52 protein-coding genes, 1 tRNA gene, 1 pseudogene and 1 riboswitch (1 of these 55 cut by a window edge) are annotated in these 57,055 nt (G+C 57.7%); of the genes and pseudogenes, 29 read left to right on the plus strand and 25 right to left on the minus strand.

Features of this window, described 5'->3' with window-relative positions; all coding sequences use genetic code 11:
* Positions 1–969 precede the first annotated feature (969 nt).
* The 3 genes and pseudogenes from IB254_RS22040 to IB254_RS29975 all read left to right on the plus strand — a co-directional run.
* Positions 970–1,308 (plus strand): DUF6516 family protein, encoded by a 339-nt coding sequence (locus IB254_RS22040; protein WP_225602461.1) that lies wholly within the window; start codon positions 970–972, stop codon positions 1,306–1,308.
* Positions 1,305–1,727: a hypothetical protein gene (locus IB254_RS22045; RefSeq protein WP_192419438.1), complete on the plus strand. Its 423-nt coding sequence runs from the start codon at positions 1,305–1,307 to the stop codon at positions 1,725–1,727. Before IB254_RS22040 ends, IB254_RS22045 begins: the two co-directional genes overlap by 4 nt.
* Positions 1,728–2,020: 293 nt before the next feature.
* Positions 2,021–2,162: pseudogene (locus tag IB254_RS29975) on the plus strand (trans-aconitate 2-methyltransferase); the annotation flags it as partial.
* Positions 2,163–2,233: 71 nt separating this feature from the next.
* Here IB254_RS29975 and IB254_RS22050 read toward each other — a convergent pair.
* Entirely contained in the window at positions 2,234–2,572 is a 339-nt protein-coding gene (locus IB254_RS22050; protein ID WP_192419439.1) for a hypothetical protein, read from the minus strand.
* A gap of 455 nt (positions 2,573–3,027) precedes the next feature.
* Between IB254_RS22050 and IB254_RS22055 the strand changes: the two genes are divergently transcribed.
* The 5 genes from IB254_RS22055 to IB254_RS22075 are packed head-to-tail and all read left to right on the plus strand — an operon-like array spanning position 3,028 to position 8,103.
* Positions 3,028–4,506, plus strand: coding sequence for a cytochrome c oxidase subunit II (locus IB254_RS22055; protein ID WP_192419440.1), 1,479 nt, complete (start codon positions 3,028–3,030; stop codon positions 4,504–4,506).
* A 43-nt stretch (positions 4,507–4,549) separates the two neighbouring features.
* Positions 4,550–6,325 (plus strand): cytochrome c oxidase subunit I, encoded by a 1,776-nt coding sequence (gene ctaD / locus IB254_RS22060; protein ID WP_008036188.1) that lies wholly within the window; start codon positions 4,550–4,552, stop codon positions 6,323–6,325.
* Positions 6,322–7,014 carry a cytochrome c oxidase subunit 3 gene (locus IB254_RS22065; RefSeq protein ID WP_192419441.1) on the plus strand — a complete coding sequence of 231 codons (693 nt, stop codon included), beginning with the start codon at positions 6,322–6,324 and terminating at the stop codon, positions 7,012–7,014. Before ctaD ends, IB254_RS22065 begins: the two co-directional genes overlap by 4 nt.
* Before the next feature lie 6 nt (positions 7,015–7,020).
* Positions 7,021–7,731: a heme-copper oxidase subunit III family protein gene (locus IB254_RS22070; RefSeq protein WP_192419442.1), complete on the plus strand. Its 711-nt coding sequence runs from the start codon at positions 7,021–7,023 to the stop codon at positions 7,729–7,731.
* A gap of 54 nt (positions 7,732–7,785) precedes the next feature.
* Positions 7,786–8,103 carry a cytochrome C oxidase subunit IV family protein gene (locus IB254_RS22075; protein ID WP_007988247.1) on the plus strand — a complete coding sequence of 106 codons (318 nt, stop codon included), beginning with the start codon at positions 7,786–7,788 and terminating at the stop codon, positions 8,101–8,103.
* A 52-nt stretch (positions 8,104–8,155) separates the two neighbouring features.
* Here the strand turns inward: IB254_RS22075 and IB254_RS22080 are convergent, their stop codons facing one another.
* From IB254_RS22080 to IB254_RS22140, 13 genes are all read right to left on the minus strand, one after another.
* Positions 8,156–8,710: a magnesium transporter gene (locus IB254_RS22080; protein WP_192228681.1), complete on the minus strand. Its 555-nt coding sequence runs from the start codon at positions 8,708–8,710 to the stop codon at positions 8,156–8,158.
* 289 nt (positions 8,711–8,999) lie between these two features.
* Positions 9,000–9,073, minus strand: a tRNA-Gly gene (locus IB254_RS22085).
* Between the two features lie 180 nt (positions 9,074–9,253).
* Positions 9,254–10,138, minus strand: a complete 885-nt coding sequence (locus IB254_RS22090) for an alpha/beta fold hydrolase (RefSeq protein ID WP_192419443.1) — start codon at positions 10,136–10,138, stop codon at positions 9,254–9,256.
* 313 nt (positions 10,139–10,451) lie between these two features.
* The gene (locus IB254_RS22095) at positions 10,452–11,144 is read right to left on the minus strand and encodes a pseudouridine synthase (RefSeq protein ID WP_192419444.1); all 693 of its coding nucleotides are present in this window, start codon (positions 11,142–11,144) and stop codon (positions 10,452–10,454) included.
* 57 nt (positions 11,145–11,201) lie between these two features.
* Complete coding sequence (locus IB254_RS22100; RefSeq protein WP_008025763.1) at positions 11,202–11,396, minus strand: cysteine-rich CWC family protein; 195 nt, start codon at positions 11,394–11,396, stop codon at positions 11,202–11,204.
* A 6-nt stretch (positions 11,397–11,402) separates the two neighbouring features.
* Positions 11,403–12,890 (minus strand): sensor domain-containing diguanylate cyclase, encoded by a 1,488-nt coding sequence (locus IB254_RS22105; protein WP_192419446.1) that lies wholly within the window; start codon positions 12,888–12,890, stop codon positions 11,403–11,405.
* Between the two features lie 190 nt (positions 12,891–13,080).
* Positions 13,081–14,847 (minus strand): allophanate hydrolase, encoded by a 1,767-nt coding sequence (gene atzF / locus IB254_RS22110; RefSeq protein WP_192419448.1) that lies wholly within the window; start codon positions 14,845–14,847, stop codon positions 13,081–13,083.
* Positions 14,848–14,872: 25 nt separating this feature from the next.
* Positions 14,873–18,493: an urea carboxylase gene (gene uca / locus IB254_RS22115; protein ID WP_192419450.1), complete on the minus strand. Its 3,621-nt coding sequence runs from the start codon at positions 18,491–18,493 to the stop codon at positions 14,873–14,875.
* A 285-nt stretch (positions 18,494–18,778) separates the two neighbouring features.
* Entirely contained in the window at positions 18,779–19,420 is a 642-nt protein-coding gene (locus IB254_RS22120) for an urea amidolyase associated protein UAAP2 (RefSeq protein WP_017336948.1), read from the minus strand.
* 11 nt (positions 19,421–19,431) lie between these two features.
* Positions 19,432–20,157: an urea amidolyase associated protein UAAP1 gene (locus tag IB254_RS22125; RefSeq protein ID WP_008025773.1), complete on the minus strand. Its 726-nt coding sequence runs from the start codon at positions 20,155–20,157 to the stop codon at positions 19,432–19,434.
* Positions 20,158–20,170: 13 nt separating this feature from the next.
* The gene (locus IB254_RS22130; RefSeq protein ID WP_192419452.1) at positions 20,171–20,959 is read right to left on the minus strand and encodes an ABC transporter ATP-binding protein; all 789 of its coding nucleotides are present in this window, start codon (positions 20,957–20,959) and stop codon (positions 20,171–20,173) included.
* The gene (locus IB254_RS22135) at positions 20,956–21,771 is read right to left on the minus strand and encodes an ABC transporter permease (RefSeq protein WP_008025776.1); all 816 of its coding nucleotides are present in this window, start codon (positions 21,769–21,771) and stop codon (positions 20,956–20,958) included. Before IB254_RS22135 ends, IB254_RS22130 begins: the two co-directional genes overlap by 4 nt.
* A 15-nt stretch (positions 21,772–21,786) precedes the next feature.
* Positions 21,787–22,854: a putative urea ABC transporter substrate-binding protein gene (locus IB254_RS22140; RefSeq protein ID WP_192419454.1), complete on the minus strand. Its 1,068-nt coding sequence runs from the start codon at positions 22,852–22,854 to the stop codon at positions 21,787–21,789.
* Between the two features lie 61 nt (positions 22,855–22,915).
* A riboswitch (guanidine-I (ykkC/yxkD leader) is annotated at positions 22,916–23,016 on the minus strand.
* A gap of 276 nt (positions 23,017–23,292) precedes the next feature.
* On the opposite strand from IB254_RS22140, the gene IB254_RS22145 reads away from it, so the two are divergent.
* From IB254_RS22145 to IB254_RS22165, 6 genes are all read left to right on the plus strand, one after another.
* Positions 23,293–23,535 carry a hypothetical protein gene (locus IB254_RS22145; protein ID WP_008025780.1) on the plus strand — a complete coding sequence of 81 codons (243 nt, stop codon included), beginning with the start codon at positions 23,293–23,295 and terminating at the stop codon, positions 23,533–23,535.
* A 167-nt stretch (positions 23,536–23,702) separates the two neighbouring features.
* Positions 23,703–24,161 (plus strand): hypothetical protein, encoded by a 459-nt coding sequence (locus IB254_RS22150; protein ID WP_192419456.1) that lies wholly within the window; start codon positions 23,703–23,705, stop codon positions 24,159–24,161.
* Between the two features lie 291 nt (positions 24,162–24,452).
* Positions 24,453–25,667 carry a glycosyltransferase family 4 protein gene (locus IB254_RS22155; protein ID WP_192419459.1) on the plus strand — a complete coding sequence of 405 codons (1,215 nt, stop codon included), beginning with the start codon at positions 24,453–24,455 and terminating at the stop codon, positions 25,665–25,667.
* A gap of 18 nt (positions 25,668–25,685) precedes the next feature.
* Positions 25,686–26,555: a hypothetical protein gene (locus IB254_RS22160; RefSeq protein ID WP_225602462.1), complete on the plus strand. Its 870-nt coding sequence runs from the start codon at positions 25,686–25,688 to the stop codon at positions 26,553–26,555.
* A gap of 2 nt (positions 26,556–26,557) precedes the next feature.
* Entirely contained in the window at positions 26,558–28,066 is a 1,509-nt protein-coding gene (locus IB254_RS29775) for a hypothetical protein (protein WP_318653022.1), read from the plus strand.
* On the plus strand, positions 28,009–32,151 hold the full coding sequence (locus IB254_RS22165) for a calcium-binding protein (RefSeq protein ID WP_318653023.1): 4,143 nt from the start codon (positions 28,009–28,011) through the stop codon (positions 32,149–32,151). Before IB254_RS29775 ends, IB254_RS22165 begins: the two co-directional genes overlap by 58 nt.
* A 109-nt stretch (positions 32,152–32,260) precedes the next feature.
* Here IB254_RS22165 and IB254_RS22170 read toward each other — a convergent pair whose 3' ends face one another.
* Positions 32,261–33,373 (minus strand): enoyl-CoA hydratase/isomerase family protein, encoded by a 1,113-nt coding sequence (locus IB254_RS22170; protein WP_192419461.1) that lies wholly within the window; start codon positions 33,371–33,373, stop codon positions 32,261–32,263.
* A 132-nt stretch (positions 33,374–33,505) separates the two neighbouring features.
* On the opposite strand from IB254_RS22170, the gene ung reads away from it, so the two are divergent.
* On the plus strand, positions 33,506–34,198 hold the full coding sequence (gene ung / locus IB254_RS22175) for a uracil-DNA glycosylase (RefSeq protein ID WP_008025785.1): 693 nt from the start codon (positions 33,506–33,508) through the stop codon (positions 34,196–34,198).
* 102 nt (positions 34,199–34,300) lie between these two features.
* On the opposite strand, the gene IB254_RS22180 is transcribed toward ung, so the two are convergent.
* From IB254_RS22180 to IB254_RS22195, 4 genes are read right to left on the minus strand one after another with little or no spacing between them, the layout of a single operon-like run.
* On the minus strand, positions 34,301–35,341 hold the full coding sequence (locus IB254_RS22180) for an AbrB family transcriptional regulator (protein ID WP_192419463.1): 1,041 nt from the start codon (positions 35,339–35,341) through the stop codon (positions 34,301–34,303).
* Positions 35,334–36,848, minus strand: coding sequence for a tripartite tricarboxylate transporter permease (locus IB254_RS22185; RefSeq protein ID WP_008034898.1), 1,515 nt, complete (start codon positions 36,846–36,848; stop codon positions 35,334–35,336). Before IB254_RS22185 ends, IB254_RS22180 begins: the two co-directional genes overlap by 8 nt.
* Before the next feature lies 1 nt (position 36,849).
* On the minus strand, positions 36,850–37,308 hold the full coding sequence (locus tag IB254_RS22190) for a tripartite tricarboxylate transporter TctB family protein (RefSeq protein WP_008034905.1): 459 nt from the start codon (positions 37,306–37,308) through the stop codon (positions 36,850–36,852).
* Between the two features lie 58 nt (positions 37,309–37,366).
* Entirely contained in the window at positions 37,367–38,344 is a 978-nt protein-coding gene (locus tag IB254_RS22195) for a Bug family tripartite tricarboxylate transporter substrate binding protein (RefSeq protein ID WP_008034907.1), read from the minus strand.
* 390 nt (positions 38,345–38,734) lie between these two features.
* On the opposite strand from IB254_RS22195, the gene IB254_RS22200 reads away from it, so the two are divergent.
* A complete protein-coding gene (locus IB254_RS22200) occupies positions 38,735–39,406 on the plus strand; it encodes a response regulator (protein ID WP_008034908.1) in 672 nt (223 codons plus the stop codon).
* Entirely contained in the window at positions 39,399–40,787 is a 1,389-nt protein-coding gene (locus tag IB254_RS22205) for a sensor histidine kinase (RefSeq protein ID WP_192419465.1), read from the plus strand. Before IB254_RS22200 ends, IB254_RS22205 begins: the two co-directional genes overlap by 8 nt.
* 102 nt (positions 40,788–40,889) lie before the next feature.
* Here IB254_RS22205 and IB254_RS22210 read toward each other — a convergent pair whose 3' ends face one another.
* Both IB254_RS22210 and IB254_RS22215 read right to left on the minus strand, forming a co-directional pair.
* On the minus strand, positions 40,890–41,711 hold the full coding sequence (locus IB254_RS22210) for an HDOD domain-containing protein (RefSeq protein WP_008036012.1): 822 nt from the start codon (positions 41,709–41,711) through the stop codon (positions 40,890–40,892).
* A gap of 35 nt (positions 41,712–41,746) precedes the next feature.
* Positions 41,747–42,688: a YgfZ/GcvT domain-containing protein gene (locus IB254_RS22215; protein WP_192419467.1), complete on the minus strand. Its 942-nt coding sequence runs from the start codon at positions 42,686–42,688 to the stop codon at positions 41,747–41,749.
* A 150-nt stretch (positions 42,689–42,838) separates the two neighbouring features.
* Here IB254_RS22215 and IB254_RS22220 point away from each other — a divergent pair, with 150 nt between their 5' ends.
* Together IB254_RS22220 and IB254_RS22225 are read left to right on the plus strand one after the other, a co-directional pair.
* The gene (locus IB254_RS22220) at positions 42,839–43,093 is read left to right on the plus strand and encodes a succinate dehydrogenase assembly factor 2 (RefSeq protein ID WP_007944081.1); all 255 of its coding nucleotides are present in this window, start codon (positions 42,839–42,841) and stop codon (positions 43,091–43,093) included.
* The gene (locus tag IB254_RS22225; protein WP_192419469.1) at positions 43,077–43,529 is read left to right on the plus strand and encodes a protein YgfX; all 453 of its coding nucleotides are present in this window, start codon (positions 43,077–43,079) and stop codon (positions 43,527–43,529) included. The genes IB254_RS22220 and IB254_RS22225 overlap by 17 nt, the downstream gene beginning before the upstream one ends.
* On the opposite strand, the gene nadB is transcribed toward IB254_RS22225, so the two are convergent.
* Entirely contained in the window at positions 43,498–45,114 is a 1,617-nt protein-coding gene (gene nadB, locus IB254_RS22230; RefSeq protein WP_008034915.1) for an L-aspartate oxidase, read from the minus strand. The two genes, IB254_RS22225 and nadB, sit on opposite strands and share 32 nt — an antisense overlap.
* 558 nt (positions 45,115–45,672) lie before the next feature.
* Here nadB and rpoE point away from each other — a divergent pair.
* The 4 genes from rpoE (at position 45,673) to IB254_RS22250 (ending at position 49,449) form a co-directional block, all read left to right on the plus strand.
* Positions 45,673–46,254, plus strand: coding sequence for an RNA polymerase sigma factor RpoE (rpoE, locus tag IB254_RS22235; RefSeq protein ID WP_007944079.1), 582 nt, complete (start codon positions 45,673–45,675; stop codon positions 46,252–46,254).
* Positions 46,255–46,284: 30 nt separating this feature from the next.
* Complete coding sequence (locus tag IB254_RS22240) at positions 46,285–46,872, plus strand: sigma-E factor negative regulatory protein (RefSeq protein WP_008034916.1); 588 nt, start codon at positions 46,285–46,287, stop codon at positions 46,870–46,872.
* Between the two features lie 8 nt (positions 46,873–46,880).
* A complete protein-coding gene (locus IB254_RS22245; protein ID WP_192419471.1) occupies positions 46,881–47,837 on the plus strand; it encodes a MucB/RseB C-terminal domain-containing protein in 957 nt (318 codons plus the stop codon).
* Positions 47,838–48,018: 181 nt separating this feature from the next.
* A complete protein-coding gene (locus IB254_RS22250; protein ID WP_008034918.1) occupies positions 48,019–49,449 on the plus strand; it encodes a DegQ family serine endoprotease in 1,431 nt (476 codons plus the stop codon).
* Between the two features lie 66 nt (positions 49,450–49,515).
* Here IB254_RS22250 and IB254_RS22255 read toward each other — a convergent pair whose 3' ends face one another.
* A complete protein-coding gene (locus IB254_RS22255; protein WP_008034920.1) occupies positions 49,516–50,949 on the minus strand; it encodes a M48 family metalloprotease in 1,434 nt (477 codons plus the stop codon).
* 98 nt (positions 50,950–51,047) lie between these two features.
* On the opposite strand from IB254_RS22255, the gene IB254_RS22260 reads away from it, so the two are divergent.
* A complete protein-coding gene (locus IB254_RS22260; protein ID WP_008034921.1) occupies positions 51,048–51,287 on the plus strand; it encodes a sulfurtransferase TusA family protein in 240 nt (79 codons plus the stop codon).
* Between the two features lie 31 nt (positions 51,288–51,318).
* Complete coding sequence (locus IB254_RS22265; RefSeq protein ID WP_008034923.1) at positions 51,319–52,389, plus strand: AI-2E family transporter; 1,071 nt, start codon at positions 51,319–51,321, stop codon at positions 52,387–52,389.
* Positions 52,390–52,526: 137 nt separating this feature from the next.
* Here the strand turns inward: IB254_RS22265 and IB254_RS22270 are convergent, their stop codons facing one another.
* Positions 52,527–53,000, minus strand: a complete 474-nt coding sequence (locus IB254_RS22270; protein WP_028621874.1) for a peroxiredoxin — start codon at positions 52,998–53,000, stop codon at positions 52,527–52,529.
* A 10-nt stretch (positions 53,001–53,010) separates the two neighbouring features.
* Positions 53,011–53,571, minus strand: coding sequence for a glycine cleavage system protein R (locus IB254_RS22275; RefSeq protein ID WP_008034925.1), 561 nt, complete (start codon positions 53,569–53,571; stop codon positions 53,011–53,013).
* Between the two features lie 329 nt (positions 53,572–53,900).
* Here IB254_RS22275 and dapA point away from each other — a divergent pair, with 329 nt between their 5' ends.
* The 4 genes in view from dapA to purC are tightly spaced (at most 28 nt apart) and all read left to right on the plus strand, a layout consistent with a single transcriptional unit that may run on beyond the window.
* On the plus strand, positions 53,901–54,779 hold the full coding sequence (dapA, locus tag IB254_RS22280) for a 4-hydroxy-tetrahydrodipicolinate synthase (RefSeq protein ID WP_008034926.1): 879 nt from the start codon (positions 53,901–53,903) through the stop codon (positions 54,777–54,779).
* Positions 54,780–54,796: 17 nt separating this feature from the next.
* Positions 54,797–55,912, plus strand: coding sequence for an outer membrane protein assembly factor BamC (gene bamC / locus IB254_RS22285; protein ID WP_008034927.1), 1,116 nt, complete (start codon positions 54,797–54,799; stop codon positions 55,910–55,912).
* A gap of 4 nt (positions 55,913–55,916) precedes the next feature.
* On the plus strand, positions 55,917–56,675 hold the full coding sequence (locus IB254_RS22290) for an MBL fold metallo-hydrolase (RefSeq protein WP_008034928.1): 759 nt from the start codon (positions 55,917–55,919) through the stop codon (positions 56,673–56,675).
* A 28-nt stretch (positions 56,676–56,703) separates the two neighbouring features.
* On the plus strand, positions 56,704–57,055 hold the beginning of the coding sequence (purC, locus tag IB254_RS22295; RefSeq protein ID WP_008034929.1) for a phosphoribosylaminoimidazolesuccinocarboxamide synthase. It continues 362 nt past the right edge of the window; 352 of the gene's 714 nt are visible here — the first part of the coding sequence; it begins with the start codon at positions 56,704–56,706; its stop codon lies off the right edge, out of view.

The raw sequence follows: 57,055 nt of genomic DNA on the forward strand, positions 1-57,055 counted from the left end.
CCAATATCCAGGCCGAGCAAGTCCAGGATGTCCATGAGAGGTCTCCTCAAGTAAGTGAGAACCCCGGTAAGTTTAGATTTAGCGGGGTTCCCGTACTGGGCTGACCATCTCATTAGGGTGGCAGCTGTACGCGGGTTGGCGAACCGGACAAGGCACAAACCGGCAGACCCGAAGGTCTCCCACGCACAGCCACCAAAAAAAGGTAGCCAAGCGCTTAGAAACGCTCCGAGCGGGCCCGGAGGTTTCTATGCCTGTACCATCGAGTCGCCAAACCCAATACGCCATTTTGGCGCGCTCGGACTATAGGACTCATGACAAAGGCACAGCAATGGACAAGTCTACGGACAATTCCCAGAGTCGTGTAGGACCTTGCCTTTTCAGCACCAATGGCTCGATTCGAAGCCTGAATGGCAGCCGGAATGTTGTAAATTTGACTCGGGAAAAGCATGGAATGTCAGGCTTACTTCAGAAAATTTAGCCAGTTGAAAAAAGGTATGAAAATTAAATGAGTACGGCTAAGGGCGAGAAAACGAGTGCCTTGACTGAGTTTTTCTCCAATACGCCCGCACAGACCAGGCGAGAGATTTTGATGGCCGTAATTATCAAGGCTGACGCTTCACAACGTGATGTTGTGCAGAAAGCAACAGCCATCAAAGCAAAACAGGGCTCTCGTCAGCCCGCCTTAGGACGTTTTTTTATGGGGGGGGCAATCGAAAATTTGAGATCGGTAGCCAAGCGAACGGGGCATCGATGCTAAAGCTGGGTGCCACGACGACAAGGTAAGCCATCCCAACTTAACTAGCGCCCGCGTCCGGCAAGGCTTTTTCAGCAGTTTAGCTGGGTCATCATTTGGCACGACTAGGCATCATCTCCGTCAAAAGGACGTGATTATGAATGCTTGTAGCTACTATATGAAAGCAACCCTGTCGTAGGGCAGCTCGCGGCACTGAAAAGGTTATCGGGTCTAGAATGGCGGTTAAGAAAGGTGGGAAAAGCAAGGAGCCTGAGCTTGAGCGTCTCGATGATTCCTTCAAAATTCCGGATAAAAGGGGCAACGGTCAGATACGTATTCAGTATTTGAAAAGTCCGGAAACGGGTGAGGTCATCACCTATAGCATGGCCTACATCAATGACGCGATCTGCTCTGTAGACAATGGTCGGGTGATAGGATACGACAATGCTCATGGTGAACATCATAAACATGACATGGGTGTCTATATCCCCGTTGAGTTCGAATCCTTTGAGAAGACGTTTGAGTTGTTTCAGGAGCAATGGCAGCAGTATCTGAAAAAGAGGAAGAGCAAATGAAGACAATCATTAGGCACGAGTCCGAAGAGGATTTTTTTGCGCGAATGACTTCGCTTGCCAAAAAGCTTGATCGTCGAGAGGCTGTAGAGGCATACGAAAGCTTCAGCTTCGAAGATGTTGGTGAGATGAAGGCCTTTCGGTCAGAGCAGGAGAGAAAGGCGCGCAAGGCCTCCTTTACCTTAATCACAGGTGGCGGAAAAGCGAAGGTCAGGTCAAAGGGGCCGCATACCTACGTGACGAATCTTCGTAGGTTCAAGACTGCAAGATGGATTAATGCCACTGTCACTTTTGAACGTGACGCCAAGCAGATTTTGAAAAACTACGCCACAACGACGCAGCGCTTTGAAAATGGTTTGATCGTTGGCACAAGAGTGGGTGGTGAAGCCGACAGACCGCTTTCGAGCCTTAGAGATAAATGAAATCGTCATCCATCATCTCTATAGCGCCCGTCTAACCAAACGGGCTTTTTCTGACCAGACATAATCGCAATTCGTGAATTCGAAGCGCACGCGCAAATAGTCTTCGCGTTGATTGATTATTCAGAGTGTCGATGCCAACAGATTCCTTATCCGGACGAGAAAAACGTTAACAAAACACCTAATTCACGTGAAAACGCTAATTTATCCTGTAGAGCACCACCCCAGACACAAAGAAACCGGCCACCAAAGCCGGTTTTTTATTACCTGCATCCCCCGTCAAAAAACAACGTGAGGTGGTCGAGTGGTTCAAGGGCAGTGGTTTTTCGGCCGTTCCTCGATCCACTGAGAGAGGCGGAGCGAGCGCAGTACCTCAAGCACAATCAGGCTGCAATCGAGCGGGCCCGTCCACGGCTGTTTATCGTCGCGACACGTTGATGAAACAGGGCAGACGCCACTCTTTCCGTCCGCCCCTTTCGCGCATTTGAGGGCCGAAAATCCCTTAGCCGCTAATCAATCAACTGATCAATCAAAACCGCGTTGCTGTAGATCAGGCAGCCATCACTCGCTCGATGTCCCACCAGATGAAACTGACCGCGCTCGTTGTGGATATAGACGCGCATCTGGCAGTCCGACAAAGGCCCGTACCCCCCTGGCAAGATCAACTCCAGCGTGCTCATGTCGACGTCAACCATGGCTTCCTTTTCATGGGTCTTCTGCAAGCGTTCTTCAGCGTCCTCCAGGCCCCGGTGGAGGGGGCCATCGACGTAAAAATGGATTTCACCTATTGGGGTCGATTTTTGTGCGCCGTTGAATTTGCACCAGCCTTCGATCGTCAAGGCACTCATGACGAAATCTCCGTTGTGGACGGCTGGACGTTGTAGCTCTTAGCCGTCATGGGTCTGACCGCTGTACCCGACAAGGACCGTCTTCAGTGGCATTTTCAGCCGATCCCTGCCTGCGTAACACAGATACTAATTATAGCTGGCCACCGCGTTTCGCTTACTCGATGTCTCTGCGCGCCTTATTAGTCTGAAGGGGTGTTACTGAATAGAGACAGTTAGATATAGCGAATGGATTTTAAGTAATCTGCTTGATGCCCAGGTTGGAATATCCAGGTGCGCGGGCCTTGTAGCAACAGCGTCTGTAGCGACCATGAACTATACTTCCAGCGAACTTTGCCACGACGAAAGGTGGTATTGGGTCAGCCTGTTTTGGCGTCGGATGAGTCGTGATTAGACGCTGCTGTTCTGTGGGGATGCTTATGCATGCCAATGAGTGACAGGAATAGGAAGAAGGCAAAATGGCAATGGCAATTATTCTTGTCCTGATCGTTATTGCATCCGTGCTCTTCCATTTATTAGCGCCTTGGCATGCGGCACCGCCAGCTTCCAATTGGGGTTCAATAGACACGACGCTGTTCATCACGCTGGTCATCAGCGGGATATTTTTCATCGCCATCACCGTGTTCATGGCGGTGGCCGTCATGCGTTTCCGTCACAAGGAAGGCGTCAGGGCCGCCTACCAGCCAGAAAATAAACGCTTGGAGTTCTGGTTGATTGTCGTGACGTCGATCGGGATTGCCGGGATGTTGGCGCCGGGTCTTGTTGTTTATAACGATTTTATCCGGGTGCCAAAAAATGCGTATGAACTAGAGGTGGTCGCCCAGCAATGGCAATGGGCTTTTCGTTTTCCGGGCCAGGACGGGAAGTTGGGGAAGTCGGATATCAAGTTTGTTGATTCGGTCAATCCACTCGGTCTTGATCCCAAGGACCCTGTTGGACAGGATGATGTAATAGTCCGAAGTAATGAAGTTCGTTTGCCGGTCGATCAGCCGGTGAAAGTCTTGTTGCGTTCCAAAGATGTTCTGCACAATTTTTATATACCGCAGATCCGCAGCAAGATGGACATGGTGCCGGGAATGGTGTCGTACTTCTGGTTTACGCCAACTGTCATGGGCAAGTATGAGGTGCTGTGTGCCGAGTATTGTGGCGTCGGTCATTACAACATGCGCGGCAATATGATCGTGGTAGACCAGGCCGCCTTCGCTCAATGGCTGGGCAGCCAACCGACCTTTGCGCAAACATTGACCACGGCCGCCAGGCCCGGTCGGGACAGCATGCTGGAAAAAGGTCGCCAACTGGTCGAGCAATACGGCTGCCATGCCTGCCATAGCCAGGATGGCAGTGCCAGTCTCGGCCCGGGATGGAAGGGCTTGTACGGCCGCACCGAACAACTCGCCGATGGCAGCAGCGTGCAGGTCGATGAGGCTTACCTCAAAGAGTCGATCCTCGATCCGAAGGCCCGCCTGGTGCAAGGCTACCCGCCGGTGATGGTGGCCTATACTCTCAAGGATGATGAATTGGGTGCTCTCATCGCCCTGATCAAGTCGCTGGGTGCCGGGCAGCCAGCCGAAGAACCGTCTACCGGCGACGTGTCGGGCTCAGGTGACGACCTGGTGGCACAGGGACAGCGGCTGGCGCAGTCGCTCGGTTGTCTGGCCTGTCACAGTGTCGATGGCAGCAAAGGTATCGGCCCCGGTTGGCAGGGCCTGTATGGCAAGGCAGAAACCCTTGCCGACGGTTCGAGCATCAAGGTCGATGAGGGCTATTTGAAAGAGTCGGTTCTCAATCCCGCTGCCAAAATCGTCAAGGGCTACGCAGCCGTCATGCCGCCCTTCACGCCGAGCGATAAGGAGCTGAACGCCCTGATCGCTTTTATCAAATCCAAAGCGAACGCTGACGCTGAAGCGAGCAAGGCTGAGCCAGGGAAGTCGCCGTAAAGCCGCCAGAAACACACTGAAACTTCGGCCGGAGGATGACGTGATGGCCTATGCGGAGCAAGCCGAAACAGAGGCACTGCACGAGCCGAAAAGTTTCCTGACCAAATACATCTGGAGTCAGGACCACAAGGTCATTGCCGTTCAATATTCCTTGACGGCGCTGTTCGTGGGTCTTATCGCCGTGGTGCTGTCCGGCTTGATGCGCATGCAGATTGGCTTCCCCGGCAGTTTGGCGTTCATGGACGCCAGTGCTTATTACCAGGCGATGACCATGCACGGCATGATCATGGTTATTTATTTGCTGACAGCCTTGTTTCTGGGGGGCTTCGGCAACTATCTGATCCCGCTGATGGTGGGCGCCCGCGACATGGTTTTCCCCTACGTCAACATGCTCAGCTACTGGTTTTACCTGCTGGCAGTCGTGGTGTTGCTCTCCAGTTTCTTTGTCCCGGGCGGCCCCACCGGTTCGGGCTGGACGCTCTATCCGCCACAGTCCATTACTCAGGGGACACCGGGGGTCGAGTGGGGCATCGTCCTGATGCTCGTCTCTCTGGCGATTTTTATTGTTGCCGCCACCATGGGCGGGTTGAACTACGTCACCACGGTGTTGCAGGCGCGCACCCACGGCATGACGTTGTTTCGCATGCCGCTCTCCGTGTGGGGAATCTTCATGGCCTCGATCATGGCCTTGCTGGCGTTCCCGGCGTTGTTTGTCAGTGCCGTCATGATGCTGTTCGACAAACTGTTGGGCACCAGTTTCTTTATGCCGGCGATCATCTCGCTGGGGCAGCAACTCGATCATCAAGGGGGCAGCCCCATCCTGTTCCAGCACCTGTTCTGGTTCTTTGGCCACCCGGAGGTCTACATCGTTGCGCTCCCGGCGTTTGGCCTGGTCTCGGACCTGATCAGCACCCATGCGCGGAAAAACATCTTCGGTTACCGAATGATGGTGTGGGCCATTATCGCGATTGGCGTACTCAGCTTTGTGGTCTGGGCGCACCATATGTATGTCAGCGGAATGAACCCGTACTTTGGCTTTTTCTTCGCCGTCACCACCTTGATCATCGCGGTGCCGACCGCCCTGAAAGTCTACAACTGGGTGCTGACGCTGTGGCACGGCGACATTCATCTGACCGTGCCGATGCTGTTTGCCCTGGCCTTTATCGTCACCTTCCTGGTCGGTGGCCTGACCGGGTTGTTTCTCGGCAATGTGATCGTGGACATTCCGCTCTCGGACACCTATTTCGTCGTCGCCCATTTCCATATGGTCATGGGCGTCGCGCCGGTACTGGTGGTGTTTGGCGGCATTTATCACTGGTTCCCGAAAGTCACCGGACGCCTGTTGAATGACACGCTGGGCAAGTTGCATTTCTGGATTACTTTCCTGGGCACCTACGCCATCTTCTTCCCCATGCACTACCTGGGTTTCCAGGGCATGCCGCGCCGTTATTACGCTTATGACAACTACGCGTTCATCCCGCAGTCGGCGCAAGAGTTGAATGCTTTCATTACGGTGGTGGCCTTGACCGTCGGCGTTTCCCAGCTGCTGTTTGTGTTCAACCTGGCCTGGAGCACATTCAAGGGCAAGCCCGCTGGCGGCAACCCGTGGGGCGCGGCCAGCCTGGAATGGCAAACGCCGAACACTCCACCGATACACGGTAACTGGGGCGCGAAGCTGCCGGTCGTGCATCGTTGGGCCTATGACTACAGCGTTCCGGGGATCGAACAGGATTTCGTGCCGCAAACAGTCTCCGCCGAGGAGCTGGAGCAGATGCGGCAGCTCAGTGCCGGAACCCGGGCAGCGGACGTTAAAACATGAACAGACTGCTGTTTAAAAACGCCGACGGCGCGGACCCCAACGGCAGCTGGAGTCGTGATCCCGAAGGGGGTCAGTCCGCTGAAAGTGCCAATCGAAACCAGACCGCAAAAATAGGCCTGCGCCTGTTTCTGGTCGTGGTGAGTTCGTTGTTCTTTCTCTTTCTGCTGGCCTTTATCGCCCGTTCACAAATGTCCGACTGGCTACCGCTGACAGAGCCCTTGGCGCCGTTAGCCAACCCATGGCAACTCTGGGTGAATTCGGCATTTCTGGTGTTGAGTTGCATCGCGTTGCAGTGGGCGCGCATGGCCGCTCGCCAGGCTCGGCTGAACGCAACGGTCATTGGCTTTGTAGTGGGAGGCGTATTTGCAATTGCCTTTCTGGCGGGGCAGTTCTGGGTCTGGCAGCAGTTTGTCGCCTGGGGCTACTTTGTCGCCAGCAACCCGGCCAATAGCTTCTTCTACCTGTTGACCGGTGTGCACGGGCTCCACCTGCTGGGCGGGTTGTTTGCCTGGGGCAGGACCGTCGCCAGATTCCTGAGTCGCGTGCCGTTGTCGCAACTCAGCGCCAGCGTCGAACTCTGTGCCATCTACTGGCATTACTTATTGGGTCTGTGGATTGTGTTATTCGCTTTGCTGACCAGCACGCCGCAGACTTATGAAGCCATCGCCAGACTCTGCGGCTTGAGGTGATCAGCCATGGCATCGCATCCACAAGCTCCAGGCGAAAGCTCATCCAATACCCTCGGCTCGCCGTCTGCACCAGGATGGCAAGGCATCGCCAATGACTGGGCCTCGGACAAGGAGGCTTTCAAGCAGGTGCCTTGGGGCAAGGCGATGATGTGGATATTCCTGCTCAGCGACACGTTTATATTCACCTGTTTCTTGACCGGCTACATGTCGGTTCGCATGACCATCACCACGGCCTGGCCAAACCCCAGTGAAGTGTTCGCCTTGACCATCGGCGGTCGAGAAATCCCGCTGATTCTGATCGCCATCATGACGTTTGTGCTGATCAGCAGCAGCGGCACCATGGCCATGGCCGTGAACTACGCCTATCGCCGCGATCGTGCGAAAACCACCGCCCTGATGTTGGCGACCGCTGCCTTGGGCGTGACGTTCGTCGGCATGCAGGCATTTGAATGGAGCAAGCTCATCGCAGAAGGGGTACGTCCCTGGGGGAACCCCATGGGGGCGGCGCAATTTGGCGCCAGCTTTTTCATGATTACCGGTTTTCACGGGCTGCATGTGTCCATCGGCGCCCTCTACCTCAGCATCGTGGCGAGGAAAGTACTGCGGGGCGATTATGAGCGCTCCGGAAACTATCAAAACGTCGAGATAGCCGGGCTGTACTGGCACTTCGTGGATTTGGTGTGGGTGTTTATTTTTGCGTTTTTCTACTTATGGTAAGTCCGGGACGCTGTTCATGAAGGGGAGAGCAGGATCCGCAGAGGAGCACTGATGATGGCGCATGCTCAAGGTCAGCAACATCCGATCAGCCTGTACCTGAAAATCTGGGGGCTGTTATTCGTCCTCAGTACCCTGTCTTACCTGGTCGATTACTTTCACTTTCACGGCTACCTTCGCTGGGCCCTGATCATCACCTTCATGTTGCTGAAGGCCGGCTTGATCGTTTCCATCTTCATGCACATGGCCTGGGAACGATTGGCCATGGTCTACGCCATCCTGGTGCCACCGTTGTGTTTGCTGGTGCTTGTCGGACTGATGGCCACCGAGGCGGACTATGTGTTTCTCAGCCGGGTGATTTTCTTCGGTCAATAGGAAACGCCCGGACGACCTTGAGCCTCCAGGGACTGATCGGCAACCAATGCCGTTATATCGTTCGTTTGAACTGATGCCACCTGTGCAGCCAGGCGACTGTCCAGTGAGGGGCTGCCGTGCCCGTACCGGCGATCTTCAGCAGTGGATGGTGTTCGATAACCCCGTCCAATACCGGCTCTTGATTCGGCTCGACGTCCACAAAGAAAATGTGTTTTCCCTCTTCTACCACCTGTTTAAAACTGCGGAAGTGAGCGTTTGGCACCTGAATACCAAAAAAACCGCCTTCCCAGATGCAGAAGCCGAATATAACAACGGCGAGAAAGATAAAAGGCATCCAGCCTGCGACGGATTCGGTCCAGCCCAGCCAGTAGGCGCCGCCAAGGACCAACGCGGCGAGTGGCAAACCGATCACCGCACCGATTTCGCCAGAGTGAACGACATCCTGCTCCATCAACGAGTTGATCTCGTGCAGGTGATGTTGTTCAACATCAGCCACATGTTCGCTGAGCACATGGATTTGTTCGGAATTGATGCCGTTGGCTTCCAGTTCATTTTCAACGGCTTCAAGGTCGTCGAGATTGTCACTGATGTAATAGTGTCGATTCATGCCACACCTCCCATCCCGTGCTTGCCGTAGACCTCCTTTGTCTTGCAGCTGTTTAGCGGGATCTACAGTCGGTATCGGTACCCGTGGGCAACGCTTCTCACTTCGTTCAAGCCATGAAAAGTATAGCACTGCATGGCGTGCGGGCAGGGTAGGGGCATCGGGTCGCCCGGCCTTGCGGCAGGCTCGCGGGACTCCAGATTTCGGGCACAAAAAAACCGGTCACTTGGACCGGTTTTTTGTGTTCCTGCATCCCCCGTCAAAACCATCCTGACGTGAGATAAAAATCGATTGGAGCGGGTGAAGGGAATCGAACCCTCGTTATCAGCTTGGGAAGCTGGAGTAATGCCATTATACGACACCCGCTCAGAGCGGCTGACTTTGTACCAGATGTGCGCATGAAAATGAAGTTTTTCTTTGCCCGTGAGGGCTTTGGCACAGGTGAAACAAGACATCGGACCGGGTGGCGGTCGTTCGCGGGCAAGCCTCGCTCCTACAGATTGGCGTTAACGCTATAGGGCGAAGCTTGCTCGCGATGACGCTGTTTCAAATGGACAATGCATGGTGGTCCTGGACGTAGTGGTAACGCGGTCGGCTTGCCTGTTGCTCAGGTTTCAGGAAACCCAGCAACGCATTGCGACTGTCTCGGCAGGCGGCTTTGTGTTCCATGTCGAGAAAGTGGCCCGTCGCATCCAGCGTCGTGAACGTGGCGTGTTGCACGTGGTTGGCGAACAATCGCGCGCCATCGGCGGCGGTGTATTCGTCCCATTCGCCGTTCATGAACAGCACCGGCACGTTGATTTTCTCTGCCGCCTTGAAGAAGCACTGGCGGTCGCTGTGCAGCAGGTCGCTGATGTGGAAGTGCATCTGCCCGTATTCATGATCGGCCAGGCTGCTGACGTGGCGGTAGTTGAAGCGCTTGAACAGGGTCGGCAGGTGTTTGCCGATGGTGCTGTTCACCAGGTTGCCGACCCGGTCGCCATCACGGCTGCCGAGGTAGTCGACGCCGCGCTCGAGGTAGTCGAGCATGTGCGCGTTGATCTCCGGGGAGAACGAGCTGATCACGGCTTTTTCGATCCGTCGCGGTTGTTGGGCGAGGGCGACCAGGGTCGCGGCGCCACCCCAGGAAAACGACAGCACGTGTTCGGCGGCGAAGTGGTCGATCAGCTCCAGGAGGATCTGCCCTTCGACTTCTTTGGTCAGCAATTTCTCATGCAGGTTGTGGGCTTTTGACTTGCCCGCGTAGGGCTGGTCGTAGCAGACCACATTGAACTGCGGGTGGAGGTTTTTCACGGTTTGTGCAAACGACGCAGTCGTGGCCATCGAGCCGTTGACCAAGATAATGGTCTTCTCTGCGGCGTCTGCGCGATAGAACTCCGTGTAAACCCGATACTGACCTTGTATATCCAGCACAGCGATTTCTGGCCTCATGTCATAAGACTCCTGGCAAGCGGGTATGCGCGCAAATGAGATTGCACGAGCTTTGTGACAGGTAGGCATATGCCTGGAATTTGAAGGCCCATGTCGATCCATTGCAGTCCGGTCGACGGGTGTTGTTATTGGCGGGCAGTCTGACGGTCTGAGGCGGAACCTTGAGGTTCTCTAACCGACAAAAAGTTTCTTAGACGTATGTTGTGACTCGTCAGTCACATTTCGGCTGACGACCTGATTCAAGCAGGGGAGTTGGCATCGCGCAAGTGCCATTGGTAAATTGTTCGACAACTTCTGCTGAGCGGTAGGCTGCTTAGATCAATTGGATCTCTTCGGTGCGCAACGGGCGGTACTCGCCCGGTTTTAGCGCGTCGTCGAGCACCAGCGGGCCCATGCGTTCGCGGTGCAGGCGCAGCACTTTGTTGTCGAAGTGGCCGAACATCCGCTTCACTTGGTGATAACGGCCTTCGACAATGCTCAGTCGCGCTGACTTCGGCCCGAGCAGCGCCAGCTCGGCCGGCAGCGTGGTGAGGTCTTCGAAGGCGAAATACAGGCCTTCGCTGAATTTCAAGGCATATTCCGGGCCGATGTCTTGCTCGGTCTCGACGTAGTAGACCTTGGGCAACTTGGTCTGCGGCTGGGTCAGGCGTCGTGACCAGCTGCCGTCGTTGGTGATCAGCATCAGGCCGGTGGTGTTGAAATCCAGGCGGCCGGCGATGTGCAGGTCTTCCTTGTCCGGCTCGTCGAACAGATCAAGGACCGTCGGGTGTTCCGGATCGCGGGTGGCGCTGACGCAACCGGGGGGCTTGTGCAGCATGAAGTAGCGGGCGGGTTTGCCGAGTTGCAGCACTTCTTGATCGACTTCGACGCGGCTGAACTCCAGCACCTCGGTGTGAGGGTCGCTGACGATTTTACCGTCGACCCGCACGCGCTTTTCCGCCAGCAACAGGCGAACCTGCTTACGGTTGAAGCGGGGCAGGTTGCTGAGGAAACGGTCAACACGCATGACAAAACATCGGAAGGAAACGGGCCGCGCATCTTACGTGATCGGCCACAAGGATGCTTACAACTGCGCCTCGACCTGCGCGCAGCGCGGGCACAGGCAGGATTTGTCGCGCAGTTCGGGCGGCAGTGCTTCGAGCACCGCCGGGTCGATGCTGACGCCGTAGCACCAGCAGGCCCGATCGGCGGTTCGCGGGTCGGCCAGGGTGCAGTCGTTGGAGGCGCCGCAGGCCGGGCAGAATTCAGGCTTGTTCATGTAGGACTATGCATAACTGGTGTGAGGCATTTCCGCGCAGGTACGGTTACGGCCGGATTGCTTGGCCCGATACATCGCATGATCGGCGCGGGAGAGCAGGGTGTGCAAGGTGTCATCCGGTTGCAGCGTGGTCAAGCCAATGCTGACCGTCAGATGCAAGGTGTGACTGTTGTAGGCATAAAGCTGTTCTTCAACATGCTGACGAATTTTCTCGGCAATCATCAGACCGGTCTCACCGTCCGTGTCCTTGAGCAGCACGATGAATTCCTCGCCGCCCCAACGGCAGACGATGTCGGAATGGCGCAGGCAACTCTCCAGATCCCTTGCGAAGCCGATCAGCACCTGATCACCGGCGAGGTGACCGTAGGTGTCGTTCAAGGCCTTGAAGTGGTCCAGATCCAGCAGCAAGGCGGTCAGCGGTTTCGGCTCGCGTTGGGCTTCGTGCATGGCTTGTGCGGCCAGCAGATCGAAGCCGCGACGGTTCGGCAGTTCGGTCAGGCTGTCGAGGGTCGCCTGCGCCTGGATCTTGCCCTGATAACGCTTGATCACCCGGTTGAGCAGGGCCAGCACAGTCAGGGTCACGAGCAGGCAAATCAGCAGGTTGAGGTACAGCGACTGACGGATTTCGCTGAGGGCGCCGTCTTCGCGTTTGTCGACGAACAGGTACCAGTTCAGTTCCGGAATGAAGCGCACGTTGAGGAAGTGGCCCTGGCCCTGTACGGAGTATTCGTAGCTGCCGCTGTGGGGCTTGGGCAGCTGGTTGACCAGGCCTTTCATGCTTTCCAGGTCGCTGAGTTTCTGGCCGATATGCGCGCCCTGCGGGCCACCCTCGGCACCGGTAAGCACCAATCGGCCGAAACTGTCGACGAAATACACGCTGCGTTGATAGCGCTGTTGATACTTGTCGATCAGCTTGATCACCGCATCTACCGTCAGACCAACGCCTGCCGCGCCGATGAAACGGTTGTTGTAGTCGTAGACCTTGTAGTTGATGAAGAACGTCAGGTTGTCCTTGTTAGCCAGGTCCGGATCGACGTTGATCTCGTAAGGGGTCGCCATGTCTCGCACGCGGAAATACCAGGCATCGCGCGGCTCAGTGACCTTGACCTGTTTGAGCACGCCTTTGGCGTGGTAGTAGGTGAGCGTGCCGTTGGAGACTAAAAATGCGGTGTAGGCGCCGTAGTGGGTCATGACCTCGTTGAGGTAGCGGGTCATCTGGTCGGGGTCGTGTTCGCCGTTGACCACCCAATCACGCATGAAGGTGTCGCGGGACATCATCGAGGAAATCAGGATTGGTCTGACGAGGTCTTTCTGGATTTCCGAGTAGACCGTGTCCGAAGTCAGCGGCAGCTCGGTGTTGACGATGTTGTCGCGGATCGAGGCGCGCGAGGCGTAGTAGCTGAGAAATGACGTGGCGAGAAAACCTGCGCCCAGCAGCGCGATCAGCGTGAGGACCAGCGAACGTTGCGAATACAGCGGCGAGTGAAGCAGCATGGCGATTCCGTTGGCAGTGACCCGTTGGGGAGCATTCTAGTGGCACTGCGGGGAAATAACTGCGGGATTTGCAGGGTGAATCGGCGAGGATCAGGTGCGGTGGCGTCCGGACTGACGCCTTCGCGGGCAAGCCTCGCTCCTACAGGTCACCTGGATCTGTAGGAGCGAGGCTTGCCCGCGAATCGTGAGATCAACGCCGACCTGTCAGGTACGCACGCCATCCACCCAAATGACTGATATCCACCGCCCCCTCCAGCCCATACGCCTCGCAGATAAACCCACTCTCCCAACGCCCATCCGCCAGTTGCACCTTGCCCAACCCCAGCGGTGCCGGAATCCCGGTCAGGAACGACCCCAACTCACAGCTCGGCAACTCCCAGACCTCCACCGCAATCGCTACGCCGCCATCCTTCACCCGCATCATCCCCGGACGAAACGGCGGGCCACCGGCCAATGCATACAGTCGATAGTCCGGCGAACTGAACGTCGCCTCGACCAACGTCGCGCCGCGCCGCTTCAACTGCCAGTTCAGCGCCAACCCATCGAGATGCGCGCCGCACACCACCAACCGCGCACGATCGTTGCGCGCGACCGTTGCGGGCGCAGGAGAACGATGCTGAAACGCATCCGCCACACTCAACAAATACTGATCGGTAAACGCCCGGCCAAACACCGTCACGCCCCACGGCAAACCATTGCCCATGAACCCGCTCGGCACCGCGACGGCGGCGTAATCGAGCAGGTTCATGAAGTTGGTGTAGTAACCCAGTTCCGAATTGCGCAGCACTGGCTCAGCCTCAAGCTCCGCCAGTGTGACGGGACGGCCGATGGTCGGCGTGACCACGCAATCGAGTCCTTCCAGCGCCTTGTCGCACAGCGCTTTCAAGGCTTGCAGCCGATATTGGGCGCGGAAGGTTTGCACTCCATTCACCGCCGGCGCCTTGGCCAGCACCGCACGAATCACCGGCAACACCGCTTGAGGATTTTGCTCCATCAACTCGCCGGCGACGCTGTAGCGCTCCGCCACCCACGGGCCTTCATACAGCAGGCGCGCCGCTTCAAGGAAGGGCGACAAATCCAGTTCCACTGCCTCACCGCCCAACGCCTTGAGCCGATCGATGGCATCGCCGAACAACAGCGGACCTTCAGGGCAACCGAAGAACTCCAGGTCCTGCGCACGCGGTACGCCGAAGCGGAAAGGGCGCGGTGTGCCGAACGCCGAGCCGTCATTCCACAGCGGATTACGGCGGCTGTATTCGTCCCGTGGATCGAGATGTGCGGTGAGCGCCAGCAACTGACTGGCTTCCCGAGCCGTCGCGGTAAAGGTCGTGACGCAATCGAGCGTACGACACGCCGGCACCACGCCCGCCGTGGAGATCAACCCCTTGGTGGCTTTCATCCCCACCAGATTGTTCAACCCCGCCGGCACTCGCCCCGAGCCCGCCGTGTCCGTGCCCAACGAAAAACTCGCCACGCCCAGCGCCACCGCCAGCGAAGAACCGGCGCTGGAACCGCCCGACGGATATTCCGGCAACACGCTGTTCGGGCACGCGCCATACGGCGAGCGGCTGCCATTGAGGCCGGTGGCGAACTGGTCGAGATTGGTCTTGCCCAGCGGAATCGCGCCCAGCGCCAGCAATTGCTCGACGATGGTCGCCGATTGCTGCGGCACATAGGCAAATGCCGGGCACGCTGCCGTGGTCGGAATGCCCGCCAGATCGATGTTGTCCTTGATCGCGAACGGCACGCCGTACAGCGGCAGGCTGTCGATATCGCGGCCGTCGAGTGCGGCGAGGTGCGGCTCCAGTTCTTCAATGCTGAGCAAATGAATGAACAGGTGATAGTCCGGGTTCAGGGCGGCGGCTTTATCGCGCAGGTTCAGCAGCAGTTGTCGCGGTGTGATGCTGCCGTCGCGGTAGGCGCTGCGCAGTGCGTCGAGTTGCAGATTGATGGTCATGAAGTGAGTCCTTTGCAAAATGGGTTCAGTCGAGTTCCAGCACCACGACGCGCTGTCCGGCGCGCACGGCCGAACCGGGTTGCACGCGGATTTCGCGCACCACACCGGCCATCGGTGCGAGCAGCGGGATTTCCATCTTCATCGACTCCAGAATCACCAGCACATCACCGGCGGCAACGCGGCTGCCGGTCTCCACCTGGACCTGCCAGAGGTTGCCGGCGATGTGGCTGTCGACGCTCATTTCACCAGTGGCCAACGGTGCGTCTTCGGTCGTTTCCGGGGCCGCTTCCTCACTGTCGAAATGCGCCTGGCCGCTGGCGATCCAGCGCTCGCGCTCGGCGTTGAAAGCGCCTTTCTGTTGATCCCGAAAAGCTGCAATGCTCGAGGACTCTTTGGTCAGGAACGCCTGGTAATCCGCGAGGTTCAACTGGCTGTGTTCGATGTTCAACTCGAAGCGCCCGAGGGGGAAATCCCGGCGGATGCGCAGCAGTTCATCGGCGCTCACCGGGTAGAAACGGATCTGGTCGAAGAAGCGCAGCAACCACGGTTTGCTATCGAACGCGGCGACTTCACGGTAGCGGTTCCACATCTGCAACGTGCGACCGACGAACTGATAACCGCCGGGGCCTTCCATGCCGTACACGCACATGTACGCGCCGCCGATGCCCACCGAGTTTTCCGCAGTCCAGGTGCGGGCCGGGTTGTATTTGGTGGTCACCAGACGATGGCGCGGGTCGAGCGGGGTGGCGACCGGCGCACCGAGGTAAACGTCGCCCAACCCCATCACCAGATAACTGGCGTCGAACACCGTGCGCTGCACTTCATCGAGGTTCGGCAGGTCGTTGATGCGGCGGATGAACTCCAGATTGCTCGGGCACCACGGTGCGTCCTTGCGCACGGTGGTCATGTATTTCTCGATCGCCAATTGGCAGGCCGGATCGTCCCAGGACAGCGGCAGATGGACGATGCGCGACGGCACTTGCAGGTCCTTGGCGGCGCACACCGCGTCCCATTCACCGGCGACGATACCGAGCAGATCGGCCAGCGGCAGTTGCTCGGGTTGGTAGTGCACTTGCAACGAGCGGATGCCGGGTGTGAGGTCGATCACGCCGTGCAGGTGTTTGCTTTCCAGGGCTTGCATGAGGGCGTGGGCGCGGAAGCGCAGGACGAGGTCCAGTTCCGGTGCGCCGATCTCAAGCAATAGGTGCGTATCCCCCGACAGTCGCGCAACCAACCGCGTATCGTCCTGGCCCAAATCCAAAACCACAGGCGACTGTAGGAGCCGGCTTGCTGGCGATGAAATTGACGCGGTGTCTGATCTGGCCCCATCGCCAGCAAGCCGGCTCCTACAGGGGGTATTCCATTTCAGGGCGAGGTTGCGGGCGGTTTTGAGATCGACTGGCTGGAACTGCACTTTGTCCCCGGCCTTCAATTGCCCCAGTTGCCAAAGATCCGCCTCGATCACCGTCACCGGGCACACAAACCCGCCGAGGCTCGGCCCGTCCGGCCCCAGAATCACCGGCATGTCCCCGGTGAAATCCACGGCGCCAATCGCATACGGATTGTCATGGATATTCGACGGGTGCAGCCCCGCCTCACCACCGTCCGCACGGACCCATTCCGGCTTCGGCCCGATCAGGCGCACACCCGTGCGGCTGGAGTTGAAATGCACTTCCCACTGCGTCTCGAAAAACGTGCCGATGTAGTTTTCGGTGAAATATTCCGGTGCGCCATGGGGGCCATAGATCACCCGGATTTGCCGCACGGCAGGCAATTCAGCAATGACAGGCAGTTGCTCACCGACGCTGTGATCGGTCAACGCCGGCACATGCAACACATCGCCGGCCCGTAATGCGCGGCCACCATGCCCACCAAACTGCCCGAGGGTGAAGGTGCTTTTACTGCCCAGATAGTCGGGCACCTGCAGCCCGCCGCGCACACACAAATAGCTGCGGGCGCCTGCGCCGCCAATCGTGCCGAGACTCAACGTGGTGCCTGCGGGAATGAGCAGCGCCGTGTTCATCGCCACGGTTTCGCCGTTCAACGTCAGCGGAATGACCGCCCCCGTTACCACCACCACCGCGTCGCAATTGAAGCGCAGCAACGGCCCGCTCATGGTGATTTCCAGCGCGGCGGCGCCTTCTTCGTTACCCAGCAAAAGGTTGCCCAATCGCAATGCGCGACTGTCCATCGGCCCTGACGGCGGCACGCCCACGGCCCAATAACCGAGTCGCCCCGGATAGTCTTGAACGCTGGTTTGAGTGCCGGCGCTGAGCACTTCAAAAGTGTTGGCCTGATACACCAGGCCTTCGAGGCAACGGGTCCACGGTTGGCCGCTGGTGAACGGCGCGTCGAGCAAAATCTGCCGCAGGTAATCGCGGTTGGTTTCCACGCCGTAGAGCTGGCTGTCGCCCAGTGCTTGATGCAAATCCGCACGCGCTTGTTCGCGGGTCGGCGCCCAGCAGATGACCTTGGCAATCATCGGGTCGAAGTACGGCGGTATCTCGCAACCGGCCTCGACCCAGGTGTCGATCCGCAGCTGTTTGCCGTCGGCGGTGGGGAAGTTCACAGCCGTCAGCAAGCCGGGGCTCGGTTGAAAATCACGACCCGGATCTTCCGCATAAAGCCGTGCTTGAATCGCATGCCCCTCGGCTTTCAATCCTTGGCTCAACACGCTCAGCGGCGGCAAATCACCCGCCGCCAGTTCCACCATCCAGCGCACCAGATCCACGCCCCACACCTGTTCGGTGACGCCGTGTTCCACCTGCAAACGGGTGTTCACTTCCAGAAAGTAGAAGCGCTGGTCTGCGCTGTCGAACACAAATTCCACGGTGCCGGCGCTGCGGTAGTTCACCGCTTTTGCCAGTTTGATCGCCGCCGCGCACAGCTCATCGGCCATGCCGTCGGGCAGGTTCGGCGCCGGGGTTTCTTCTAGGACTTTCTGGTTGCGGCGTTGTACCGAACAGTCGCGCACGCCGAGGGCGATCACTTCACCGCGACCGTCGCCGAACACTTGAACCTCCAGGTGTCGGGCGCGTTGGATGTACTTCTCGATGAACACGCCGGCATCGCTGAAATTGTTTTGGCCGAGGCGTTTTACGGCTTCGAAGGATTCACTCAACTCGTCAGCACTGCGACACACGCGCATGCCGATGCCACCACCACCGGCAGTGCTTTTGAGCATTACCGGATAGCTGACCTGATCGCCGGCAATCAATGCCGCTTCGAGGCTGTCGAGCAGCTCGGTGCCTTCAAGCATCGGCACGCCGTGTTGCTTGGCCAGGGCGCGAGCGGTGTGTTTGAGGCCGAACACGCGCAACTGTTCTGGCGTCGGGCCGATGAACGCGATATCGGCCGCTTCGCAGGCTTCGGCGAATGCGGCGTTTTCCGAGAGGAAACCGTAACCAGGATGGATCGCCGTGGCACCAGTGGCTTTGGCGATAGCGAGGATTTTATCGACCGCCAGATAGGTACCGGCGGCCGCGCCTTCACCGAGGCTGTGGGCTTCATCGGCATGCAGGATGTGCAGGCTCGCGGCATCGGCTTCGGAGTAAACGGCGACACCTTTGACGTGCAGTTCACGCAAGGTGCGCAGGACGCGGCAGGCAATGGCGCCACGGTTGGCAATCAGGACTTTTTCGAACATGGCATAACCCCTGGAGGGGATGCGGGCCGTCCCGCAGTTTTTCGTTGGGCGCCGGGGTCGTCCCCGGCGGAAAATCACAAGTCTTCAGAACACCGCTGAACCCTGTGGGAGCGAGACCGGCTTGCCGGCGATTGCGGTGTATCAGACACATCAATGCCCACTGGCACACCGCAATCGCGAGCAGGCTCGCTCCCACAGGGGGTTAGTGGTGTTCCTGAGGTTTGAGGCACTGCCCGGAACGGGCCTGGCATAGGGCAAACAACCAGCGACGCAGACGGTTCAGTCTCAGTTCCATACCAGCAGCTCCGCAGGCGTAGGGTTGTAGGCATTGCACGGATTATTCAGTTGCGGACAATTGGAAATCAGCACGATCACGTCCATCTCCGCCCGCAAATCCACGTACTTTCCCGGCGCCGAAATACCGTCCTCAAACGTCAGCCCGCCATCCGCCGTGACTGGCACGTTCATGAAGAAGTTGATGTTCGGCCCGATGTCGCCCTTGCCCAGTCGCCCGTCGTGGACGCAGGCGCGCAGGTAGTTGTCGCGGCAGCTGTGCATGTAGCGTTTTTCCAGGGCGTAGCGCACGGTGTTGCTCTCTTGCGCGCAGGCACCGCCGAGGGTGTCGTGGCGTCCGCAGGTGTCGGCGACGATGGTCAGCATCGGTTTGCCGAGGTTGGAATAGAGCACGCTGCCGGTGCTCAGGTAGACGCTGTTCTGCCGGCGCAAGGTGCGTTGCACGTCGTAGCGTTCTTTCGGGTTGGCGACGCTGTAGAACAACGTATCAACCGCCTGATTGCCTTCCAGGTCGAGGATGCGCAGGGTCTGGCCGGCCTTGACCTCCATCAGCCACGGTTCGCCGGCGGGAATGGTGGCGCGGTAGACCGCTGTTTCTGGATGCTTTTGAGCGGTAGCGATTGCGAGTGACATGGCAGCGATCCTCAGGCGAACAGACGGTCGGTGTTGATGAAGCCGCGCTCGTTTTCCGGGCGCGAGGTGCGGCAGTGTTCGGCGACACTGGCATCGGCGTTCATCCAGCTCAGCTTCAATGGTTTTGGTGCGTATTCCGGCGACGGGTCCATCGGATGTTGCAGGGCGGTGAGCACCACCAGCGTGTCCATCGGCGCGTACAACTCGATGTAGTCGCCGGCCCTGGAGTTGCCTTCGACGAAGTGGAAACGCCCGGCCTCATCGACGTTCACGCGGCTGAACAGGTTGAGGGTCATCAGCAAGTCCGACAGGCCCAAACCCCATTTGCCGAGTTCCACCAACAGGTTGTCGGTGCCGTTGCGGAAGAAGCCGTTGCGCAGTTCCTGATAGCGGCCCGCACCGTATTTTTCCGCGACTTCTTCAGCGCACAGCACGCCGCCGAGGCTGTCGCTCCAGCCGCAGGTGTCGGCGGTGATTGCCGCCAGCACGCGGCCCATGTCCGAGTACAAACAATGGCCCGTGGTGAGCTTGGCGGTGTGTTGGCATTTGAGGCTGTCGGGCAGGTTCAGGCGTTCGGTTTTTTCATTGGCATTGAGCAACGTCAGGCTGACGTTGGCGCCACCGCGCAGGTCGGTCAGGCGCAGCAATTGGCCGCGCTTCAGGACGAAGGAGCGATGGCCGCCGCCGGGGAGCATTTCCTCGGCGAAGGGTGGGAACAGTTGGGTCGAATCAGTCATGTGCAAAATCCTCTTAAGCGGTGCGAAGCGCGCCTGCCAGTGTTTCCGGCAAGGCATCGACGGCGGCGCGCGTGGCGCGGCGGTCGCTGTTCAAAGGGATGTCGTAAGTGATACGCGCGCCATAGGCGCCGGGGGCGTGCGGGTCGACGCGGACCTTGTCGAACACCAGCAATCGCGTGCCGAGGCTGAAACCTTCGGACAGGTCGTGGGTGACCATGAACACCGTCAGTTGCGTCTCGCGCCACAGCTCCAGCAGCAAGGCGTGCATGTCTTTGCGGATGCCCGGATCGAGCGCGCCGAACGGTTCGTCGAGCAGCAACACGCGGGGCTTCATGATCAGCGCCTGGGCGATGGCCAACCGTTGCTGCATGCCGCCGGACAGCTGCGCCGGGTACTTGTCCAGCGAGTGGCCGAGGCCGACCTTTTGCAGCAATACCGAAGCCTGTTCGCGGGCGTCTTTTTTAGCGCTGCCGAACAGGCGCCCAAGCAGCGGCGAACGCGGCAGTTCGAGGCCGAGGGCGACGTTGTCCAGCACCGTCAGGTGCGGGAATACCGAGTAGCGCTGGAACACCACGCCACGGCTCGAATCCGGTTCGCCGGCCAGCGCCTGGCCGTCCAGCAGAATCTCGCCGCGACTGGCGCGTTCCTGGCCGAGCAACAGGCGCAGGAAGGTCGATTTGCCGCAGCCCGACGCGCCGACCAGGGTGCAGAACTCACCTTCGTTGACGTTCAGGTTCAAGCCTTCGAGCACCACTTGATCGGCGTATTGCTGCCAGACGTTTTTTACTGTGATGAAGCTCATGCTCGCGCTCCTTCGTACCAAGGGAACGCACGTTGAGTCAGGCGCTTGAGGCCCCAATCCATCAGCCAGGCGAGCAGGGTGATCCAGACCACGTACGGCAGGATCACGTCCATCGCCAGGTAACGGCGCACCAGGAAAATCCGGTAGCCGAGGCCGTCGGTGGAGGCGATGGCTTCGGCGGCGATCAAGAACAACCACGCCGAACCGAGCATCAGCCGCAGCGAAATCAGCAGGCGCGGCAGCAATTGCGGGAGCACCACGCGCAGCATCAGCGTCCAGGTCGAGGCACCGAGGGTCTGGGCCTTGATCAGCAACTCGACCGGTATTTCCCGGGCGCGCTGTTCCAGATCCCGCGCCAGACACGGGGTGATGCCGATCACGATCAGCATCACTTTCGATAACTCTCCCAGTCCAAAGACGATGAACAGAATCGGCAGGATCGCCAGCGGCGGCACCATCGACAGCACCGTCAGCAACGGCGACAACGGCGCGCCGAACAGCGGCAACGTGCCGGCGGCGATGCCCAGGCACAGCCCGGCCAACGCGCTGATGCCCAGACCAATGGCCAGGCGCCGCAGGCTGGACGCGGTGTCTTGCCACAGCACGTATTCGCCGGTGCGGCTGTCGGCGGTGAACGCCAGGCGCTTGACCGCGTCGGTCATTTGCACGGCGCTCGGCAACAGCTTGTCGTTAGGGTTGTCCAGCAGCCGTTCGGCCGAGCCCATGAAGTAGGCGAACAGCACCAGGGCGAACGGCAGGATCACCAACAACAGGCGACTCGGGCGATCCGGGTGGCGATTGATCAGGCGCATGGCCAGGTCCTCTTGTTACAGCTTGGCGTCGGCAGCCATCTGCACGTAACTCGGATCGAAGCGAAGCTTGAGGTTGCTCTTGTCGCCGCTGGTCACGCCGTTGGCGAAGGCCATGCCGACTGCGCTGGTGTCCTTGGCGCCTTCACCGAGCAAGCCGTGCTGGAAGGAAAACTCCGCGACCTTGCGCATGGTTTCCGGCAGTTGCTTGCTGGTGGAAAACGCCAGGGCTTCTTGCGGTGTGGCGAACAATTTGGTGGTGTCGAGTTGCGCCTGGAAACCCGCGAGGTCAGTGCCCGAGGCCTTGGCCATGTGTTCGAGCGCAGCCTTGCTGGCGGCGTTTTTCGCGTTCATCAACTCGACCACTTCGAACCAGGCGCCGGTCAGTGCCTTGCCCAGGGCCGGGTTGTCTTTGAGGGTGGCGCTGTTGACCACCATCATGTCCATGATCTCGCCGGGGATCTGGCTGGAATTGAACACTTCGGTCACGCCCGGCTTGGCCTTGATGTCCGAGAGCATCGGGTTCCAGGTGGTGACGGCGTTGACCTGCTCCGTGTTGAAAGCGGCGGAGATGTCGGCGTCGGAGGTGTTGACCACTTTCAGGTCTTTCTCGGTGAGGTCCACCGAATCCAGGGCCCGCGCCAGCAGGTAATGGGACACCGACAGCTCGACCAGATTGACGTCCATGCCCTTGAGGTCGGCGACTTTCTTGCCGTCGCCCTTGAGCACGATGCCGTCGTTGCCGTTGGAAAAATCGCTGACGATCAGCGCGGTGCTGTCGACGCCACCGGCCGCCGGAATGGTCAGCGCGTCCATGTTGGTCATGGTGCAGCCGTCGAACTGGCCGGCGGTGTATTGGTTGATGGATTCGACGTAGTCGTTGAGCTGCACCACATCAATCTTGATGCCGTACTTCTTCGCCCATTTGTCGACGATGCCTTGGCTGCCGGCGTATTCCCAGGGCATCCAGCCGGCATAAATGGTCCAGCAGACGCTGAAGTGGTCTTTTGACGCGGCCTGGGACGAGACGCTCACGATGGCTGCGAAGGCAGCGGCGAGGAGGGCGGGTAAACGAAGTCGGGACATGGTGGTTCTCCAGTTGATCAAGGGCGGGCAGGAGTCAACGCGGCACCGCGAACGGTGGCTTGTCTCCCGGGCTTTTGTCCCGCCGTGTAACCTCAACTGGAGGTCGCCAACTCTCGGACCAGTCACTCGCCTTAGCGAGCCGGAACCCTAGTCAGCCATTGCAAATTGTGGTGCCGCGAACCTGTGATGACTCCTGCACGGGTTTGCTAAAGCGAGAGCCGTGCCAAGTCGCTCGAAGCGCTCTGGGCCGGGGGATTGCCATTTTTCGGGAGGGCGCAGGGACCGTTCGCTGCTTTGTGATGGTGCGCCCGTGCACTGAGATGCAGCGTGGCTGGCCGCTGATCCGAAGGTCGTGCGTCGTCCGGCACTCGCCAACGCATTGCCAGTCAAAACAGGTGTCAGCCGGCTGTATCGGCTGTGGTCTTTCAGGAGGCCGCCATGTTTCGTCGACTGTTACTGGGCGTTGTGCTCGGTGTCGGGTTGTCCGGCTGCTACTACTACGCCGGCACCTACGATGTGTATTCCACGCCTTATTACTACCCCGGCTATGCGCCGTATTCCTACTATTACGGCCCGCGTTATTACTATGGTCCGCGCTTTTACGGTGGCTATCGCTACTACTATTGGGGCGGGCATCACCCACGTTATTACGGCGGTGGATACCATGGGCGGCACCATTAATCAGCGGGTGAATAGATGAAAAACCTTTCATCGGCTAGATGTTTCAACTTGTTTCAAGAGCGCACCGGATGTCGAAAACGATGTCTGATCTTTCGACAGTCACCGAATAATTGACTGTCGCTCGCCAGCGTCGCTGGTGTGGCTCACTCGCGGTCCAGGAGGCCGCCATGCTCCTTCAAAAAATGCTCCGTCGAATTCTTCTGACAGCTGTAGTGGGATTGTCACTCGGTGCGTGCGTGCCCTATGCCGATGGAGGAGGCAGCTACTACAGTTCCGAGGTTTACACGTCCCCCGCGCCGTACTACTCAGATGGCGGCGGTTACTACTCCAGTGGCGGTTACTACACGTCGCCGCGCCGGTATTACTCACCACCGGCCCGCTATTACCAGCCAACGCCGCGCTATTACCATCAGCCGCGGGTGTATCAACCGGCACCGCGTTATTACCAGCCTTCGCCACGAGGCGATTACCGGGCGCATCAAGGGCGCGGTTGGGACGGTAATGGCCGGGGCGGTTGGGATGGCCGTAACCGTGGCAATTGGAATAATGACTACCGTGGTGGTCACGGCGGACGCGATAACCGTGGTGGGAGGGGCGACCACAACGGTCGCGGAGGCCACCGGTAGTCTCCAACGAAACCTCTCCGATAAAGCGGCGCATCAAGCGCCGCTTTTTTTTGCGGCAGATAAAGCTAACAGCTCATGACTGGGGCTGAACGTGATGCCCTCAAGGAACCGCATCGTGGCGGGAGCACCTGCTCGATTCGAAATTCATGCGCTTTGCTCCATCTCCTCGGACGTTCTCGGAACCCTCCTACATTTTTAATTCTGCGCGTTTGTTAGCGTTTGTGCATTCGTATTGATGTTGAAAAAAACTTCAATGAAATGAGGGTTTACGAGAAGAAAATAACTTAATTCATGAATTTACTGATTATTCATCAAAACTTTCCTGGTCAATTTCGCCACGTTGCATTGGCGGCGCAGAGTCGGCCAGGCGTTACAGTCACGGCGATAGGGCGAGATAGTGCTCCGGGTATTTCAGGAATAAAACTCTTTAGATATCGAGCTGTAAGAAAAAAATCAAACTGCACCCATCCGTACTTGCATCAATATGAAGAGGCGGTAATTGATGGGCAGCAAGTGCTTGGGGTGTTGAAAGGGCTCAAGCAAAACGGCTATCGCCCTGATGTGATACTTGCTCATCCTGGATGGGGTGAAACGCTGTTTGTTAAGGATGTGTTCCCTGACATTCCTCTGATTCATTTTTGTGAATATTATTATCATTCAAAAGGCGCAGACATGGATTTTGATCCTGAGTTTCCGTGCGCCCCAGATAGTTCTTCAAGAATTCGTCCGTTGAATTCGATGCATCTTTTGAACCTTGAACAATGCGATATTGGAATTGCACCAACACATTGGCAGCGCAGTCTGTTCCCGCCAGCGTATCACTCTAAAATTCACGTGATTCATGAGGGTATTCCTCTACAAACGTCTGAGCCTGTGCCGATTGCCTCTGTAAAGTTACCTAGTGGGCAGGTATTAGAGGCCGGGCAATCAATAGTGACGTATGTCGCCAGAAACCTCGAACCTTATCGCGGATTCCATAGTTTTATGAGGTCGATTCCTTTCATTCTGGCTGAGTGTCCGGACGCCCAGATTGTAATCGTGGGAGGCGATGGGGTCAGTTATGGAAGTTTGCCGAAAGGGTTTGCTAATTGGCGCAGTAAGTTACTGGCGGAGTTGGATATAGATCTTTCCAAGGTACATTTCACGGGTAAGCTGCCTTATGAAACGTATAGAGCCGTTTTGCAGGTTTCAGAAGTGCATGTTTATTTGACTTATCCCTTCGTTATGTCTTGGTCGTTACTAGAGGCAATGGCGTCTGAGTGTGTCGTGATAGGTTCCGATACGGCTCCGGTTCGGGAGGTGATTGTTGATGGTGTAAATGGATTGCTTGTGGATTTTTTTGACGCTGATGCGATAGCTGGAAAAGTGTGCAGAATCTTAAAAAATCCAAGTGATTTTAGTCTGATTGGAAAATCAGCGAAATCGACAGCGAGCCGATTTGATGTGAAGCATGGGGTGCGAGGCTATTTCGATATTTTTGATCGCGTGATGTCTTGTTTCAAGTAGGTTGTTTGATCATTTTAAATGGAGTTTGAAGTGTATAAGGTATATCGCAAGGATGCGTATTGGTGGTGTAAAGCCATACTGAAGTATGGTTTGGTTGTGGCTTTTTGCTCTTGGTTGGTGAGTTGTTATGTTGCCTCGGAGCGTAGGGCAGAAGAGCGGGAGCGTAGTCGAGAGGAATCAAAAAAATGTAATCAGAAACTGGCTGGTATGGAGCTTGTTCCAATATTGGGTGGCGGTCTTCTTGATATAGCTAAAATACCGGGGTTCCATTTTGGTTCTACCACAAGGAATGGGCAATGCATTGCAGAGCTTCTCGAGGGCTCTTTCTGGTGGACAGATAATGAACTTCGTCCCACCTATCAGGAACTCGGGAAGAAACCGTCACCCAATCGGAGGCTTTTCAGTGTTACAGCCAGGTTGTACACAAGAACAGCATCCACTGAACCATATGAAGTGGGCCTTCAGACTGTCGATTGGCCTGAAGAGCTTATTGTGAAACTTAAAAATTACCCGGGTTTGGAACTCTGGCTTGACGCTCCCCCTCCTAGCGTTGAAAACGACTTCTCTATAAAAAATTTCGTTATAAGCGATTGGCGTCGCCGTGACGGAACTCCGCGAATGATTGCGTGTAATGGTTTGGGTTCTCCGTCGAGCGAAGTTTTGGAAAGTGGGTTGAACAGTGACGTTTTATTAACGTTCAACAGATTACAACTGGAAAATCTGGATTTTGGTCGTTTCAATGCTTATTGCACAGTCGAATTGCATGATTTTGATTTTGCAGGTGGTGATGCTCGTGTGCATTTGGGGACAGGTTCGCTACGTGCGGCTCCCGCCGCGCTTAAGTTTATTAATGAGTATCTTTCACGCTCCATAATTACAGGGAAGTAATGATGAGTTATGTTTTTAGTGTTGTAGAGAAAGAAAAGATTATCGATGCTGCCAGTATGTGCGAAGGCATGAGGTTTGAATCGAGGATTGAGTTGTATCAAGCTGTAGCGATAAAAGGTCTAAATTGTGCACCTTTTTATCAGGCGTTATCGGAAATGATTGGTGAAAAACTTTCTGGTTCTGTTGTTTTTGATGAAAACATTAAGAAGATTTTAAAGAGTGCCAAGCTGTGGCTTGATGTGGCAATTGATGCCAATGGAGGAAATGGTGCTTACTCAGCTTTGATTCGTGCTTATACAATGCGGCAAGGGCAGTTAAGACTGAACAAAGTGTTTAGTGATGAGCTGATGCAGGAGTCATCGAACCAGGTAGCAGTCAATTTCATGAATGCTTTGATGTATGGGTCGCTCAAAGACAACTTGGCGCCGTGGACCGTCCCATCAATTGACCAAATCGCTTCCATCGATGCAAGCGCCATCGGTAGAGTACTTTTTCCTAAGGAAGTTGGCGATGAAGATACCGCTTCAAGTCGTAACTCGGGGTGGTCGGGGACAATCGGATTTAGTTTGTTAGGCGGGGAGTATCCCTTTGAAACGTGGAGATTGATCTCGGCAGGTGATCCCGGGTCGGAAATTAAAGGAAGGCATGAATTAGCAGAAGTTAATAGGGTAGATGATTTTAAGAATATCTTGTTCGCCATAGATTCCTATTGGGTGGCTCTTGTTGCAGTGGCCAAAAATTTTGGTGGGAATACACTCGAGAGTATGTTTTCAGTTTTGCCTGAGCAGATAAATATTGCGGGTAGCAGTGGAAGCTATAGCCCGTTCATCCAACATGTCGTCAAAGGTACGTCTATTTCATCCACGGTGGACATGATATTAAGGTTTGGGGTGAATGCCTTCTTCGATATGTTGAAGCTAACATATGATGGTGTTGCGTCAGTTGCACCTACTACGGATGAAACATTCGCTGCTAACGCCTATGCATTTTTCTCATCGTTATCATCGAGCCAATCCCAAAGTACTGTTGCCAAGACAATTGTCGAGTACGGCAGTGTTTCTGAATGGAAAGAGTTAGCCACCCAGGAAACACTTGCCGGGAAGGCTTTACGCAACTCTCTAAAACACCTGAGTGAAATCGTCATAGAGAGGGATGACGACTTTCTAGGGCGTGGACTGGAACTCCATGACCCGAAAAGCGGCGATGGAGTAATTACAGAACAATGGATTGTTGATCGCGCGGATATGCTAGGCCGCCTAATATCCAGGGCCACTGTGTCTTTCGGAGAAAACACGGCGCAGGCCTATTCCTATTCGGATCTTGTATCTGGTAAACAAGTACCAATGAAAACAGGTGTTTCAAATCCACTTGTTATGTTTGGTGATGATGGCGGGCGTTCGTTCAGCGGGGGGGGAATATCGACCATCTTTATGGTGGTTCCGGCGATGACAGAATCAACGGCAGTGAAGGAAATGATTATGTTGAAGGTGGTCAGGGTAGCGACTCGTTAAGCGGTGGAGATGGAAATGATGCGCTACACGGGATGGCCGGTGATGATGTATTGGTGGGCGGCAAAGGTAACGATGTTCTGATTGGAGGCGCCGGTAACGATCGATATGAATTCACAAGTGGCGATGGAGTCGATCAGATTTACGATATAAACGTCGATGGTCAGATACTGATAAATGGCCTTCCGATACCTCTCCCAAAACGTATTGGCCCTCTGAGCAATACCTGGATCACTGAAGATGGCGCCATTACTTTAACCCTCATCGAAGAACTCGCCGAAAAAACACTCAATATAAAATACGGCCAGAATGACCTGATCGTCATAAGACAGTACACACCGGGAATGTTCGGCATCCAGCTTCCAAGCTACGAAAGCCTTCGCCTTGCGAAGCCCTATCTCACCATTTCCGGTGACCGAATGGCTGAAGATGCCGATCCGGATGTTCCCGGTGAGCAGCTTTCTTATGATGAGCTAGGCAACGTTGTGGTGATGTCGAAGGTAAAACAGAGCAACCGGGCAGACGTGCTGCACGGATCGGGTAGCCACGACATGCTCATTGGGTTCGGTGGTTCCGATCGGTTATTTGGTAAAGCCGGAAATGATCGTTTGTTTGGAGAGAAGCAGGCCACTATCGAAAAGGCGATGACTGGGGGAGCCGTTCGCGGACGAGCAAGTCGTGGTGATTGGCTTGATGGGGGGCTGGGTGACGATCTGCTGGTCGGTAGTTCATCCAGAGACGTGCTGCTCGGAGGTACCGGAGGAGATACGCTGGTTGGCGGGGCGGGCGACGACAATCTATCGGGTGATGGTATGACCGGTGGCTTGTTGGACAGCTGGGACTTCAAACGCGTTGAACTCCCTTTCGGCAAGGATGGTAGCAGTTGGCGTCCAGGCCTATCCGATGCCTCCACTAGCACGGCCGTAGAAGGTGGTAACGACATTCTTTATGGCCAGGGTGGTCACGATTTTATGACCGCTGGCGGGGGGGACGATTTACTCGATGGCGGCGCCGGGAATGATGTCATGGGCGGCGATCAAGGAAATGACACCCTTCTCGGCGGCAGTGATGACGACATCCTGTTTGGAGACAACCACGATTCCGCTGGCGGACTCAAAAGCAGGAGCCATGGAAACGATTTGCTGGACGGTGGTGATGGCAATGACGAACTTTACGGTAATGGTGGTAGCGATGTGTTGTACGGCGGCCTCGGTAACGATGATCTAAAGGGCGATGACGCTGAGTTACAGGGTATTGAGGGGGATGCAGCCCATTATTTCGGGAGTGACTTTCTGGATGGTGGTGCGGGCAACGACACCCTCCGGGGGGGCGGTGCTGATGATTCACTTTATGGCGGTGCAGGTAACGATAGTCTCTCTGGCGACTACCTCACTCATCCCGTTAATTACCACGGTAATGATTTCCTTGATGGCGGTATCGGTGATGACACGCTTGTAGGCATGGGCGGCTCCGATACGCTGATAGGGGGAGAAGGAAATGACGCCCTGGACGGAGACGGACACAGTCTGCCAGAGGGCGGAATTAATGATGACTACATTCAAGGCAATGCAGGAAACGACACACTCTGGGGAGGCTTGGGCGCCGATACACTTTATGGCGGCGCTGATGACGACTTCTTGCTGGGTGATTATGAGCTAAGGCCCGAAACGGAACATGGCGCAGATTATCTTGATGGCGGTGCGGGTAACGACACCCTGATAGGCGGAGGTGGAGACGACACGCTAAATGGCGGTGCAGGTGGGGACTATCTTCGCGGTGGTCCGGGTAACAACGTTTTTGAAGGAGGCAGTGGCAAAGACTATCTGGATGGCTTAGACGGCGATGACACTTATCACTTCGGCGCCGGCGATGGTATCGACGTTATCGCAGATACTGGTGGAAGCAACATCATAAAATTTGGACCTGGATTTACGGCGAGCAATTTAAAAGTTGGTATCGTTGTTGTTGATGTGGGTCCAGTATTACGACTGACGAATGGGGTGGGTGACGCAGTTCGGATCCGTGATTTTGAAAAATGGCAAAACTCATCATTTAGTTTCAGTGATGGTGTCGTTTTAAATTTTCAGGAGATCATGGCAATTGCCCAAAGTTCGGTAGTCGTTTCGCCTTTGGTAGAACCCTCTCCGGGAAGTGGCGCAGACGAAAGTGGCATCGGGGCGGCAGATAACAATACCGTGGCGGAGCAATCAGGAGAAAAAGACAATTCCAGCGGAGCGGCGCATACCAATAGTACTGCGGGTGATACCCCGCGAGTTAAAATTGATGCCGATAAATTGTGGGGCGAAGAGTTTATGGATAATCTGAAAAAGCGTCGCTCTGCATTTATGTTGGCATCGGGGTTCCTGCTGAATGCTCAGGGAGCGTGGAGCAAAAATCATATTGCTGATGATGAATATAGCTACCACGAAAAAACCAATCTAATTGTTGAAAGCTTTCAGGCAGGATCATTGTCAGAAACCCCAGAGCGGATGAGCCTGGTTTCTGGTAAGTCAGTAATCAGTGAGATAACTTCAAATTTGACTTCTCGTACTGAGTCCCGGCCTGCAGTGGTAGGTGGGCTGAAATATACCCCAAAACAAGAACCGCATTACTATCCGTCTGGTTCGAACTACAGTGGTTTTGCATTGAGCGCTGGTGAAGTTGTCGTCGAGCATAAAAGCGCCACAGGTGTCATCCAAGGCTGGTATGTTTATCCCGCTGGAAGCTTCGAAAGCAGCGAGTTAAGTTATAAGCAGTTTAGTTGGGATGTCTCGACTGAAACCATCAAACATCAAATTGTTCAGGGCGGCGATGCTGGCGGCAGAGTAAATCTTGAAGTCGGTAATATTTTTCATGGCGGGGCGGGTGATGACTTAGTGGTCACCTATAAGTCTCCCGGCGTTGATTATGGCGAATATGAGGCTAGGGCCTCCGGTGCGTTTCTTTCGGGTGGAGCTGGAAAAGATACGCTGGTCGGATCAGAAGGTGCGGACTACCTAGTCAGTGGCGCAGGGCACGACCGGCTTTATGGCGAGAATGGTCCTGATACATACATAATCGCTCCTCATGCAGGAGCGACTACCATTGTTGCGGATATGTTGAGTCCTGTTTTTCTTCGCCCGGAAGTTGGTGCCGCCGGTTGGTATTCTGAGTTCGGAGCGGAGGATGTGGATACAGTCAGACTTCCAGATGGGGTAACTCTGGAACAGCTGCAATTAAATTGGGGCTCCGTATTGGTTGAGACGGTAAATATTGAATTGGCCCCAAAGCCACAACGCGGCACCTATCGTAATCCGCCCCGCGGGCAAATGTTGTACTCAACGCTTGATGTCGCTTGGGGTGAAGATCAACAAGTTCGTATTGTATTGCCGAATGCTAGTGATCTCAGTGGTTCTGGTGTTGAACTTGTAAAATTTTCAGACGGATCAAGTGTTAGCCTAGCGCAACTCATAGCTGATAGTGAATTAGGTCCTGCCCCTGATACTTATCACCATGGTGTTCTAATTAATAATGCTGTGGAGGCTATCTCTTTGCGGGATGGTAAAAAGCTCCCTCTCGTCGGCGGTCGAGGTAATGACACGTTGAGTGGTTCTGGAGAAATACGAGGAATGCAGGGCGATGACACTATCTCCGGCGGTATGGGAGACGATACCCTTTGGGGTGGGGGTGGTGACGATACTTTAGCCGGCGGTGCAGGTAATGATATTTACAAATATGACGGGCTGGGAAGAGATCTGATTATTAATGCACCTGGCGGTATTGATGGAATCGATTTTACGGACTTTGATGCTTCCATCCATCAGCTTAAATTTCACAGAGATAACAATGATCTCGTAGTTGTGGTGAATTACGGTGCATCCCCAAAAATACGAGTGGCTAATCATTTTTTAGGAGGAGAGGCTGCGATCAGTTTTATTAGAGTACAAAGTGTAGATAGAACACCTCAGGACTACGCTGCAAACCAGTTGCTTGAACTTCTACATCCTCTGCCGCCGCTCAGGGACATGGAAGATATATTTTTGCGTGATGACGAAGGTGTATCGGAGGCATTGAAGGAAATATCTGAGTTTTACGGGGTTCAGGTCTAGTTAAGACTTCGATGACAAACAGACGGTGACTAGCAACCGCTCTTAGGAGGGAACATGATTTGCCCGCGATAGTCCTTTTGATACGGCTATCGCGGACAATTTCAGAACTTTAGTATTCGGAAAGATCCGCCAGTGGATGCCGACCTTCCCACACCTTGCGAAAATGCGCCTCCACCACCGCATCCGGCACGTGATTGATATCAGGCCAATGCCAATGCGGTTTCTGATCCTTGTCGATCAGCCGCGCACGCACGCCTTCGCTGAACTCCGGATGCCGGCAGCAGTTGAGGCTCAAGGTGTATTCCATCTGGAAAACCTGAGCCAGCGACATATGCCGGGCGCGGGCGATCTGTTGCCAGATCAGATGAGCAGTCAGCGGCGAACCTTCACTCAGGGTCCGCGCCGCTCGGCTAAGTACCAGGTCCGTGCTATCACGCTGTTGGCTGATGGCTTTCCACGCACAGCGCACATCACTGACATCCAGCAATTCGTCGATCTGCTGGCGGCGCGGCAGCCACTGGGCTTCGGGCATTTTCGCCAGCGCTTCCTGCTGCAGGGCCTTGAGCAGGCTGTTGAGCTGCATCGGCGTCTGTTCCTGCCAATTCAATTGCAGCAAGCCTTCGATCAGCTTTTCTTGCTGTTCATCGAGCAGGAAGCGGTCGGCCAGGCCCAGATCGATCGCATCGCGACCGTTCATGTGCGCGCCGGTCAGGCCGAGGAACAAACCGAGCTTGCCGGGCAGGCGCGACAGAAACCAACTGGCACCGACATCCGGATACAAACCAATGCTGATTTCCGGCATCGCCAAACGGCTGCTCGGCGTGACAATACGGATGTTCGCGCCCTGCAGCAGGCCCATGCCGCCGCCGAGTACATAACCGTGACCCCAGCAGATCAGCGGTTTCGGGTAGGTGTGCAGGCTGAAGTCCAGCCGGTATTCCGCTGCGAAGAAAGTTGCGGCCAGCGGGGGGACTTCCCCGGGGTGCGCGCGACAGGCTTCCACCAGGCTGCGCACTTCGCCACCGGCACAAAAGGCCTTGGCGCCATGACCGCGCAATAGCACGCAGACGATTTGCGGATCCTTGGCCCAAGCGTCCAGCTGATCGCGCAGGGCGTTGATCATCGGCAAGGACAGGGCGTTCAGGGACTTTTCGGCATCCAGGCTGGCAACGCCGATGCGGGCGCCGTCGGTGCCGGTGAGTTCTTCGAAGTGCAGATTCATCGTGACCTCGATCGGGAATTTGAGCGTTCAGTATGATCGCAATGCAGGAAAGTGCCGGATCTGCGTCAGATCAATTGACAAGCGTGATGGGCTTTCCTAGGGTTCGCCCCATTGTTTTTGCCGGATGTAACCATGACTGCTGACGACCGTATCAAACTCGAACCGAGCTGGAAGGAGGCACTGCGTGCCGAATTCGACCAGCCCTACATGGCAGAGTTGCGCGATTTCCTGCAACAGGAGCGTGCAGCCGGCAAGGAGATTTATCCGCCGGGCCCGATGATTTTCAACGCGCTCAACTCGACGCCGCTGGACAAGGTCAAGGTCGTCATTCTCGGTCAGGACCCGTATCACGGGCCAGGCCAGGCCCATGGTTTGTGCTTCTCGGTGCAACCGGGCGTGCCGGCGCCACCGTCGCTGGTGAACATCTATAAAGAGTTGAAACGCGACCTGAACATCGACATTCCCAATCACGGTTATCTGCAGAGCTGGGCCGATCAGGGCGTGTTGATGCTCAATACCACCATGACCGTCGAGCGCGCCAACGCCAATGCGCACAAGGATAAGGGCTGGCAGTTCTTTACCGACCGGATCATTGAAGTGGTCAGCCAACAGCAACCGCATCTGGTGTTCATGCTGTGGGGCGCCCATGCCCAGAGCAAGCAGAAGCTGATCGACGCGACCAAGCATCTGGTGCTGACGTCGGTGCATCCGTCACCGCTGTCCGCTTATCGCGGGTTTCTCGGTTGTGGGCACTTCAGCCGGACCAACAAGTTTCTTGAGCAGAATGGCGAGACGCCGATCGATTGGCGGTTGCCGCCAGTCTAAAAAGCTTCGCGGGCAAGCCTCGCTCCTACAGATCTCATGCAAGCCCTGTAGGAGCGAGCGGGCGGCGATCCGACTTGCCCGCGAAGGGAACACCTCGGTCTATCAGACCGAATCCGGATTCCGATTCCAATACTTGAACAACGGCTCCGCCAGAAACAACACAAACAACAGCCGCATCACCTGCATCGCCGTCACCAGCGGCACCGACAATTGCAGGGTCTCCGCCGTCAGGCTCATCTCCGCAATCCCGCCGGGCATCATGCCCAGGGTCAGCGAACGCAAATCCAGATGTGTCAGCGCACTCAATCCCAAGGCTGCCGCCGTGGCGATCAACATGGTCAACACCGTACCAATCAACGTCCGCCCCATAAACGAAGGCGCACGCCGGAAAAACTGCCGATTGAAGTGGCAGCCCAAGCCACTGCCGATCAGCCATTGGCCAATCTGGCTACCGCCGTTGGGCAAACCAATGTGCAGATCCCAACCAATGCTCACCGCCGCACTCACCAGCAACGGCCCGAACAGCCAAGGGTTGGGTTGACGCAAACGTTCCCAAATCCACGCTGCCAAGGCGCCCGCCGGAAATAGAAGGGCCAGCCACCACCAGTTGACGGCGGTCGGATGAAAGACCGGCACGCCGTCGCCCAGCAAATACTTGAACGCCGCCGGTACGCAAAGCACCACCACCAGCACCCGCAGGCTTTGCCCGGCCGCTACGCGACTGAGCACCGCGCCATTGCGTGCGCCGAGGTTGACCATCTCCCCGGAGCCGCCGGGCATGCTGGAAAAGAATGCGGTGGCGCGATCCTCACCGGTACGGCGCATCAACCAGACCCCGACCACGGCGGACAGGCTGGTGATCAACGCACCGAAGAAGATCAGGCCAAAGTGGCTCAACACCTGCTCCATCACCACCGGGGTGAAGTGCAGGCCGATGCCGATGCCGACGACCCACTGGCCGACCTTGCGGCCGCCAGGGATTTCGGCCAATTGCCAGGGTGTCAGGCAACGCACGAGGATGATCGCCAGCAACGAGCCGACCATCCACGGCAGTGGCCAGCCGATCTGGCTGGCCAGGTAACCGCCCAGCGCGCCGACCAGCGGCGTACCCCACCAGGCCTTGAAGGGTGTTCGATCAGACATCGGCGACCGCGCGACGAGCGACCGAACGTTTGCGCCAGATCCGCAGGATCGGCACCAGCAACATCACCACGATCAGCGCCCAGACACCCAGCGTGATCCCGCTCGACCAGAGAATCTCCAGCGAACCGTTGGAGATCGACAGTGCGCGGCGCAGATTCTGTTCCATCAAACCTCCGAGAATGAAGCCCAGCAAAACCGGCGACAACGGGAAATCCAGCTTGCGCAGAATGTAGCCGAAGATGCCGATGCCGATCATCAGGAACAGGTCGAAGGTGGTGGCATGCACCGCGAACACGCCGATGGCGGTGATGATCGCAATCATTGGCACCAGCGCCCAGTTCGGTACGGCGAGGATGCGGGTGAAGATGCGGATCATCGGAATGTTGAGGATCACCAGCATGATGTTGGCGATAAACAACGATGCGATCAGGCCCCAGACGATGTCCGGTTGCTGTTGGAACAGCAGTGGGCCCGGCGTGATGTTGTACAGCGACAACGCACCGATCATCACCGCCGTCGTGCCCGAACCGGGAACGCCCAGAGTCAGCATCGGCACCAGCGCGCCGCAGGCTTCAGCACCGATGGCGGTTTCCGGAGCGGCCAGACCGCGCTTGTCGCCCTGTCCGAATTTGCCGCTTGGGCCAGCGATACGTTTCTCGGTCATGTAGGCCACGGCGCTGGCAAGTGTTGCACCGGCGCCAGGCAAAACGCCCATGATGAAACCCAGTACACCGCACCGCATGTTCACCCAGAACACCGACGCAGCTTCCTTGAAGTTGAACATCATGCGGCCGGTGGCTTTGAACGCTTCCTGGCCGCGATGGGTTTTTTCCAGCAGCAACAGGATCTCGCTGATGGAGAACAGGCCCAGCACCAACACCACGAACTGAATGCCGTCGGTGAGGTGGATGTTGTCGCCGGTGAAACGGTAGACACCGCTGTTGGCGTCGATGCCGACGGTCGACAGGAACAGGCCGATCAGCGCCGCAATAAAAGTCTTCAGCGGTCGATCACCGGCCATGCCGCCGAGGCAGACAATCGCGAACACCATCAGGACGAAATATTCCGCCGGACCGAAGGCAATCGCCCATTTCGCCAGGATCGGTGCGAACACCACCATCCCGCACGTGGCAATAAAGGCGCCGATGAACGAACTCCACGCCGACAGCGAAAGCGCGACACCGGCCATGCCTTGACGGGCCATCGGGTAGCCGTCGAGGGTGGTCATGACGGTGGACGCTTCGCCCGGAATGTTCAGCAGGATCGAACTGATCCGGCCGCCGTACTCGCAACCCAGGTAAACCGCAGCCAGCAGGATCAGTGCCGATTCCGGCGGCAGCCCGAGGGCGAATGCAATCGGGATCAGCAATGCCACGCCGTTGATCGGACCGAGGCCGGGCAGCAGGCCGACGACGGTGCCGATCAGCGTGCCGCTGAGTGCGGTGACCAGGTTGTAAGGGGTCAGTGCGACGCCGAAGCCGTGACTCAAATAACCAAGCGTATCCATTTCAGTTCTCCAGAACGTCGAGCAGGCCCAGAGGCAGCGGCACGTCCATCACTTTGTCGAACAGCAGGTACAGACCGATGCTCATCAGGCTGATGATCACTGCGCTTGGCAACCAGCGTCCGCCATACAGGCGCGCCATCGGAATGCCGATCAAAATGCTGCTGAGGATGAAACCCAACGGTTCGAACAGGCCGGCGAACACCAGCAGCAACACCACGCAGCGGCCGATCTTGTGGAGGGTTTCACGGTCCAGCGGCGGGTCTTCTTCGGAGTGTTTGATCGGGGACGGGCGAAACACCATGTAAATCAGGCCCATTCCCATCAGCCCCAGCATCAGCAAGGGGAAGGCGCGAGGGCCGATCGGTTCGTAGGAAAAAGGCGCCTGGTAGGGCCAGGCCATCAGCACCAGGCTGGCACAGGCCAGCAGCAGCACCGATGCGAAAATGCGTTGTACGAGCATGGGGAACTCCTGTGCCGCGACCCCGCCGTGCGGGGTCGCAGCCGCTAGACAGAGGCGATCACTGAATCAGGCCGAACTCTTTGGCCAGCACTTTGTAGTCCGCGACCTGCTTCTTCACGTAGGTGTCCAGCTCCGGGCCGGTCATGGCGAACGGAAAGAGTTCACGCTGATCGCGCAACTTGGCGAAATCATCGGAAGCCAGCAGTTTGTCGAAGGAGTCTTTCCACCAGGCGTAGTCTTCATCGCTGACTTTTGGCCCGAGGTAGAAACCGCGAACCACTGGCCAGACGATGTCGTAGCCTTGCTCTTTGGCGGTCGGAATGTCTTTCATTTCCGGCTCGTCCAGGCGCTTCTCGGAGAACACCGCCAGCAGGCGCATGTCGCCGCTCTGGATGTGCGGCATGGAGTCGGAGATGTCGGTGCTGCCGACCTGGATGTGGCCGCCGAGCAGCGCGGTGGCGATTTCGCCGCCACCTTCGAGGGCGACGTAACGCAGATCGCGCGGGTTGATCCCGGCGGCCTTGGCGATCAACGCGGTTTGCATCCAGTCCTGGCTGCCGACGGTGCCGCCGGAACCGATCACCACTTTGCTTGGATCTTTCTTCAGCGCCTGAACGAGATCGTCGAGGGTCTTGTAAGGGGAATCGCTTTTCACCGCGATGGCGCCGTAGCTGGTGCCGACCGCTGCCAGCCAGCGCACGTTGGTTTCATCGAAGCGACCGAACTTGCCCTGGGCCAGGTTCAGCAACGAGCCGCTGGACCACGCCACGAGCGTGCCGGCGTCGGCCGGACGCTGAGCGACCACCGCGTTGTACGCCACTGCGCCGACACCGCCGGGCATGTAGGTCACGCGCATCGGTTTGCTCAACAGTTTTTCGTTCATCAGCGCGCTTTGCGCCAGTTTGCAGGTCAGGTCGAAACCGCCGCCGGGCGAGGCCGGGGCGATGCATTCCGGGCGTTTGGGCTCGGCCATCAGTTGGCCGGCAAACAGCATGCAGCTGGCGGCGAGGGCGAAACGGCGCAGTGATCGATTCATTGTTGTCTCCACGGGAGTTGTTGTTTTTGGGGATGTTTCAGGTGCGGCAGTTTCGCGTCGCGCAGCCGTTGATGGCGCTGACAAACGTAAACGACGGGAATTGAAAAAAGAGATGAGGCGGGCAAACCTGGGGCTGTGTGGACAGCATGGCGAAGTACCTCGTTATTGTTCTTATTGGCGAAAACGCATCGAGGCGTTTTTCGGGAGCTACATTTCAAAGCACGATCGATGGCTTTCAGTCGAAACCATCCGTGGGCCGACTCTAACGGTCGAACCTTTCACTAACCTTTCAGCGGACTTTCACGGTTTTCGGGCTTCACAGCGGCGGATGCGGCTGTAAACTCCGCGCCAAAGAATGGCGTCGAACATCCCTGAATGAGGTAAAGATCCATGCGTGTTCTGCTCGTCGAAGACCATCTGCAACTCGCCGACAGTGTCGCCCAGGCGCTCAAGAGCACCGGGTTGACCGTGGATGTGCTGCACGACGGCGTGGCCGCCGACCTGGCGCTGAGCAGCGAGGAATACGCCATGGCGATCCTCGATGTCGGCCTGCCGCGCATGGATGGCTTCGAGGTGCTGGCGCGCTTGCGGGCCCGTGGCAAGAACCTGCCGGTGCTGATGCTGACCGCCCGCAGCGACGTCAAGGATCGCGTGCATGGCTTGAACCTCGGCGCTGACGATTACCTGGCCAAACCCTTCGAACTGACCGAGCTCGAAGCGCGGGTCAAAGCTTTGCTGCGTCGCAGTGTGCTCGGCGGCGAACGTCAGCAGACCTGCGGCGTGCTGGCTTACGATCTGGACACCCGACGCTTCACCCTCGGCGACGAATTGCTGACCCTGACCTCCCGCGAGCAGGCGGTGCTCGAAGCGCTGATCGCGCGTCCCGGTCGGGTGATGAGCAAGGAACAACTGGCCGCCCAGGTGTTTGGTCTCGACGAAGAAGCCAGCCCCGACGCCATCGAAATCTACGTCCACCGCTTGCGCAAGAAACTCGACGGCCAACCGGTCGCCATCGTGACGTTCCGCGGCCTCGGCTACTTGCTGGAAAGCCGCGATGCATAAGCCCAGCAGCCTGCGCTGGCGGTTGCTGTGGAACCTCGCGCTGTTGCTGGTGGTGTTGATGCTGGCCAGTGGATTGAGCGCGTACTGGAATGGTCGCGAAGCCGCCGACACCGCGTATGACCGGACCTTGCTGGCTTCGGCGCGAACCATCGCCGCCGGGGTGTCCCAGCGTGACGGAACGCTCAGTGCCGATGTGCCTTACGTGGCGCTGGATACGTTTGCCTACGACAGTGCCGGGCGAATTTTTTACCTGGTCAACGACATTCACCAGAACCTGATTTCCGGCTACGAAAACCTTCCCGCTCCACCGCCGGGAACGCCGCGCACCGATGACTATCCGGCGCTTGCCCGTTTCTACAACGCGACGTATCGGGGGCAGAACGTGCGGGTGGTCAGCCTGCTCAAACCCGTGAGCGAACCGAACATGAACGGCATGGCGGAAATTCGCGTGGCGGAAACCGACGAGGCACGCGTCAGCATGGCCCGTAGCCTGGCGGCAGACACGTTGTTGCGGCTGGGCATGCTGGCGGTCGGCGCGTTGCTGATGGTGTGGTTTGCGGTGAGTGCGGCGTTGCGTCCATTGGAACGCTTGCGCACGGCGGTGGAAGAGCGCCAGTCCGATGACTTGCGACCGCTGCCGCTGGTGGAGGTGCAGCGAGAATTGTGGCCGTTGGTGCGTGCGCTCAATCACTTTACCGAGCGCCTGCGCGGGCAGTTCGAACGTCAGGCGCAGTTCATTGCCGATGCTGCGCATGAACTGCGCACGCCACTGGCGGCGCTCAAGGCGCGACTTGAACTCGGTCTGCGTTCGGGCGAGCCCGAAACCTGGCGCGACACGCTGGAAACGGCAGCGCAAGGCACGGATCGTTTGACCCATCTGGCCAACCAATTGCTGTCGCTGGCGCGTGTCGAAAACGGTGCCCGGGCGATCGCCGAGGGCGGTGCACAATTACTCGATCTGAGTCAGCTGGCCCGGGAACTGGGCATGGCGATGGCGCCGCTGGCCCATGCCCGCGGTGTGGCGCTGGCGCTGGAGGCAGACGAACCGGTGTGGCTGCGCGGTGAGCCGACGTTGCTGAACGAACTGTTGAGCAATCTGGTGGACAACGCGCTGGCCCATACGCCGCCTGGCGGCAATGTGATCCTGCGGGTCTCGGCGCCGGCGGTGCTGGAGGTTGAAGATGATGGGCCGGGGATTCCGCTGGAAGAGCGTGACCGGGTGTTTGAGCGCTTCTATCGGCGCAACCAGCAGGTGGCCGGGTCGGGGTTGGGGTTGGCGATTGTCGGCGAGATCTGCCGCGCGCATCTGGCACAGATCAGCCTGCACGATGGCGAGCAGGCGGGGTTGAAGGTGCGGGTGAGTTTTATCGCGGGAGAGTGATGGTGTTCGTACTGGCCTCTTCGCGGGCAAGCCTTGCTCCTACAAGATCGATGATGACCTGTAGGAGCGAGCGGGCGGCGATCCGACTTGCCCGCGAAGCTCTTAATAAAACATCGACCGCGATTCTTCCAGATCCCTGCACATCGACTCATTCTCCGGGTCGATTCCCAGCTTCTTGAAGGCCGGCACGCCAAGCGGATCGATACGGGCGATGGGGTGGTCGGTGTCCTTGTGGCAATACAAACTGGCCACTTGCACCAGATCCACATAGTCGACGCGCTCGGACTCGCGCTTGAAGTCCAGATACAGCCCCGGCAGCTGTACCAGCATTTCCGGAAACTCCCAGACCCTGAGCAGTTTGTCGCCGAGTAGCGGGTGAATGTGGTCGATCACATGGTTCAGGCTGACCGGGTCCGACAGCAGCTCGTAGTGGTCTTCGGCGTAGGTCAGGATCGGCAGTACACCAATCTGATGCACCAGTCCGCCCAGCGCCGCCTGATCGGGCTTGAGCTGCGTATAACTTCGGCACAGCGCATAGCTGACCCCGGCGATTTCCAGGCTTTTGCGCCAGACATCGCGCATCTTTTTCTCCACCACGTCAGAGCGCGCATGGAAAATCTGCTCCATGACCAGACCGATGGCCAGGTTGCTGCTGTAATTGACGCCCAGGCGCGTAATTGCCGTGTGCAAGTCAGTGACTTCCTGGGTCGCGCGCAGCAGCGGGCTATTGACCACTTTGATCAGACGCGCCGACAGCGCCGTATCACGGCCAATCACTTTACTCAGGGTGCTGACACTTATTTCCGGGTCTTCAGCGGCCTTGCGAATCTGCAGGGCCACTTCCGGTAACGTTGGCAGAACCAGGTCATCGTTATCGATGGCCTCAACCAAATCCTGTTGGACCTTATCCGCCAAATCGCTCATTTCTTTTCTCTAGGGTGTTGCAACAGGTACTGCTGTTAACGCTGGATTTCGCGATCGCGATCCAATTCATAAGGCAAGTCAAGCAGATGCAGGGCCGGCCCTTCGAGCGCGCCCAGATGGATCTCGCCACCTTCCGCTGCTTCGGCTTGCAAGACGGCCAGGAGTTCAATGTTTTGTCCGGCGTGTGCGGCAATCACCACTTCGCCAATGGAACTGCCGTGTGTCGGGGAAAACAAGGGGGTGCCGGGTTCAGGCAATGCACTGGCGTCCAGCTTCAGACGATACAAGCGGCGCTTGAGTTTGCCCAGGTACTGCATCCGCGCAACGATTTCCTGGCCGGTGTAGCAACCTTTCTTGAAACTCACGCCGCCGACGGCCTGCAGATTGAGCATCTGCGGAATGAACAATTCGCGTGTGCCCGGCATCACCTGGCCGATCCCTGCGCGGACCTGGCCCAGCAGCCATTGATTGAGATCGCCCTCGGTCAGCAATGCAGATAACCGGCCCTTGATGACGTCGGCCTGATCGGCGGCAACCCAGAGTTCGGCGCGATCCGGTGAAACGCGAATGGCGATCAGCCCGTCATTGCGCGCCACGCTGTCGGTGTCCGCCGGCAGTTCGAGACCCAGCGCGATCAGGGCGGCATCGCCATGGTCAACGCCGAAGCGGACCCAGGCAGCGCTTTCATCGGTCAATTTCGATTTGGAGAACACCGCGTACTTCTTCAAGTCCGCCAGTTGCGGCTCCAGCAGTTCGGTGGCCATGGCCATGAGCACGCCATCACCTTGCAGCAGAATGCGGAAGCTCGATTGCATCCGGCCCTTCTGTGTGCAGCGCGCGCCGAGGCTGGCCTGGGTGTCGCTCAGGTAATTGAGGTTGCAGGTCAGTTGGCCTTGCAGAAATTTGCTGGCATCCGCGCCGCGGACCGCGAGAACGCCTTCATGAGACAGGGTGCAGAAAAAAGCAGAATCGGCCATGGGAGATCGCAGGGTAAAAGAGTCTGGGGGACATCATAAGGGGGCGCCCATGAAATGGGTAGTTCACAAAAGGTCGACAGTGCCCGACCAAAGCCGACTGTTCGATGGTGTCCGGGGCTGTATACTTGCCGCCTATTTGAGGAGCGCTCCATGGTCGAAGATGTTGAACTGAATCGCCTCTATTGGCACAGCCGCCGCGGCATGCTTGAACTTGACGTGTTGCTGGTGCCGTTCGTGAAAGAGGTCTACCCGCACCTCAATGATGTCGACCGCGATTGCTACCGCAAGCTGCTCGAATGCGAAGATCAGGACATGTTCGGCTGGTTCATGGAACGCGCCGAGTCGGAAGATCCGGAGCTGCAGCGCATGGTTCGCATGATCCTGGATCGTGTCCAGCCCAAGTAATGCGTTCGAATGCCGCTGGCATGCCTCACGGCAGTTGCTGGCGGCGTATCTGTTGGCCCAGCTGTTCGCGCTGGGTGCGTTGTTTCTGCTTGCCATACCGGTCTGGGCCAGCTTGCTCGGCGCTTTTTGCTGCCTGGCTCATGGCGTTTGGGCATTGCCACGCCAGATTTTACTGACACACCCACAGGCGTTTCGCGGCTTGCGTCGCGATGCGGATGGCTGGCAGTTGTGGAATCAGGTGGCGGGTTGGCAGGCGGTTCAGCTACGGCCGGACAGCCTCGCGCTGCCGCTGGTCGTCGTCCTGCGTTTTCGCCTGCAGGGCGAGCGGCGGGTCCGGGCGATCTGTGTGCCCAGGGATTCGCAGGCGGCGGATGTGCACCGACGCCTGCGGGTTCGGCTCACGTTCAGTCGGCGTAGGTGGGCGGCACCAGAATAGTGTCCAGTGCCTCCGGCAGCAGGTTCGGGTAGTCGAGGGTGTAATGCAGGCCGCGACTTTCCTTGCGTTCCATGGCTGACTGAATCATCAGTTCCGCCACTTGGGCCAGGTTACGCAGCTCGATCAAGTCCCGGCTGACCTTGTAGTTACTGTAGAACTCGTCGATTTCGTCCAGCAACAGCCGCACGCGGTGCTGCGCACGTTGCAGGCGCTTGTTGGTGCGCACGATGCCGACGTAGTCCCACATGAATCGCCGCAGTTCATCCCAGTTGTGCGCAATGATCACGTCTTCATCCGAGTCGGTGACCTGGCTGGCATCCCAGACGGGCAGGGCGACCGGAATCGAAACCTGCGGCAGTTGCTCAAGAATGTCTTCTGCCGCCGAGCGTGCGTAAACGAAACATTCCAGCAGCGAGTTGCTGGCCATGCGGTTGGCGCCGTGCAGGCCGGTGAAGCTGGTTTCGCCAATTGCATACAGCCCCGGTACGTCGGTGCGGCCCTGCTGATCGACCATCACGCCGCCGCAGGTGTAGTGCGCCGCGGGAACCACCGGAATCGGTTGCTTGGTGATGTCGATGGAAAACTCCAGGCAACGCTCGTACACCGTCGGGAAGTGCGTCTTGATGAACGCTTCCGGCTTGTGACTGATGTCCAGATAAACGCAATCGACACCCAGGCGCTTCATCTCATGGTCGATGGCCCGGGCGACGATGTCTCGTGGCGCCAGTTCGGCGCGCGGGTCGAAACGCTGCATGAAGCGTTCGCCATTGGGTAGCTTCAGGTGCGCACCTTCGCCGCGCAGGGCTTCGGTGATCAGGAAACTCTTGGCTTGCGGGTGATACAGGCACGTCGGGTGAAACTGGTTGAACTCCAGGTTCGCCACCCGGCAGCCCGAGCGCCAGGCCATGGCGATGCCATCACCGCAGGCGCCGTCGGGGTTGCTGGTATAGAGGTAGACCTTGGCGGCGCCACCGGACGCGAGGATCACAAAGCGTGCGCCGTAGGTGTCGACTTCCCCGGTGCCGCGGTTAAGCACGTAGGCGCCGAGGCAGCGGTCGCCTTCAAGGCCCAGGCGTTTCTCGGTGATCAGATCGACGGCGACCCGCTGTTCCAGCAACTCGATGTTGGGCCGTTGTCTGGCTTTGTCGAGCAGGGTTCTGAAAATCGCTGCGCCGGTGGCATCGGCGGCGTGAATGATGCGCCGATGGCTGTGACCGCCTTCGCGGGTCAGGTGGAACTCGAAACCACCATCTTCGGTGCCGGATTGTTCATCGCGGGTGAACGGCACGCCTTGATCGATCAGCCATTGGATGGCCTCCTTGCTGTGCTCGACGGTGAAGCGCACGGCGTCTTCGTGGCACAGGCCGCCGCCGGCATTCAGGGTGTCATCGACATGGGATTCAACGGTATCGGTGTCATCCAGCACGGCAGCGACACCGCCCTGGGCCCAGAAGGTCGAGCCATTGGCGAGGTCGCCTTTGCTCAGTACGGCAATGCGCAAATGATCGGGCAAGGTCAGCGCAAGGCTCAAACCGGCAGCACCGCTGCCAATCACCAGAACATCGTGTTGAAACTGTTGGCTCATTTCAGGATTCCGCTCAAAGCGACCCGGGTCGGGGTTGGCGCATGACTCCCGCAACGGCGAGTCAAGGCGGCCACACAGCGCACTAGTATATAGAGGGGGGGAGCGGCACAATAGCCGAGGTCACATGGCATTGTGAAACTACTGTGACGGAAAAGACTTGACGCTTCGTCGGATGATTTTTCGACCGGTTCGGCGACAAGAAGACTGTATCGTCGATTTAACAGTCTTTTTCCATTCACGGTTGCACAATGTCGCTCTTGCGCAGCTATAAATATTTGGAACTTTTGCCAAAGGCCCAAGATCAATAGACCGTTGCCTGAATCAAGGGACAGTGTCGGCTTCAATGCAGGATTGCGGTTTGATCCTTGCCGGCGAATCCGATGACAAGATTATTCGCGCAGCCGGGTTATGCCGAGCTGCGCTTTTCGTGCGTGCCAAATCAGAGCCCGCAGGAAACTTGCTTGGAGGGGGAGAACTTTTGCGAAAAGCCCGAGTCTATGTTTGCAAGTCTGGTCGTTTAGTTATGCAAGCTTCCTCCGAGCTTATCGAGGAGAGTTCATGCTAACCCAGGAAGAGGATCAGCAGCTGGTCGAACGCGTTCAGCGCGGCGACAAGCGAGCTTTCGATCTGCTAGTGCTGAAATATCAGCACAAAATTCTCGGGTTGATCGTGCGTTTCGTGCACGACACCCATGAAGCCCAGGATGTGGCACAAGAAGCCTTTATCAAGGCGTACCGTGCGCTTGGAAATTTTCGCGGGGACAGCGCGTTTTACACGTGGCTTTACCGCATCGCCATCAACACGGCGAAAAACTATCTGGTTTCACGCGGCCGTCGGCCGCCGGATAGCGATGTCAGTTCCGAAGATGCAGAGTTCTACGATGGCGATCATGGCCTCAAGGATCTCGAGTCGCCTGAGCGTGCATTGCTGCGGGATGAGATCGAAGGCACCGTCCATCGAACCATTCAGCAACTGCCGGAAGATTTGCGTACGGCTTTAACTTTACGTGAGTTTGATGGTCTGAGTTACGAGGACATTGCGGCAGTCATGCAGTGTCCGGTGGGTACCGTGCGCTCCCGGATTTTCCGCGCTCGGGAGGCCATCGATAAAGCCCTGCAGCCGTTGTTGCAGGAAAACTGAGACAGCGGCGACAGCCAAGAGAGGAACGCCATGAGTCGTGAAGCCCTGCAGGAATCGCTGTCCGCAGTGATGGATAACGAAGCGGACGAACTGGAATTGCGTCGGGTATTGAATGCCTTTGACGATGTTGAAACCCGTGAAACATGGGCTCGTTATCAAATCGCTCGGGCAGTGATGCACAAGGATCTGCTGCTTCCACGTCTGGACATTGCAGCGGCCGTTTCTGCTGCGCTGGCTGATGAAGCCGTACCGGCGAAAGTCTCCCGTGGTCCATGGCGCAGCCTGGGTCGCCTCGCTGTAGCCGCTTCGGTCACCGTCGCCGTGTTGGCAGGTGTTCGTCTGTACAACCAGGACGAGATCGCGGGTGTCGAGTTGGCTCAGCACTCCACTCAACCGGGTCTGGCCGTTCCTCAGGTCAAGGGTCCAGCTGTTTTGGCAGGCTATAATGAGAGCTCGGAAGCCACTGGTCCTATGGCCAACGGCGTATTGCAGGCTCAGCCGGGCTGGCACGATCAGCGTTTGCCAGGCTACTTGCGCCAACATGCTCAACAGGCTGCACTGAAAGGTACTGAGAGCGCTCTGCCTTACGCTCGTGCAGCGAGCCTGGAAAACCGTTAAGGAGGATCATGCGCGCCATACCTCTACTTTCGCTTCTGCTTAGTGGCTGGTTCATTGTTCCAGCCCATGCCGATGAGGCACAAGACTGGTTGACCCGTCTTGGCCAGGCCGAGCAGCAGCAAAGCTTTCACGGTACTTTTGTCTACGAGCGAAACGGTAGTTTTTCCACCCACAACATCTGGCACCGCGTCCAGGATGGCAAGGTCCATGAGCGTTTACTCCAGCTCGACGGCCAGGCTCAGGAAGTTGTGCGCATTGATGGGCATACTCAATGCGTCAGCGGCCTTCTGATTGCAGGGCTTGGGGATTCCCCCAACTCCGCTGCTCGTACACTCGATCCACAGAAGCTCAAGAATTGGTACGACCTTGCCGTCATCGGCAAGTCGCGTGTGGCCGGACGTGCGGCAGTCATCGTTACCCTGACGCCTCGCGATCAACATCGCTACGGTTTTGAATTGCATCTGGATAAAGAAACCGGCCTGCCGCTCAAATCATTGCTTCTGAATGAGAAAGGGCAGTTGCTGGAGCGGTTCCAGTTCACGCAGCTGGATACCTCCGATTTGCCCTCCGACGACGATTTGCGGGCAGGTCCGGATTGCAAAGCCATCACCCTCGACAGCGACAAGGCTTCGGCAGTCAAGGCTGCCCAGACCTGGCATTCGGACTGGTTGCCTGCCGGCTTTGAGCTGACCAGCAGTACTTCACGCAAGGATCCCGCGACAAAAACCCAGGTCAGCAGTCTGATGTATGACGATGGTCTCGCACGTTTTTCAGTGTTCCTTGAGCCGCTCAATGGTGCTCCCGTCACCGATACCCGCACTCAGTTGGGCCCAACCGTCGCTGTATCCCGGCGCTTGACCACCCCTCAAGGCGAGATGATGGTCACCGTTGTCGGTGAAATTCCGGTAGGTACCGCTGAACGGATTGCGCTGTCGATGCGCTCCGATGCCACTGCAACCCAGTAGTGAGCTGAAACCGAAATGTTTGGTGAGCATTTCAATTTGCAAATATCCCCGAAATTTTTTATAGGTCAGAGCCCCTCGGCTCTGGCCTTGTTTGTTGTTCCCGGAACAAAAATACCGGCGTATCGTTCCCGGTGTTCCTTGCTCCATATCGCTTAACCATGCTCGTCGTAACGGGAGCCGTATGTCGATACCACGCTTGAAGTCTTACCTCTCCATATTTGCCACCGTGCTGGTGCTCGGTCAGGCGGTCGCTGTACAAGCGGCCGAGTTGCCTGACTTCACGCAGCTGGTCGAGCAGGCCTCGCCCGCGGTGGTAAACATCAGTACCACGCAGAAACTGCCGGACCGCAAAGTGTCGAGCCAGCAGATGCCAGACCTTGAAGGCTTGCCGCCGATGTTGCGCGAGTTCTTCGAGCGCGGCATGCCGCCACAACCGCGTACGCCGCGCGGTGATCGCCAGCGCGAAGCCCAGTCGTTGGGGTCGGGTTTCATCATCTCGTCTGACGGCTACATCCTGACCAACAACCACGTGATCGCCGATGCTGACGAAATTCTCGTCCGTCTCGCTGACCGTAGTGAGCTGAAAGCCAAACTGGTCGGCACCGATCCACGCTCCGACGTGGCGCTGCTGAAAATCGAAGGCAAGGATCTGCCGGTCCTGAAACTGGGTAAATCCCAGGACCTGAAGGCTGGCCAGTGGGTCGTGGCCATCGGCTCGCCATTCGGTTTCGACCACACTGTGACCCAAGGCATCGTCAGTGCCATCGGTCGCAGTCTGCCGAACGAAAACTATGTGCCGTTCATCCAGACCGACGTGCCGATCAACCCGGGTAACTCTGGTGGTCCGCTGTTCAACCTGGCGGGCGAAGTGGTGGGGATCAACTCTCAGATCTACACCCGTTCCGGTGGTTTCATGGGCGTGTCGTTCGCAATCCCGATCGATGTGGCCATGGACGTTTCCAACCAGCTGAAAAGCGGCGGCAAGGTCAGCCGTGGATGGTTGGGCGTCGTGATTCAGGAAGTGAGCAAGGATCTGGCCGAGTCGTTCGGTCTTGATAAACCGGCCGGTGCACTGGTGGCGCAGATCCAGGATGACGGTCCGGCTGCCAAGGGTGGCCTGCAAGTGGGTGACGTGATCCTGAGCATGAACGGTCAACCGATCGTCATGTCTGCCGATCTGCCGCATCTGGTCGGTGCGCTGAAGGCTGGCGCCAAGGCAAACCTTGAAGTGATTCGTGAAGGTAAGCGCCAGAATGTCGAGCTGACCGTCGGCGCTATTCCTGAAGAGGGCAAAGAGCTGGATGCCCTGCCGAAATCGGCCACCGAGCGCAGCAGCAATCGCCTGGGTGTTTCCGTGGTCGAGCTGACCGACGAACAGAAGAAAACCTACGACCTCAAAGGTGGCGTGGTGATCAAGGAAGTTCAGGACGGTCCTGCATCCCTGATCGGCTTGCAGCCAGGCGACGTCATCACTCACCTGAACAATCAGGCGATTGGTTCCGCCAAGGAGTTCACCGATATCGCCAAGGCGCTGCCGAAGAACCGCTCGGTGTCGATGCGGGTTCTGCGTCAGAATCGCGCCAGCTTCATCACCTTCAAACTGGCTGAATAAACCGGTTGTCGGCTGAATAAAAAACCGCCTCGAAAGAGGCGGTTTTTTTATGCCTGGTGAAAAGCCTCAGCCCATCATGTCCTTGATCATGCGCTCCTGCTCCATCAGCTCCCGTTGGCGGGCGTCGATACGCGATGACAACGGGAAGTTGGTCCCTGCCTTGCGCTTGGCGAAGTCCAGTTGCTGAATGGCCTGGCGGTAGTCGCCAACCAGCGCAAAGTACTCGGCGCGCGCCTGATGCAAGCCGATGATGTTGCCTGAAAGGCCACGGGTTTCCGCCACCATGTACCAGACATCCGGATCATCGGGACGGCTTTTGAGTAGGTTCTCCAGCGCTTTTTCCGCTTCGGGCGCCCGGTTTTGCTTGAGCAGCAAATCGACACGCACCTGATTCAGTGGATAGTTGCCCGGATATTGAGTCAGCATCCGGTCCACCCGGGTTTGGGCGTCCGGCAGGCGATTGTTGGTGATATCCAGATCGATCTGCGCCAGGTTGTAGATGATCTCGTTTGGCGACTTGGCCAGCAGCAACTTGAGATTTTCCCGTGCTTCGTTCAGTTGGCCGCCCTTTATCTGGGCGATCGCCAGGCCATAACGCGCAACGTCGTTTTTCGGGTTTTCGTCCAGCTGTGCGCGGAAGCGCTTGGCGCCCAGGCCTGGGGTTTCTTCGTAAATCAGCTGGACTCGCGCACGGATCAGTTGATAACGCATGCTGTCTTCAATGCCACCGGGTTTGGCCTGCTCGGCGCGGTTGCGGGTGTCGGCGATACGCGATTCGGTCACCGGGTGAGTCAGCAGGAACTCCGGTGGCTTGGCGTCGAAGCGGTATTGGCGCGCCAATCGCTCGAACATGGTTGGCATCGAGCGTGGGTCGTAACCGGCTTTTTCAAGGTTGAGGATGCCGATGCGGTCGGCCTCTTGCTCGTTCTGGCGCGAGAAACGTCGTTGTTCCTGAATCGCTGCCGCCTGCGTGCCCGCAATGGCCGCGATCCCGGCATCACCGGCACCGGCAGCGGCAATCACGATCCCGGCCAGCAGCGCGGCCATCATCGGCACCTGCATGCGCTGTTGCGCTTCGACGCCACGGGCAAAGTGGCGCTGCGACAAGTGAGCCAGTTCGTGAGCGAGTACCGAGGCATATTCGCCTTCGGTCTGGGCATTAAGGAACAAGCCACCGTTGACCCCGACAATCCCGCCCGGCGCCGCAAAGGCGTTGAGCTGCGGGCTGTTGATCAGGATGAACTCCAGACGCCGGTCATTGACCTGGCTGGTCTCAACCAGCCGGTAGACGCTGGACTCGACATAGTCCTTGAGCTGCGGGTCATTGAGCTGGTCAACCTGACTGCGCAGCAGCGCCAGCCAGGCGCGGCCCAACTGATATTCCTGTTGTGGCGAGACGATTGCAGAACTGGCGTCACCGAGTGACGGCAGGTCGTCGGCGAAGCCCGGTGAGGCGAGCAGGCAAGCGAGCGTCAGCAGGGTAGGGCGCAAAAAAGTCATGCACAAAGCCTTAGTCGACAAAGACCTTACTGTAGCCGGACAGTACGCTTCGGACCAGATATTCTAAGCCGCTCGACCACCTGAACCGGAGTAACGCAATGACCGACGCTGTAGCCCATGACGCCGAACTGGACGCCAGCGGCCTGAATTGTCCGTTGCCGCTGCTCAAGGCCAAGATGGAACTCAACAAGATGGCCAGCGGCGCGGTACTCAAGGTGATCGCCACCGATGCGGGTTCGCAGCGCGACTTCCGCACCTTTGCCCGTTTGGCCGGTCATACGCTGCTTCGTGAAGAAGATGAAGCGGGCGTTTACCGCTACTGGCTGAAAAAAGCCTGAAAATTGCTGCGTTCGTTTCTAAGGATTATTGATGTTCAAAGTGTTACGCGACTGGATTCAGCGCTATTTCTCCGATGAAGAAGCGGTGGTGCTGGCGGTCCTGCTGTTTTTGGCGTTTACCGCCGTGCTCACCCTTGGCGGCATGCTTGCGCCGGTGCTCGCCGGGATGGTGCTGGCGTATCTGATGCAGGGATTGGTGGTGACACTTGAGCGCCTGCGGGTGCCGGGCGGGGTGGCCGTCGGAGCGGTCTTTGCCTTGTTCATGGGCGTTTTGCTGGTGTTCATTATTGTCGTGGTGCCGTTGCTCTGGCACCAGTTGATCACCTTGTTCAACGAGTTGCCCGGCATGCTCGCCAAGTGGCAATCACTGTTATTGCTGCTGCCCGAGCGCTATCCGCACCTGGTGTCCGACGAGCAGGTGTTGCAGGCCATTGAGGCGGCGCGCGGCGAGATCGGCAAATTCGGCCAATGGGCGCTGACGTTCTCGCTGTCGAGCCTGCCGTTGCTGGTCAACATCATGATTTACCTGGTGCTGGTGCCAATCCTGGTGTTCTTCTTTCTCAAGGACCGGGAAATGATCGGTCAGTGGGTTCGTGGTTATCTACCCCGTGAGCGCGCGCTGATCACCCGTGTTGCCCACGAAATGAACCGGCAGATCGCCAACTACATTCGCGGCAAGGTCATTGAGATTTTCATCTGTGGTGGCGTGACCTACATCGCGTTTGTCGTGCTGGGGCTCAACTACGCGGCACTGTTGGCGTTGCTGGTAGGCGTGTCGGTGGTGGTGCCCTATGTCGGGGCCGTGGTGGTGACCGTGCCGGTGCTGCTGATTGCGTTGTTCCAGTGGGGCTGGAGCGATCAGTTCATCTATTTGATGGCGGTCTACGGAATTATTCAGACGCTGGATGGCAATGTGCTGGTGCCGCTGCTGTTCTCGGAAGCGGTCAATCTGCATCCGGTGGCGATCATCTGCGCGGTGTTGTTGTTTGGCGGGTTGTGGGGGTTCTGGGGGGTGTTTTTTGCGATTCCGCTGGCGACGCTGTTCAAGGCGGTGCTGGATGCCTGGCCGCGTAAGGAGCCGGTGGTGGCGCCTCTGCTTTAACGGTCGAACTCTGCGGTGAGGTTTAGGGCCTCATCGCTGGCAAGCCAGCTCCTACACTGGATCGCGTCCGTCTGGACAACTCGATCAACTGTAGGAGCTGGCTTGCCAGCGAAAGCGTCCGAAAGGACGCCAATCAATCAGGCTTTATTCAATGCCTGAGCAGCAGCCAAAACAGCATCCACATGCCCCGGCACCTTCACGCCGCGCCATTCCTGACGCAGCACGCCGTCCTTGTCGATCAAAAACGTGCTGCGATCAACACCCATGTATTCCTTGCCATAAAGCTTCTTCAGCTTGATCACATCAAACAGCTGGCACAGCGCCTCTTCCTTGTCGCTGATCAGCTCGAAGGTGAACGCTTGCTTGGCCTTGAAGTTCTCGTGAGATTTCAGGCTGTCGCGGGATACGCCGAAGACTTCGGTGTTAGCCGCTTTAAAGGCATCGAGCTGATCGCGAAAGCCCTGGCCCTGGGTCGTGCAGCCAGGCGTGCTGTCCTTCGGATAGAAGTAGATCACCACTTGCTTGCCTTTAAGGCTCGCGAGGCTGACGGTCTGTCCGCTGGTGGCGGGTGCTTCGAAGTCGGCAACCGGTTGGTCGATGGCAACGGCCATGAGAGCTTCCTTACATTGGGTTTTGTGGGCGCCACGGTTCGATCAGGGCATCCAGGTTCAGCGCGTCGGCGAAATCCAGGAACTGGTCGCGCAACCAGCTGATCTGTACGCCAGCCGGCAAGGTCACGGTGAACGTGGCGTTGAGCATGGTCCCGCCGGTTTGCGGTGCCTGATAGGTGTCGCAGGTCAGGTTTTCCAGCTCGACGTTATGGTCCATGAAGAACTGGCACAGCTCGTTGATGATGTCCGAGCGGTAAGCCGAGCTGACATAGGCAACGTATGGCAGGGCCTGGGGACGGTTCTCCAGCGCCGCGCTGCGCACCACGTTGACCGTGAAGGCGTGCTTCTTGGCGAGGCTCGGCAGGCTGCCTTCCAGGCGCGCCAGGGCGTCCCAGCTACCGGAGATCTCGAGGATCAACGCACTGCACTCGCCATGACGGGTCAGGCGAGAGGTGACCACGGCGCAGCGGTTTTCATGGCTGGCGCGGCACAGGACGTTAGTCAGCTCCATGGGGTTGGCGCCGAGGGCACTGATGACAAGGAATTGTTCGCGAACTGTGGGGGTGGACATGCAGCATTCCTAAAGCGATGAGCGGTCGATACTTCTACGGGCTTTTATTGCCGGGGGCGAGCCTGCGGATGCGAATTCAGAAAACCCGAGCCGGAAGGTTGCAACGTGCTCCATTAAGGCAAGAGCGAAGGGTGGCAACGCTGGATCGGGGCTTGTGATGCCGAAAATGGAGGCTGAAACCCGGCGTACGAGCTTGTCAGTACCGATCAAAGTCTGAAGGGTAGCGAAAAGCAGCGCCAAGGGGAATGGCAGCAGCGCAGTACTTCGCTTGTACAAGCATCTTGGCGCCAGTACCATTACGGCTCTCTTTTTCCGGCAGGAGCGGTTGCATGATTGCGGGCAGTATGGTGGCACTGGTCACACCCATGGATGCACAGGGTCGTCTCGACTGGGACAGCCTGAGCAAACTGGTGGACTTTCACCTGCAAAACGGCACCCACGCCATCGTGGCGGTCGGCACGACAGGTGAATCGGCCACGCTAGACGTGAACGAACACATCGAAGTGATTCGTTACGTGGTCAAGCAGGTTGCAGGGCGCATTCCGGTGATCGCCGGTACCGGCGCCAACTCGACCCGCGAAGCCATCGAGCTGACCACCAATGCAAAGACCGCCGGCGCCGATGCTTGCCTGCTGGTGACGCCGTACTACAACAAGCCGACCCAGGAAGGCTTGTACCAGCACTTCAAGGCCATCGCCGAAGCCGTCGACATTCCGCAAATCCTGTACAACGTACCGGGCCGTACGGCGTGTGACATGCTGACCGAAACCGTGATCCGCCTGTCGACCGTGAAAAACATCATCGGTATCAAGGAAGCCACCGGCGACCTGGCCCGTGCCAAAGCGATCATCGACGGCGTGAGCGAAGACTTCGTGGTGCTTTCCGGCGACGACGCGACAGCGGTCGAGCTGATCCTGCTCGGCGGCAAAGGCAACATTTCGGTGACCGCCAACGTTGCCCCGCGCGACATGGCCGACCTGTGCAACGCTGCTCTGAAAGGCGATGCCGTCACGGCCCGCGCGATTCACGAAAAGCTGATGCCGCTCAATAAAACCCTGTTTATCGAATCCAACCCTATCCCCGTGAAATGGGCGCTGCATGAAATGGGCTTGATGCCGGACGGTATCCGTCTGCCGCTCACCTGGCTCAGCGCTGCCTGTCACGAACCGCTGCGGCAGGCCATGCGCCAGTCCGGCGTACTGGTTTAATTGAGGAAGCACTACGCATGAAGCGATTGGCCGGACTTTCCGCACTTGCCTTGATTATCTCCAGCACCAGTGGCTGTGGATGGGTCTGGGGCCCGGAAGGTTATTTCCGTGACCGTGGTAGCGATTACCTGGAAGCGCAACAGACTGCACCTATGCAATTGCCAACGGACGTCAGCACTGCCAAGCGTCTGGATCCGCTGCTGCCGATCCCGCGCAACGTGGCCGATGACACCGTCAAGGGCGAATACATCGTGCCGCGTCCTCAGCCGCTGTCCGCTGCTGCCGATGCCAGTGCCTACTCGCTGCAGAAGAGCGGTGATTCGAGATCGATCCTGGCCCAAAACCCGCCAGCCGAAGTCTGGCCAGTGGCTGTGCAGTTCTTCCAGGACAACGGTTTCCGTCTGGATGAACAGCGCCCGCAAACCGGCGAATTCACCACCACCTGGCAGCATTCCGACGAACTGTCCGCAGCGATGGCCAAGCGCCTGAGCGCAGCCGGTGTCGGCGCCGACAGCGAAACCCGCGTGCGGGTCCGTATCGAGCCAGGCGTGCAGCGCAACACCAGTGAAGTCTATGTGGTCAGCGCCGAGCGTCCTGCCGGCAGCACCGCCGATGTGGCCTTCACCAACCGTTCGGTCAACACTGGCCTGGACGCGGCGCTGGTCGACGACATGCTGGCAAGCATGAGCCGCACGTCGGAGAAGGGCGGTTCGGTCTCCATGCTGGCCTCGCGTGATTTTGATGCGCCAAGCCGTGTCAGCCTGAGCGAAGACGGCAGCGGCAACCCGGTTCTGAACGTCGGCACCGACCTGGATCGTGCCTGGTCGAGCGTCGGTCGTGCGCTGGAGCAGGGCGAATGGCGCGTTGAAGACATCAACCGCAGCCTGGGCCTGTACTACATCAACCTGGCCGAAAAAGCCGAGAAGAAAGACGAGAAGCCTGGTTTCCTCAGCGGTTTGTTTGGCAGCAAGCCGGACAAGGAAGAAGTTGAAGCCCGTGCCGAGCGTTATCAGGTTCGCCTGAGCAAGGTAGGCGATACCGTTCAGGTCACCGTCGAGAAAAACATCAACACCGTGGCGCCGGCTGACGTGGCGCGCAAAGTGTTGAGCGTGATTCAGGACAACCTGGGCTGATCACATGCGTTTTGCCGTTCTCGGCAGCGGTAGCCAAGGGAACGGCACGCTGATAGCCAGCGCTGATACGTATGTGCTGGTGGATTGTGGTTTTTCCTTGCGGGAAACCGAAAAACGCTTGCTGCGCCTGGGTGTGAACCCGGCGCAGTTGAGCGCGATACTCGTGACCCACGAACATGCCGACCACGTGCATGGCGTGGGTTTGCTGTCTCGGCGCTACAATCTGCCTGTCTACCTTAGTCGCGGCACCCTGCGCGGGATGCGCAAACCGATTGAACCGGCTGGCCTTCTGGCTGGCGGCGAGCAACTGCAGATCGGCGCACTGAGCATCGGCGTCATTGCCGTGGCCCACGATGCACAGGAGCCGACGCAATATGTGTTCAGTGACGGTGAGCGGCGCTTCGGCCTGTTGACTGACCTGGGCTCGTACTGCAACAAGGTGCTGGACGGCTATCGTGACCTCGATGCGTTGATGATCGAGGCCAACCATTGCCGTGACATGCTGGCTCGCGGTCACTACCCGTACTTTCTCAAGCAGCGGGTGGGTGGTGAACTGGGACATTTGAACAACCACCAGGCGGCATTCCTGGTGTCCGAGTTGGGCTGGCAAGGCCTGCAACACCTGGTCCTGGCCCATCTGAGCAGCAAGAACAACCTGCCGCAGCTGGCCCGGCAATGTTTTGTCGACACCCTCGGGTGCGACCCGGACTGGCTGCAACTGGCCGATCAAGATTCAGGGCTCGACTGGCGACACATCGCCTAGCCCACCTACTTAGCAAGCGGAGCCCATCATGGAAAAACGTGAAGAACTCTACCGCGGCAAAGCCAAATCGGTTTTCAAGACCGACGACGCTGACCGCTTGATCCTGCTGTTTCGTAACGACACCTCGGCGTTCGACGGCAAGCGCATCGAGCAGCTCGACCGCAAAGGCATGGTGAACAACAAGTTCAACGCCTTCATCATGCAGAAACTCGAAGCAGCCGGCGTGCCGACTCAATTCGACAAACTGCTGGGCGACAACGAATGCCTGGTGAAAAAACTCGACATGATCCCGGTCGAGTGCGTTGTGCGTAACTACGCCGCCGGCAGCCTGGTCAAGCGCCTGGGCGTCGAAGAGGGCATGAAGCTCAACCCTTACACCT

Origin of the sequence: Pseudomonas sp. PDM03, assembly GCF_014852385.1 — a bacterium.
Lineage (GTDB): Bacteria > Pseudomonadota > Gammaproteobacteria > Pseudomonadales > Pseudomonadaceae > Aquipseudomonas > Aquipseudomonas migulae.

Bases quoted from the DNA above. Each gene is read 5' to 3' on its own strand.
- IB254_RS22120 (WP_017336948.1), bottom strand. From the start codon at position 19,420: ATGTCACTCGCAATCGCTACCGCTCAAAAGCATCCAGAAACAGCGGTC.
- IB254_RS22055 (WP_192419440.1), top strand. From the start codon at position 3,028: ATGGCAATGGCAATTATTCTTGTCCTGATCGTTATTGCATCCGTGCTC.
- uca (WP_192419450.1), bottom strand. From the start codon at position 18,493: ATGTTCGAAAAAGTCCTGATTGCCAACCGTGGCGCCATTGCCTGCCGC.
- IB254_RS22090 (WP_192419443.1), bottom strand. From the start codon at position 10,138: ATGAGGCCAGAAATCGCTGTGCTGGATATACAAGGTCAGTATCGGGTT.
- IB254_RS22095 (WP_192419444.1), bottom strand. From the start codon at position 11,144: ATGCGTGTTGACCGTTTCCTCAGCAACCTGCCCCGCTTCAACCGTAAG.
- IB254_RS22040 (WP_225602461.1), top strand. From the start codon at position 970: ATGGCGGTTAAGAAAGGTGGGAAAAGCAAGGAGCCTGAGCTTGAGCGT.
- IB254_RS22100 (WP_008025763.1), bottom strand. From the start codon at position 11,396: ATGAACAAGCCTGAATTCTGCCCGGCCTGCGGCGCCTCCAACGACTGC.
- IB254_RS22250 (WP_008034918.1), top strand. From the start codon at position 48,019: ATGTCGATACCACGCTTGAAGTCTTACCTCTCCATATTTGCCACCGTG.
- IB254_RS22155 (WP_192419459.1), top strand. From the start codon at position 24,453: ATGAATTTACTGATTATTCATCAAAACTTTCCTGGTCAATTTCGCCAC.
- IB254_RS22210 (WP_008036012.1), bottom strand. From the start codon at position 41,711: ATGAGCGATTTGGCGGATAAGGTCCAACAGGATTTGGTTGAGGCCATC.
- ung (WP_008025785.1), top strand. From the start codon at position 33,506: ATGACTGCTGACGACCGTATCAAACTCGAACCGAGCTGGAAGGAGGCA.
- IB254_RS22150 (WP_192419456.1), top strand. From the start codon at position 23,703: ATGCTCCTTCAAAAAATGCTCCGTCGAATTCTTCTGACAGCTGTAGTG.
- IB254_RS22050 (WP_192419439.1), bottom strand. From the start codon at position 2,572: ATGAGTGCCTTGACGATCGAAGGCTGGTGCAAATTCAACGGCGCACAA.
- IB254_RS22145 (WP_008025780.1), top strand. From the start codon at position 23,293: ATGTTTCGTCGACTGTTACTGGGCGTTGTGCTCGGTGTCGGGTTGTCC.
- atzF (WP_192419448.1), bottom strand. From the start codon at position 14,847: ATGACCATCAATCTGCAACTCGACGCACTGCGCAGCGCCTACCGCGAC.
- IB254_RS22205 (WP_192419465.1), top strand. From the start codon at position 39,399: ATGCATAAGCCCAGCAGCCTGCGCTGGCGGTTGCTGTGGAACCTCGCG.
- bamC (WP_008034927.1), top strand. From the start codon at position 54,797: ATGAAGCGATTGGCCGGACTTTCCGCACTTGCCTTGATTATCTCCAGC.
- IB254_RS22190 (WP_008034905.1), bottom strand. From the start codon at position 37,308: ATGCTCGTACAACGCATTTTCGCATCGGTGCTGCTGCTGGCCTGTGCC.
- IB254_RS22185 (WP_008034898.1), bottom strand. From the start codon at position 36,848: ATGGATACGCTTGGTTATTTGAGTCACGGCTTCGGCGTCGCACTGACC.
- rpoE (WP_007944079.1), top strand. From the start codon at position 45,673: ATGCTAACCCAGGAAGAGGATCAGCAGCTGGTCGAACGCGTTCAGCGC.
- IB254_RS22065 (WP_192419441.1), top strand. From the start codon at position 6,322: ATGAACAGACTGCTGTTTAAAAACGCCGACGGCGCGGACCCCAACGGC.
- IB254_RS22240 (WP_008034916.1), top strand. From the start codon at position 46,285: ATGAGTCGTGAAGCCCTGCAGGAATCGCTGTCCGCAGTGATGGATAAC.
- IB254_RS29775 (WP_318653022.1), top strand. From the start codon at position 26,558: ATGAGTTATGTTTTTAGTGTTGTAGAGAAAGAAAAGATTATCGATGCT.
- IB254_RS22290 (WP_008034928.1), top strand. From the start codon at position 55,917: ATGCGTTTTGCCGTTCTCGGCAGCGGTAGCCAAGGGAACGGCACGCTG.
- IB254_RS22045 (WP_192419438.1), top strand. From the start codon at position 1,305: ATGAAGACAATCATTAGGCACGAGTCCGAAGAGGATTTTTTTGCGCGA.
- IB254_RS22265 (WP_008034923.1), top strand. From the start codon at position 51,319: ATGTTCAAAGTGTTACGCGACTGGATTCAGCGCTATTTCTCCGATGAA.
- IB254_RS22215 (WP_192419467.1), bottom strand. From the start codon at position 42,688: ATGGCCGATTCTGCTTTTTTCTGCACCCTGTCTCATGAAGGCGTTCTC.
- IB254_RS22255 (WP_008034920.1), bottom strand. From the start codon at position 50,949: ATGACTTTTTTGCGCCCTACCCTGCTGACGCTCGCTTGCCTGCTCGCC.
- IB254_RS22245 (WP_192419471.1), top strand. From the start codon at position 46,881: ATGCGCGCCATACCTCTACTTTCGCTTCTGCTTAGTGGCTGGTTCATT.
- nadB (WP_008034915.1), bottom strand. From the start codon at position 45,114: ATGAGCCAACAGTTTCAACACGATGTTCTGGTGATTGGCAGCGGTGCT.
- IB254_RS22180 (WP_192419463.1), bottom strand. From the start codon at position 35,341: ATGTCTGATCGAACACCCTTCAAGGCCTGGTGGGGTACGCCGCTGGTC.
- ctaD (WP_008036188.1), top strand. From the start codon at position 4,550: ATGGCCTATGCGGAGCAAGCCGAAACAGAGGCACTGCACGAGCCGAAA.
- IB254_RS22170 (WP_192419461.1), bottom strand. From the start codon at position 33,373: ATGAATCTGCACTTCGAAGAACTCACCGGCACCGACGGCGCCCGCATC.
- IB254_RS22140 (WP_192419454.1), bottom strand. From the start codon at position 22,854: ATGTCCCGACTTCGTTTACCCGCCCTCCTCGCCGCTGCCTTCGCAGCC.
- IB254_RS22080 (WP_192228681.1), bottom strand. From the start codon at position 8,710: ATGAATCGACACTATTACATCAGTGACAATCTCGACGACCTTGAAGCC.
- IB254_RS22105 (WP_192419446.1), bottom strand. From the start codon at position 12,890: ATGCTGCTTCACTCGCCGCTGTATTCGCAACGTTCGCTGGTCCTCACG.
- IB254_RS22070 (WP_192419442.1), top strand. From the start codon at position 7,021: ATGGCATCGCATCCACAAGCTCCAGGCGAAAGCTCATCCAATACCCTC.
- IB254_RS22260 (WP_008034921.1), top strand. From the start codon at position 51,048: ATGACCGACGCTGTAGCCCATGACGCCGAACTGGACGCCAGCGGCCTG.
- IB254_RS22075 (WP_007988247.1), top strand. From the start codon at position 7,786: ATGGCGCATGCTCAAGGTCAGCAACATCCGATCAGCCTGTACCTGAAA.
- IB254_RS22135 (WP_008025776.1), bottom strand. From the start codon at position 21,771: ATGCGCCTGATCAATCGCCACCCGGATCGCCCGAGTCGCCTGTTGTTG.
- IB254_RS22160 (WP_225602462.1), top strand. From the start codon at position 25,686: ATGGAGTTTGAAGTGTATAAGGTATATCGCAAGGATGCGTATTGGTGG.
- IB254_RS22130 (WP_192419452.1), bottom strand. From the start codon at position 20,959: ATGAGCTTCATCACAGTAAAAAACGTCTGGCAGCAATACGCCGATCAA.
- IB254_RS22195 (WP_008034907.1), bottom strand. From the start codon at position 38,344: ATGAATCGATCACTGCGCCGTTTCGCCCTCGCCGCCAGCTGCATGCTG.
- IB254_RS22200 (WP_008034908.1), top strand. From the start codon at position 38,735: ATGCGTGTTCTGCTCGTCGAAGACCATCTGCAACTCGCCGACAGTGTC.
- IB254_RS22125 (WP_008025773.1), bottom strand. From the start codon at position 20,157: ATGACTGATTCGACCCAACTGTTCCCACCCTTCGCCGAGGAAATGCTC.
- dapA (WP_008034926.1), top strand. From the start codon at position 53,901: ATGATTGCGGGCAGTATGGTGGCACTGGTCACACCCATGGATGCACAG.
- IB254_RS22220 (WP_007944081.1), top strand. From the start codon at position 42,839: ATGGTCGAAGATGTTGAACTGAATCGCCTCTATTGGCACAGCCGCCGC.
- IB254_RS22275 (WP_008034925.1), bottom strand. From the start codon at position 53,571: ATGTCCACCCCCACAGTTCGCGAACAATTCCTTGTCATCAGTGCCCTC.
- IB254_RS22270 (WP_028621874.1), bottom strand. From the start codon at position 53,000: ATGGCCGTTGCCATCGACCAACCGGTTGCCGACTTCGAAGCACCCGCC.